We start from the raw sequence: 46,203 nt of genomic DNA on the forward strand, positions 1-46,203 counted from the left end.
CGCCTGGCTGACCCGCAACCTGTCGCTCAAGCCGGGCAAGGTGCAAACCGTGCTGGAGCTGCTGGTCGAGACGATCGATCAGCAGATCCGCGACACTATGCAAACCGGTCCCGCCACATATCGCGCTTTGATCGGCACACTGTTCCTCTTTGTGCTGATCGCCAACTGGTCGGCCCTCGTGCCGGGTGTGACGCCGCCCACCGCGCACCTCGAGACGGATGCCGCGCTCGCCCTGATCGTGCTGGGTGCGACGATTTTCTGCGGCATTCGCACGCGCGGCACGGCGGGCTACCTCGCTGCTTTTGCCGAACCCAGCTGGGTCATGATTCCGCTCAACGTCGTCGAGCAGATCACGCGGACGTTTTCCCTCGTGGTGCGCCTGTTCGGCAACGTGATGAGCGGTGTGTTCGTGATCGGCATCATTCTTTCGCTCGCCGGCCTGCTCGTCCCCATTCCGTTGATGGCATTGGACCTGCTGACGGGCGCCGTGCAAGCCTATATTTTTGCCGTTCTGTCGATGGTGTTCATCGGCGCTGCGATCAGCGATACCCATCATCCCGTTAGTGTAAAAAAGGGCGAAGCCTCATGAATAACCTCATTGAAATCGTCAGCATCGCCGCCGCGGCGCTTGCCGTGTCGTTCGGCGCGATCGGCCCGGCGCTTGCCGAAGGCCGCGCCGTCGCTGCCGCGATGGATGCCATCGCGCGGCAGCCCGACTCGGCCGGCACCGTGTCGCGTACGCTCTTTGTCGGGCTGGCCATGATCGAGACGATGGCGATCTATTGCCTCGTGATCGCCTTGCTCCTGCTGTTTGCCAACCCGTTCGTGAAATAGGCGGCGGTCATGCGAATCGACTGGTCGACGCTCGCGCTGCAGACGATCAATGCCCTGGTCCTGATCTGGTTGCTGGCGCGGTTCCTGTTCCGCCCGGTTGCGGGCATCATCACCGAGCGCCAGAAGGCGGCGCAGACGCTGATCGCGGACGCCGACGCGGCGAAGCGCGCGGCGGTTCTGGAGCGCGATACAGCGGCTCGCGAGACGCAGCAGCTTGTCGCCGCGCGCGGCGACGCCATGAAAGCGGTGGCCGCCGATGCGGCGGCGGAAAAGGCCGCCTTACTGGCGGCCGCGCAAGCCGATGCGGACAGGCTGCGCGCGGCCGCCGACGCCGAAGCCGAGGCCGCGCGCGTCGAACAGGACAAACTCGTCGCGGTCCGGGCCAACCAGCTGGCCGTCGACATCGCGGCAAAGCTGCTCACGAAGCTGCCGGAGAACGTGCGCGTGAGCGGTTTTGTCGACGGTCTCGCCGAGGCCATTGCACAACTCCCCGAGCCGGTTCGCGCACAGCTCGGCGCAAACGGCTTGGCGCTCACGCTAGCCGCGCCGCGTGCGCTGAGTCCGCAGGAGCTGGACCATTGCCGCACGGTGCTCGCAGCGTGCCTGAACCGGGCGGTGTCTCTTGCGATCGAGGTCGATCCGCAACTGATTGCCGGGCTGGAACTGCAGGCCGCCCACGCTGTGGTGCGCAATAACTTCGGCGCGGATCTCGCGCAGATCAGGGCGGCGCTGCTGGGTAGCGAGCATGTGCCCAGCTGACATGGCCGACGACCCCTGGCTTGCGGCGCAGCGCAACACGCTGGCCCGCACCGCTGTGACCCCATACGCCGAGACGCTCGGACGGGTCGATCGGTGCGGCGACGGCATCGCGTTTGTCTCGGGCCTGCCGGACGCGGCCCTCAATGAACTGCTCCATTTCGACAGCGGCGCGACGGGCTTTGCCCACACGCTGGACGCTGACCTGATCAGCGTCGTGCTGCTGGACGACGGGACCGGGGTCGAAGCGGGTGCGCGCGTGACACGTACCGGCACCGTGCTGGAGGTGCCGGTCGGAGAAGGGCTGCTCGGGCGCGTGATCGACCCGCTCGGGCGGCCGCTCGACCGTGACGAGCCAATCGTGGCGACAACGCGCATGGCAGTCGAACGGCCGGCGCCGGCGATCATCGAGCGTGACCTGGTTAGCGAGCCGGTCGAAACCGGTGTGCTCCTCGTCGATGCGCTGTTCGCGATCGGCCGCGGGCAGCGGGAACTGATCATCGGTGATCGCGCCACCGGCAAAACCGCCCTGGCCATCGATGCGATCGTCAATCAGAAACAGTCGGACATGATCTGTGTGTATGTCGCGATCGGCCAGCGCACGACCGCCGTGCAGCGGGTAATCGAATCCGTCCGCCAGTACGGCGCCCCAGAGCGCTGTATATTCGTCGCCGCCGCCGCGGCATCGGCGCCCGGACTGCAATGGATCGCACCGTTCGCGGGTTTCACCATTGCCGAGTACTTTCGCGATCGCGGACAGCACGCGCTAATCGTCATCGACGATCTCACCAAACATGCTGCGACGCATCGTGAACTGGCGCTCCTGACGCGCGAACCGCCGGGACGCGAGGCCTATCCTGGCGACATCTTCTATGTTCATGCCCGCCTGCTCGAGCGTGCGGCGAAGCTGTCAGCAAAACTGGGGGGCGGCTCGCTGACTGCGCTGCCGATTGCCGAAACCGACATGGGCAACCTGTCCGCGTATATCCCGACCAACCTCATTTCGATCACGGACGGCCAGATTGTGCTGGATGCCGGACTGTTCGCCGCGAACCAGCGGCCGGCCGTCGATGTGGGCTTGAGCGTGAGCCGTGTCGGTGGAAAGGCGCAGCATCCGGCGTTACGCGAGGTGTCGGGCCGCCTGCGGCTCGATTACGCGCAGTTCCTCGAGCTGGAAATGTTCAGCCGCTTCGGCGGTCTGACGGACGCGCGTGTCGCCGGCAAGATCGCTCGCGGGGAACGTATCCGCGCGCTGATTGCACAGCCGCGCTTCAGCGCACTGCGCACCGTCGACGAGATCGCGCTGCTCACCGCACTGTCGGCGGGCGTATTCGACGCGGCGCCGGCCGGGATCGTTGCCCAGGTGCGAACGCAACTGGCGGCACGACTGCAGAGCCAGCGCGTGCAATCCGAACTGGCGAAAGCGCACGCGGACTCGCCGTCCACACCGTTTAACGCCGATGTGCAGGCCGCCCTGGTCGCCGCGGTTCGCGAACTGGTTCAGCAGTTGACGCCCCCGGCCACCAGCGGCACGCCGGACACAGGGAGCGCGCGATGAGCGGCAAACTTACCGAAATCGAATCGCGCAGCGCCACTGCCCGGCAACTCGACGCCGTGATTGGGGCAATGCGCGGTATCGCGGCAGCCCGCTCGCGCGAAGCGCAACGGCGGCTGCCCGGCATCCGTTCTTCGGCTTCGACAGTCGGGGCCGCGATCGGCGCCGTACTCGCGCACGGTGCCGAGGCGCCAATGCGCGTGCCGGAGCACGGCACGCAGATCGTCATCGCACTGTGCGCGGAGCAGGGTTTCGTCGGCTCATTCAATGAGCAGATCCTTGACCGCGTACAGTCCCGCCTCGCGTCGGCGCCATGCGAGTGTCTGCTCGTGGGCACACGCGGCGAGATCGCGGCAAACGAACGTCGCCTCGCATTTGCCTGGCGTTCGCCGGCCGCCTCCCATGCCGACGATGTGCCCGCACTCGCCAGCCGTATTACCGACGCACTTTATCTACGTCTCGACCAACGGGTGGTCACCGAAGTCTCGGTCATCCACGCGGTGCCAGGTATCGCGGCCCATAGCGAGATCGTCGATCATCGCCTGATTCCGTTTGATTTTTCCCGTTTCCAGGTAGTGCGGCGCAGTCAGCCGCCGTTGCTCAATTTGCCTTCGGACCGCCTGCTTGCCGGACTGGTCGAAGCGTATGTCTATGTCGAGTTGTGCGAGGCGTTGATGCTCTCGTTCGCTGCTGAGAACGAAGCCCGGGTGCGTGCCATGCTGGCCGCGCGCGCCAATGTGAAAGAGACGCTCGAAGCCCTGACGCAGAATTACCGCCAGGTCCGTCAGGATGAAATCACGGCGGATATTGTGGAACTGGCGGCGAGTGCAGGTGCCGCCGTCTGAGCGGCGATGCCTTCTGCGGCGCCGGGCGAGTCGTCAGCCGCACGCTGCATGGCACGGACTAACGGTCCCGTAGCGTCGAAAATGCCTTGTAGACGACCCGGGGATCATGCTGGCCCTTGTAGACTTTGGGCGCGGCAAGATCGAGTCCGAGCAGCGCATACACCGCGTTCTGCGCCGAGCGCACCGAGTATTCGACGGTGAACACGACGTCGTCGGGCAGTTCGCAGAATTGCCCGGTGAAGGCGAGGTTTTGCCAGCCTTCGGGCACCACGGCAGGCCGGTCGCCACGGCTGCGCGGCAGGAACTGGCTCGTGATGAATGGCATCAGGCAGGGGATGCAGTTGGCGTGTTCGAGAATTCGGGCAGACTCCGCCTCCACCCGCAAATGGCCAAGCATCTCCGTCAGGATTTCGCGGCCGGTGCAGGCCTGCATTGGCTTGCCGACAAAATCGCCGGGCTCGTCGACCCGCAAGCCGTAGCCCCACAACACCTGCACGTCCGCGGGTTGGTCGATGAAATGCGGCTGATGCGGCACCACGATCGACGCCAGCCAACTCGACTCGGCAAAGGTAATCAGCCCACCTTCACCCGGCACATTGCCGGTCAGGTCGCGGATCAGCCGGAATAACGTCGGGTCGCGCAAGGTCACGGTGAACGACAACCACTTCGAGGCGTCGACGTGATCCGCGAAGACGGACGGGTGGCCGAACTCGGGACGGCCCGCGGCGATGGTTTTCCAGAGGCGCCAGGCGCCGGTGTCGTCGGTGCTGTTCAAGGCCGCGGGGTGGTCCATGGCGCCCAGGCTGGAAGCGGCTGTCATGGAGCCGAGCGTGACGATGACCTTGTCTGCCGGCCCTACCGGCAGTTCAATACGCCGATGCGCGGTTTCGCAGACAATGCCGCGCACGCGCTTTTCTGCACCGGTTTCGTCGAACAGCAGATTCGTGACCCGGGTGTCCGGCCGGAACGCAACGCCGTGGTCGTCCAGCCAGCGGCGCAATGGCCGGATCATCGAGTCGTACTGGTTGTAGACCGTACGCATGATGCCGTGCAACTGGTTAAACCCGGCCGACATATGCGCGAAGCGCAGCAGATAGCGCCGAAGTTCGACCGCGCTATGCCACGGCTGAAAGGCGAAGGTCGTGCACCACATCAACCAGAAATTGGTCTCGAAGAAGGACGAATCGAAGTGGTCCGAAATCCGGCTATTTCCGAGCATCACTTCGGGTTCGATCGACAGGCGGCCCAGCGTCAGTAGATGTTTTTCGTCGAGCCCATATTCGGGCGTGTCTTCGCGTTTGCCGTTTCTGACAAGCCGCGACTTCGATGAGGTTCTGATGGTCTCGTTCCAGTCGAAGATCTCCTGCGTCACGCTCTTGCTGTTATCCAGCGTAGGGATCGACGAGAACAGGTCATAGGTGCACAGATACTTGCTTTCGAGCATGCGGCCGCCGCGCACGACATAGCCGCCTTCCGCGGTGCCGGCGCCGTCCAGGCTGCCGCCGGGCTTGTCGAGCGCTTCCAGAACGGTGATGTCGCAGCCGCGCACATGCCCGTCGCGGATCAGGAACGCCGCTGCTGCTAACGAAGCGATGCCGCCGCCGATGAGATAGAACTTGCCGCCCTCTTGCGGGTGGCCGTCGAGGTCGGCGTCGGCGCGCAGAGTGGGTGCGTGAATCGGGTCAGAGTTTTGCACGTCGATTTCCTTTTCATGTTCGCCGCTATCCAAATGCAGTCGGACCGCCCTGAGGCGTAGGGTGGACGATGCTCCAACATACCCGTCGTGTCGGCGTTCCGATTGAGTTGGATCAAGTAGCGATCGCGGCGGCGCTTTTTTATCAAGGCGGAAGCTGGGGCCCCTCGTTCGTTGCGGACGCTCATGCAGCGCAGGTCCGGCGCATTTCGCTGTTTTGTGATCCTTATCAAGAACACCTGATAGCCCGTCCATATGCTGGTCCAGCACAGGGCGTCGTCCGCGTGGTCAATCAGCGTCCTAACCTCGAATTCGGTGGCGAAATGAACGAGCGTTTTCGCATTGCGGGCCTCGGCGGTGTCGATCCCCATGACAGCGCGCGGGCGGTGCGTGCATGGCGCTGGCTACAGTGGGTTCTGTTGGGATTCAGCCTGCTCGCCATTCCCGCTTTCTACTTCGAACTGGCCGTCGATTTGCCGATGCTGCATCCGGCGGGCAGGGCGCTCTACGCCTGTATGGCGGCCGGGTTCGCCGTTTCGCTCGCCTGGATGGCCCATCTGAGCCGCCATCCCAGGCGGTTTCTCATGCGAAACCGTTACGACCTGTTGATCACAATGGGCGCGGCGGCTAGCGTCGCGTGGGGCGTGTCCACGTGGTCGTCGCTCGAATGGGTGCTGCGCATTCTGTTCGTGGGACTGGTGGCGGCGCGCATCGCCATGTCGGTGCGGGCGTTTTTCTCGCCCAATCGCTTACTTTTGCTGTTGGCAATTGCTGCGGTCCTTCTGGCGTCTGCGGGCGCGGGCTTTTACTGGCTCGAGCCGAGCGTTCACAGCTATGCCGAGGGCGTCTGGCTGGCATTCGAAAGTAGCGCGACGGTCGGCTTCGGCGACATGGCGCCGACCACGCCGGCGTCGCGGGTTTTCGCGGCCTTCGTGGTGTTGCTTGGCTACGGTCTGCTGTCGCTGGTGTTCGCGAGCATTGCGGCGATCTTCGTCGAACAGGAAGAGCGCCTGCTGCGCCGTGAAATGCATCGCGACATCAAGACCTTGCAGGCGGAAATCGCGGCGCTGCGAAGGGAGGTGGGCCGCATCGGCACCCAGTCGCACGTCGACGATGGGGCTATCGGACGTGACTGTCCGCCTGAATCGCGCTAAGGGGCAGATGAACGGCAATCGCGAAGCCGGCGCCGGGTGTGCTAGCTATCTGGACGAAGCCACCCAGCTGGCGCGCTCGCTCGCGCATGCCGAGCAAACCGAATGCGCGCGGCCTGCGCTTATAGTCGAGCTCCGTGCCACGCCCGTCGTCTTCAATACGTACGGTGCAGGTGTCGGCGCTCGTCGATATCGCAATCAGCACGTGACGTGCCTCGGCATGCTTCGCGACATTGGTCAGCGCTTCCTGGACGATACGGTAAATCGTGGTAGAAGCGGACGGCGTAAAGCTTGTCTCGTCGAGGCTGGCTTCGACGACGGTCTCGAAGTCGTAGCGATGTGTGAAGTCGTCGACAAGCCACTCGAGCGCGGCGGCCAGGCCGAGGTCGTCCAGCATGGGTGGTCGCAGGTCGGACGCGAGGCGCCGCAGCGATGCCATCATGACGTCGATCTGCCGTTGCAGTCCGGTCGTTGCGGCTAGCGCGGCAGGGCGGGCGTTGCTCGCCGCCAGTTGCACCTCCAGTGCGGCGATGCCCATTTTGAGCGCAGTCAGTTGCTGACCAAGATCGTCGTGCAATTCGCGAGCGATGCGCTTCTGTTCGTCCTCGCGCGCACTCTGGATCTGCGCCGCCAATTCGCTGCTGTGCTCGAGTTCGGCCAGCCGCATGCGTTCGGTCATATCGCGCGTGACCTTGGCGAAGCCGAGCAGCGCGCCGGACGGATCGTGCACCGCGGTGATCGTGACATCCGCCCAGAAGCGCGAACCGTCCCGGCGCACGCGCCAGCCCTGGTCCTCCGCCCGGCCACGGGCGGCGGCAATGGCAAGTTCACGCGTGGGCTTGTCCGAGGCGACGTCTTCAGGTGTATAGAAAACAGAAAAATGACGGCCGATGATTTCGTCGGTGGAATAGCCCTTGATTTTGCGGGCGCCGCTGTTCCAGCTCGCCACGCGGCCGTCTGGATCCAGCATGAAAATCGCATAATCCTGCACCGCATCGATCAGCAACTGATAGCGGTCCTCCAGCGGGACGTCGGAGTCGTTTGCCGAGCCAGTCTTGCGCTTTGCATCGTTCCAGTTGAAATCCACCGTTATCTCCCGTCCCACGTTGCACGCCTCCCGCATGCGGTTTTCAGAACGGCATATGACGGTAGGTGACGCCGTTTGCCGAAAGCTTAGCATCCGCGCACAGGGCGCGTTCTGGAATGTGGTCGGCAGCGGCCAATGCAGGGTTCAATTCGTCGCCACGCCACGCCACGCCACGCCACGCCGCTCCAATCAGTCAGGCGAGTGTGGGCAACCGCCCGCCTGATGTCTTGACACAAGTCAAGTGGCCTGGGCCATTCGCGCCGATCATTCAATCATCCCGCGGCCGTATCTTGCCGGACTAGCGACGCGACTGCGGCGGGCAAATTCGTGACGGAGCCCGCGCGAAGCCCTGCAAGCCTGGGAGAAGGGGCATGGGAGTCGGTATGCAAATCGTCTATCTCGGCTTTGCCGGGACGTCGCAAATCGAAGCGGAGGCGGCTTCGCAACTGGTGCGCCTGGAGCGTTTCAGCAGGTCCATTTCGGGCTGCCATCTGGCGATCGAATCCATTCGTGTCGCGTCCGGGCGCTCCGGGGCCGACGTGCTGGCTGGCGACAGGCGCAGTCCGGTGTTCGACGCCCGGCTCGATCTGATCATGCGCAATGGCGAGCTCGTCCCGATCGGACATTGTCTGGACACCAATGCCACGGCTGCGATACAGGCGGCGTTCGATTCCGCTGAGCAGCAACTCGAACGGAATCCGGCGCGCACGCGCTCCTGATCGTCCCGAGTCCGCTCCTGGGCCGCTCCGGTTCTTTTGCAAAGTGCTACGAGGAGAAAATCATGTACGCAAACATTCTGGTGGCCGTGGACGGCAGTGAAGCGTCGAAACGGGCGCTCAACGAAGCGATTCGCATGGCCAAGCTGGCGCGCGCCAGACTGACGGCGGTGTATGTCATCGATCAGTCGGGTGCGTTCACCTACGCTGGCGCGTGCGATCCCCATCTGCTGACCGACGCCGAACGCCAGGTCGGACACAGCCTGCTGGACGACGCACTCGTGAAAATGCAAGCACTCGGCGTGGCAGGCGATTCCGAGATTCTCGAGACCCAAGGCATCGCCGAGGACATCGCGAGCTGTATCGCGCGCTGTGTCGAGCGGCGTAGCGTGGATCTTGTGGTGATGGGTACGCATGGACGGCGCGGCATGCGGCGCATGGTGCTCGGCAGCGTCGCCGAGCGCTTCGTGCGCCATTCGCCGTGCCCTGTGTTGCTGGTTCGGGAGACCGAAGCCGACGCCTGAACACAGATCAACTGGGGCAGGGCACGCTCACGATAAGTATGGCCAGGTGCGCACTTGATACAGGTCAACGGGCTTTCGCCGGGACCCCCTACATTGAACGCACTGCTGCCTCGCGATCAATGGCAGCGCCACCCGCTGCGGCACAGAGCCGTTCCCCTCAAGGAGATCAGCATGTCAGTTAAGCGCGTAGCATTCATCACCGGCGGCATGGGCGGACTCGGCGCCGCCATTAGCCGGCGTCTCCATGATGCCGGCATGGTGGTCGCGATGTCGCACTCGGAACGTAACGATCACGTCGCCACCTGGCTCATGCGCGAACGCGACGCCGGCCGCCACTTTCATGCCTACGAAGCCGACGTGACCAGTTTCGACTCGTGCGCACATTGCGCCGAGCGCGTCCTGAATGAATTTGGTTCGGTCGACATTCTCGTCAACAATGCCGGCATCACGCGCGATTCGACTTTTGCCAAAATGAACAAGGACGACTGGGATGTGGTGCTGCGCACCGATCTCGACGCGCTGTTCAATATGACCAAGCCCTTGCTCGGCGGAATGATTGCGCAAGGCTTCGGACGCGTCGTCAATATTGGCTCGGTGAACGGCGAGCGCGGCGCCTTCGGTCAGACCAACTACGCGGCGGCCAAGGCCGGGATTCACGGCTTCACCATGTCGCTGGCGCTGGAAGTCGCGAAACACGGCGTGACGGTCAATACCGTATCGCCAGGCTACCTCGAGACCGCGATGACCGCAGCCGTGCCGAAGGACGTGATGGAAACGAGAATCCTGCCGCAGATTCCGGTGGGCCGGCTCGGTCAGCCTGATGAAGTCGCGGCTCTGATCGCATTTCTGTGTTCCGACGACACGGGCTTCGTCACAGGCGCGAACTTCGCGATCAATGGCGGCATGCATATGGGTTGAAGGATGACGCGTCAGGCTCGCTGCGCGCGATGTTCGCGTTGTCTGGCATGCCGCGGCCGGAGAGGCGGCGAAGAGAAATGATCGGCCATGATCGGCTCCGCAAAGCAATAAGGTCTCGTCCGGCATAGGCGCGTACGGTTGGCGGAAATTGGCCGAGGTCATTCATTCCGCTGCATGGTCGCCGATATGTATCGCTTGATTCATGTCAATCGGCGCTGCGTGAGCCAGCATAAAGTCGGTCGTATAGCAGGCTCGTTTCGATCAACGGAGGCAATCCCCTATGAAAGCGCTCGTGTATCACGGTCCGGGCAAGAAATCGCTCGACGAACGGCCCATTCCCAAGCTCGCCGCACCCAGCGACGCGATCGTCAAGATGACGCGCACTACGATTTGCGGCACCGATCTGCATATTCTGAAGGGCGATGTGCCGACCTGTGAGCCGGGACGCATTCTCGGCCACGAGGGGGTAGGCATCGTGCAGGAGGTCGGCGCGGCGGTGTCGCTGTTCAAACCAGGCGACAGGGTACTGATTTCATGCATTTCGTCGTGCGGCAAATGCGACTACTGCCGGCGCGGCATCTATTCGCATTGCACCACCGGTGGCTGGATTCTTGGCAACAAGATCGACGGCACCCAGGCTGAGTACGTGCGCATTCCCCACGCCGAGACGAGTCTGTATCCGGTTCCGGCCGGTGCCGATGAAGAAGCGCTCGTGATGCTCTCGGACATCCTGCCGACCGGCTTCGAATGCGGCGTGCTGAACGGCAAGGTGCAGCCGGGTAGCACGGTGGCGATTGTCGGGGCCGGCCCGATCGGTCTCGCCGCACTGTTAACCGCGCAGTTCTATTCGCCGGCGCAGATCGTGATGATCGACCTCGATCCGAACCGTCTTGAAGTTGCGAAGCGCTTCGGCGCCACCGCGTGCATCGATAACGGCCACGCCGATCCGATTGCCGCTGTAATGAAGCTGACGGAGCAGGCGGGCGTTGATTGCGCGATCGAGGCGGTCGGCATACCGGCTACGTTCGAGTTGTGCGAGGCGCTCATTGCGCCCGGCGGCGTGATCGCGAATGTGGGCGTGCACGGCGTGAAAGCCGATCTGCACCTCGAAAAACTGTGGGATCGCAACATCGCGATCACGACGCGTCTCGTCGATACCGTGAGCACGCCGATGCTACTCAAAACCGTTCGCTCGGGCCGCATCGACCCCGCGCGGTTGATCACGCACCGCTTCCAGCTCGAGGATGTCGCAGGGGCTTACGACACCTTCGGCCGAGCGGCCGAGACGCATGCGCTGAAAGTCATCATCGAGGTGTCCTAGCCGTCGAGACGACTTGACCCACGAGCCGTCAGGAAAGCCGGCCCGCCGGCGATCCGCACGGCCGCGCCATTCAACCGATCCGGTGTCCATGATGTCCATGGATGTTTTGAGGAGTGACACGATGAGCAACTTGACTCGTTTTGACCCGTTTCCGCTCGAACCCATGTCGGAGCTGTTCCAGGGCTTATTTCGTCCGCTGCACGGCGGCGCGGGTGGCAACGCGCCGCTGGCCGATATCAAGGTCGATGTGACGGAAAGCGACACGGAGTACACGGTGAAAGCCGAACTGCCAGGTGTCGAGAAGGACGATATTGACGTGAAAATCGATGGCAACCTCCTATCGATCAGCGCCAAGGTCCAGCGTAAGCAGGAACTGAAAGACGGCGAACGGGTGATTCGGCGTGAGCGTTATTCGGGCGCTGTCAGCCGGTCGTTTTCGCTCGTGAGCGAGATCAACGAAGCCACTGCGGCCGCGCAATACAAGGACGGTGTGCTCTCGTTGACGCTGCCCAAGAAGGCGGCGTCCGAGCGCAAACGCCTGCCGATCAATTGATCGGCGCCGCGCCGGGCGCACGGCTGCACGTCCCGGCGCGGCTGCAATCCCTTGCATGCCACATCAAGGAGCAAGCAATGAAGTCGGACATGGAATTGAAGCGGCAGGTCGAAGACGAACTGGCGTGGGATCCGGCCGTCGAAATCACGGACATCGGCGTCGAAGTGCGCGACCGCGTCGTCACCCTGTCCGGGCATCCGGCCAGCTACGCCGAGAAACTGGCTGCGGAGAAAGCGGCGCAGCGCGTGGCGGGCGTCAAGGCCGTCGTGGTGGAAATGGATATCCGCCTGCTGCATACGGACGTGAGAACCGATGAAGACATCGCCAACGCCGTTCGTACGATCCTGCGCTGGACCGTCGGATTGAGTGAAGATGCCGTCAAGGTGCAGGTCGAAAAAGGCCGGGTGACGTTGAGCGGGGAGGTGGATTGTGCTTATCAGAGCCATGTCGCCACGCGGACCGTATCGCACATGCGCGGTGTGACGGGCGTCTCGAACATGATCCGTATCGGCGGGGACGCTGCCGCGCAGGATATCGGTGAGCAGATCAGCCAGGCGCTGCAACGCCACGCCGATCGTGAAGCGAAGCACATCGCGATCAAGGTGCATGAGGGCACCGTTACCCTCACGGGCAAGGTCGATTCCGCGGCCGAACGATCGGCCGCGCGCGGAGCGGCATGGTCGGCACCGGGTGTGCACGCGGTCGTCGACAACCTGACGGTCGGCTAACTGACGGCGAGAGGCCCGGATCGCCTGCTTCGAGGCGGTTCGGCCTCGCGCGGTCGAAGGACCTGGAGCGACTCATGACAATTTCGGGTAACGTCTGCGAGAACGACTGGTCGGTGTCGGTCGTGACGCATCAGGTATCGGGCGGCTTCGACTGCTCGATTCAGCTCAGCCACAACACGCCGGAGGGCGTTTTCACACACGCGTTCACCCACAGCAGCATTTATTCGAACGAGCGTGAGGCGGTGCTGGCCGGTTTGCGGGAAGGGATAGTCTGGGTGCAGCTCAAGATGTCGAAGACCTTGTCGGTTCAGCCTCGCGAATCTTCTGTTGAGCCGGAGTGAGGTCTGTCACACCCTCCTTATCTATCACTTCGCGCGTCTGTCAACGTCGCAGCCGAACACGACAGCCGGACATGTGGACGGCGAGGTGCATGAAGCTCGCGTGCAGGAAGCCGTAGGTCAACAACTGCCAGATGTGAAATGCCGGGACGCCGTGTCAGGACGGTTGAAAACGCGTCGAGCGGCACGTGTACATGAAGCGTTTGCTCGATCCGGCTGAAGATCTCTGCGCGCGCAAGACTATCGAAGCTCCGATCCCGCTCGAACTTCGAGTCGGGATTCACGGCACTCGAGCGGCCCGCGTCCATGTGAGTTTCAGCATAGACCGCTGTAATCACGCAGAGACGAATAATTGATTGATTTCCATCGCGGTCGAGAAGACAAACAGTATGCGGACTAGTCGACAGCAGACGGCCGGCGTCGGGTTGGTTTGAGTCAAGCCGCAGGGCGCTGTCGCAGCGGACGGATCGACAGGTGCACGCAACGGCCTTCGAGATGATCCATGTCAAACGAGAGGATGCCGTGCCGGCCTAATCTCAAACCACACGAGGGCGTACCGGCGTCCGGATACTGACGATCGAGACGGGCCGGTCCCACGAATTGAAGGACCCTAACTGTTCAGGAGGCTTACCATGCGCGCATCCGATGTCATGACCAGCAACGTCATAACGGTCACACCCGACATGACCGTGCGAGAGGTCGCCAGAATTTTTGTCGACAACGGCATCAGCGGCGCGCCGGTCCTGGATCCGGACGGCCATGTCGCCGGCATGATCAGCGAAGGCGATCTGCTTCGCCGCAGCGAAATCGGCACCGAAGAGCGCACGCGGACTTCGTGGCTCGATCTCTGGTCCGCGAACCATGAAGCACGGGATTACATCAAGACCCATGCGGTGAAAGTGCGCGACGTGATGACCTCCGGCGTGGTAAGCGTTCAGCCCGAAACGCCGCTCGGCGAAGTGGCCGGCCTTCTCGAGACGCGGCACATCAAACGCGTGCCCGTGATGCAAGCAGGGCAGCTCGTGGGTATTGTGAGCCGCGCCAATCTCGTGCAGGCGCTGGCAAGCGTACCGGACGAGCCGTCAACGGATGTGACGCTCTCGGACGGCGAGATCCGCGCCATGTTGATGGGTGAACTGGCGGGCCGTAAGTGGAGCTTCGCCGGACGCAATATCGTCGTCACGGACGGAGTCGTGCATCTGTGGGGCATCTTCCATTCGATGGAAACCGTCGACGCGGTTCGTGTGGCGGCGCAAAACATACCCGGCGTCAAGCGCGTGGAGGATCACACCGAGCCTTATCCGGCGATGCCAGGCATTTAGCAGACAACGGCCTAAACGGTTCGGCATTCAGGATTGGAGGCGTAATGACTCAACTCATTCCCGAGCAATGGCTCAGCATGGAAAGCGGTGGCTTCGACAAACTGTTCGGCATCACTACCGGGTGCTGCGACGCGTTCGAGAGGCTGACCGCGTTGAATCTGCAGGCAATCCGGTTTGGACTCGCTGAAACCCAGGAAGCGATTGCCCGGACTTGCGTCGCGAACAATCTGCCGGAAATGCTTAGTTTGCCGATTTTGCTCGCTCCGGTGGGCTTCGCCCAGACACAGTCTTACTGTCGGCAGTTCTTCGAGATCATGTCCGGTCTTCAGCAGGATTCGGCACCGCAGCAGCCGGTTTGCGCAGCCCCGGAACCGCATTTTGCGGACAACCTGCTTGGCAGCCTTGCTACTCAGTCGCTGGTGCCTTGCGATGTGCCGGCAAAACCGGCGATGCCCGCGGCACTCGCCGCCGGGCATGCGGCAACAGCAACCACTGAACTCAAGAAGAGGCGGCCAGCCAGGAAGACGATACAGCCGATGCACACGGAATAGCAGTCTTTGGTTTCAACATTGCAAAGATAGACCCGGCTGCTATCGGGGGGCTCACAGCTTGATTTGTGTGCCCTTCGTTCCGGTTGCCATCGCCTCGATATGCTCGAGCGATCCGCTCACCGCGCGTTTTCCGGTGTGCGTGACGAAATCGCACGCCGCGTCGATATTGGATATCGCGTGCGCAAGGCAGACCGGCTGAGCCGACACGCATCAAGGTTGAGAGATGAGGAAAATTATCGCATGGGCGGTCATGTCGCTCGTCGCTGTCGCTTTGCTCGGTGGCTGCCTGCCTCGCTACGTGCCGGTGGACGATGCCGAGGTGAGTGCCGCGCTGAAGGAGGTCCTTCAACAGTACGATAAGCGTGCCGAACTCACCAGAGACCTGATCATGCTGGTGCAGTCCGCGCCGAATCGAAACGATGCGCTTGTCGCGGCAGTGATGGCCGCGCAAGCCGATCTGGACTGCATCCGGATAGCCCCGGGAGCGCTGGTGGAGCAGGTTGCTTTCGAGCGGTTTGAGATCGCACAGCGGCAATTGGGCGACGCGCTATCACGTCTTCTGGTCGAGTCCGGCAATGACAGGTACTTTCACAAAGACCCCCGGTTCAGGTCGCTGTCGAGGCAACTGGGCGGGGTTGACAGGCAGATCGCCGTCACACAGAAAGCGTACGATGAGGCAGTCGACCGCTATAACGCCAGCCTGAATGCCTTCCCGCATGGGGTCGAGGCACGCATCCTGGCGCTGCACGAGCGGCCTAAATTCAGCGCGGCCGCCGAGACGGCGACGCGGCCGCCGCGCACCGATTTCGGTACATTGCGTGGCTCGATGCGGGTGTGATGAAAACAGTTCCTTGGACGACAACTTCCATGAAGTCGGACAGTCAACTGAAGCAGGAAGTCGAGGACGAGCTAATGAGCAACGCGGCCGTCGACGCAAACGGGATAGGCGTTGCCGTGGTCAACGGCATCGTTACCCTCACCGGGCACGTTCCGGACTATGCGAAGAAAGTCGCTGCTGAAAAGTGCGCACTCAGAATCGCCGGTGTCGTCGCGGTGGTAGTCGGCATCGACGTGAAACTTCGCGAGTCTGAGCAACGCACTGACGAGGACGTTGCCTTGAGCGTGAGCGCCGTTCTCGAGTGGATCGCGGGCCTCGAAGAGCATGCGATCAGGATCAAGGTCGAGAAGGGGTGGGTGACATTGAGCGGCGAAGTCGAGGATGGATACCGCAGCCACATGGCCGAAAAAAATATCATTCACATGCGTGGCGTGACCGGCGTCACGAACAACATCAGGATTCGTGGCTCGGCATCCCCGCTCGACATCGAATACAACATCCGCAAAGCCATCCAGCGGCATACCGATCGTGAGTTGAGGCACGTGGGCGTCGAAGTCGACGACGGCAGGGTGATCCTCTCGGGCCGTCTCAGTTCGGCCATTGAGCGTTCCATTGTGTCAGGGGCTGCGCGTTCGACGCCTGGCGTGAAGGCTATTGTCGACCGTCTTGTGATCGGCTGACGCGGCGAGCCTCGCTTTTGCCGCGCTCGCTGCGGTCGTTGCCGGTTTCATGCGCGTTGCGTTCCGTCCTGACGAACCCTATCTCGCCCCCTCACTGGAAACCGGGTAGACCGATTTGTCCGGCGTTTTGCGGAACCCGGCGTACCCTGTCGATGTGGAAGCCCATGCCGGCAAGCCGGGCGACCATGTCTTTGTACACGGCCTCATCCATCGCCGGTGTGCGCGAAAGCACCCACACCATGTTGCCGTCGGCCATGCAGCGAATCGTGTAACGATACTCGGGGTCCACATACGCGGTGACGACCACCACTTCGAACGGCCAGATCAGTCCCACGCGCCATTTCGTGTTCCCCGTTCCGGACATCACCTTCGCCACGAATTGGCTTCCCGTGACCGGCTGATCGAAACCATAACGCCGGCCGAGATACTGCGCCGCGCAACGTCCATTCATCGTAGCTGCCGACATAGTCGTGCTCGCTCAGAAACGGCATTTCCGAGATCACGTACCACCGTCCCATGTACCGTTCCAGATCGATAGGCGGGCCCGGCTCGGGATCCTACCCCTCGCCATGATTCGAGAAGATTTGAATTCCGGCCGACTTGTGCAACTGCTCGCCTGAGGTGCCAGGTGATCTCCTCGATCCTGGGCGGGTGCAATGGCGAATTCGCCCATCCACGGTCACGCCATCACATGAAAGCCCGCATCTGCATAGATCGTCGAGCCCGTCAGGGTCATACCGGCCTCGCTCGCGAGGACGGCAGCGATTCGGCCGATTTCCTCAATCGTGACGAGATGCTGCGCGGGCGTGTGCGCACGAACGTCGTCAAGCAACGCATCGAAGTGGTCGATGCCCGTCGCGGCACGTGTCTTGACTGCACCGGCGGAGATGGCGTGAACATGGATACGGTGTGCCGCCAGATCGGCGGCGAGATAACGCACGCTCGACTCGAGCGCGGCCTTCACAGGACCCATGACGTTGTAGTGTTCGACCGCGCGCTCGGCGCCGTAAAAGCTTACCGTCATCAGGCTTCCGCCGTCGGTCATGAGTGGCAGAGCGAGTCTGGCCATGCGGATGAATGAGTGGCAAGAAACGTCCATCGCGAGCGCGAAGCCTTCGGCCGAACAGTCAGCCAGACTGGCATGCAGATCGCCAGCCGGCGCGAAGGCGATCGAATGGAGCACGAAGTCGAGCCGTCCCCAGTCTTTCGCGATCCGCTCGAATACCGCTTCCAGCTGACCGGGAGTGCGGACGTCACAGGGCAAAACGATGCGCGACCCGAGCGTCTGTGCAACCGGGCGGACAAACGGCTCGGCCTTGTCGTTCAGGTACGTGAGCGCCAGCTCTGCGCCGGCCGCGCGAAACACGGTGGCGCAGCCCGTGGCGATGCTGTGGTCGTTGGCAATGCCGACGACCAGTCCGCGTTTGCCGGCCAGATCGATGATCGGCTTCATGTTTTCGCAGCCTACTGATGGAGTACCGAAACCGCCTCGTTGGCGATGATCTGCTCTTCGTCGGTTGGCAGCACGAGCACGGCCACCCGGCTGCGGGCGCTGCTGATGAGACGTGCGTTGCCGTTGTTCGCCTCGCGATCGAGTTCGACACCTAACCACGCGAGCCGCTCGCAGACGGCGCGGCGTGTCTCTGGCTGGTGTTCGCCGATTCCCGCCGTGAACACCAAGCTATCCATGCCGCCGAGGCTGGTCGCGAGCCGGGCAGTCTCGCCCGCAATACGAAACGCGAACAGTGCCATTGCTTCGCGTGCCTCGGGCCGCTCACTGGCCTGCAGTTCACGGCTATCGGCGCTGATACCCGAGACGCCGAGCAAGCCGGACTTTTCGTACAGCATTTTTTCGACCTCCTTGATGTTGATACCCTGCTGTTCAACCAGGTGCAGCACGACACCGGCGTCGAGTGCGCCGCAGCGGGTGGCCATCGGAATGCCGTCGAGCGTCGAGAAGCCCATGCTCGTGTCGCAACTCTTGCCGGCTTCGAAGGCGCACAGGCTCGCACCGCTGCCCAGGTGCGCCGCAACGACCTTGCCGCGGGCGAGTTGCGGGAATTGATGAGCGAGCTGGCCGATCACGAACTGATAGGACAGGCCATGAAAACCATAGCGCTTGACACCCTTGTCGAAGAGTTCGCGCGGAATTGCAAATCGGCGCACGAGATCTGTCTGCGTGTGGTGAAACGCGGTGTCGAAGGATGCCGACTGAACGAGATGGGGCCGCAGATGCCGGATTGCTCGAATGAGACGGACACTCTGCGGTTGATGCAACGGCGCGAGCGGCACGAGCTCGGCGATGGCGGCGAGCGTGTCGCCGTCGATTGCAACCGGCCCAGCGAAGCGATCGCCCCCGTGCACGACGCGATGGCCGACCGAAATGAGATCGTCGAGCGGGAAGTGGGTGGCGAACCATCCCAGCGTCTCGTCGAGCACGTGGTGCAGATCCTCGGTGACAGCCGCTTTCAGGGGAATCTCGCTGGTCTTGCTGCCATTGGTGAGATGGAGTCGCAGCGGCTGATGCCGGAAATCGATCATGCCCTGACCGATTCTCGTGGCTTTACCGGCGGTGACGCTGAACAGCCCGATCTTGATCGTCGACGAGCCTGGGTTGAACGTAAGCAGCAGCGGGGTGCTCATGATCGGACAAGCCCTCGTGGGTGATGTGCCGCCACCAACTTGGCGAGGGCGGCAGAGGCCAGGCGCCCTCGCAGGGTGTCGGCACGGCTGGTCAGGATGATCGGAATACGCGCTCCAAGCACAATGCCAGCGCCGTCGGCGCCGGCGAAGTACATCAATTGCTTGGCCAGCATGTTGCCGGCTTCCAGATCGGGGACGAGCAGGATGTCAGCCTGACCGGCCACGGGCGAATTGATGCCCTTGACTTGTGCTGCGGCCAGACTGATCGCATTGTCGAAGGCGAGCGGCCCGTCGACCAGAGCGCCGGTGATTTGTCCGCGCCCGGCCATCACGGTGAGCGCGGCGGCGTCGAGCGTGGTCTGCATTCTGGGGTTGACTGTTTCCTCGGCGGCCAGCACGGCGACGCGCGGCACTTCAACGCCCAGCACATGCAAAAGATCGATCGCGTTCTGGCAGATATCGCGTTTCTGTTCCAGCGACGGTGCAATGTTGATAGCCGCATCGGTAACGATCAGTGGCTTCGAATACGCCGGCACGTCCATCGCATACGCATGGCTGATCCTTCGGCCGGTTCGCAGGTTCGACGATGATGCAACCACGGCGGAAAGCAGTTCGTCAGTGTGCAGGCTGCCTTTCATCAACGCGTTGACCTTGCCGGCGGCGCCCAGTTCGACCGCGCGAGCGGCAGCTGCATGGCTGTGCTCGACGGCTTCGATCGTTACACCTTCGAGGCTGACGTGTGCGGCTTCAGCGGCGGCGCGGATTCTGGCTTCCGGGCCGATCAGCAGCGGATCGAGCAAGCCTTCGTCACGTGCCTCGATGGCGGCCCTGATCGCATCCACCGAACACGGATGCACGATCGCCGTGCGTAGCGCGGGACTGGACCGGGCGTTGCGGAGGAATGCTTCGTACCGGTCGTGACGGCGCACCGAAATATCCGGACGGACCGTCCGCGGCCAGATGATCGGCGTATCGGGTGCGATCACGGTGGCGGTGCCGAGCAGCACCACCTGGCCCTTCTGGTTGGTGCAACGTGTATCGAGCAGGACGATGTGCTTCTCGACGCGTTTCTCCTTCACGGTAACCGTGATGGTGATGACATCGCCTGGCACGACCGGACGCTGGAACTGCAGATTCTGATCGAGGTAGATGGTGCCGGGACCTGGCAGTTTCGTCCCGAGCACGGCCGAAATGAGGCTGGCTGTCCACATTCCCTGCACGACCACGTGCCCGAACAGATCACCCGATGCGAAGACGGCGTCGGTGTGGGCCGGATTGACATCGCCGGACATGGCGGCAAACAGGTCGATGTCGTTCTGTTCGGCGAGCCTGACGAGCGAAGCGGCTTCGCCGATCTCAAGCTGATCGAAGGTTCGATTGCGCAACAGGATGTCGTCCATGTGAGTACTCTCAGTGCTGGAAGACGAAGGTGCCGGGCGCGTCGCCGAGTGTCTCCCCGTGTGCATCGGACGCAGCAACGGGTGGCGCGACGCGCTGCGGGCTTGAATGCGCCTTGAGCCAGTCGGTCCACGCGGGCCACCAGGAGCCTTGCTGCGATGCACTCGCAGCGAGCCATTCGTCGGGACTCACGCGCAGATCGTCCGCCGCGGTCCGATAGATCCGGAAATAGCGATGCGCGTGCCCAGGCTCGCTGACGATCCCGGCATTGTGGCCACCACTGGTGAGAACGAACGTGATCTCGGTATCCGACAGGTTGTGAATCTTGTAGACCGAATGCCACGGCGCAATATGGTCGCGCTCCGTCGATACTACGAACAGCGGCGCGCGAATGTTGCGGATCGAGACAGGACGGTTGTCGACCTGATACCGGCCGCACGCCAGATCGTTGTTCAGGAAGAGGCGGCGCAGGTACTCGGAATGCATCCGGTACGGCATGCGCGTGGTATCGGCGTTCCACGCCATCAGGTCGATCATCGGTGCGCGCTCGCCCAGCAAATAGTCATGGACGATACGCGACCAGATGAGGTCGTTCGACTGTAGTAGCTGGAATGCCCCCGACATCTGACCGGCGGCAAGATAGCCCTGTGACCACATCATGCTTTCGAGAAAATAAACCTCGCTGTCGTCGATGAAAAGCTGCAGCTCGCCTGGCTCGGTGAAGTCTGTTTGTGCGGCAAATAGCGTGACTGATGCCAGCCGGTCGTCGCCCGAACCTGCCATGGCTGCCGCAGCAATCGACAGCAAGGTGCCGCCGAGGCAATAGCCGGTCGCATGAATCTTGCTGTCCGGGACGATGCTCGAGACGGCGTCGAGCGCCTCAATCACGCCGAATTGCCGGTAATCCTCGAGGCTGAGTTCGCGGTCTTCGGCATCCACGTTGCGCCACGAGATGCAGAACACTGTGTGTCCCTGTTCGACCAGATAGCGAATCAGCGAATTGTGCGGCGAGAGATCCAGGATGTAGTACTTCATGATCCACGCCGGCACGATCAGGACCGGCTCGGCCAGCACCGTGCTGGTGGCTGGGCTGTATTGAATGAGTTCGATCAGGTGATTGCGAAACACGACCTTGCCTGGCGTGGCGGCGAGATTGACCCCGACCTTGAACTGATCAAGTCCTGCCGGCGGCTGGCCGCCGGCCTGCCGTGCCGCGTCTTCGAGCGCGTTGCGCACGCCGTCGATGAGGCTTACGCCGAGCGTCGAAGCGGCGTGCTGCGAGACCTCGGGATTGGTGAGCGGGAAATTCGTCGGCGCCATCATATCGAGCAACTGGCGGGCGCTGAACGACACCACGTCCTCATGATGGCGAGTTGTGCCCGGCACATCGCGAGTTGCGACATTCCACCATTGTTCGGTCAACAGAAAGGCCTGTTGCCAGAACCGGTAAGGTTCGGTTTGCCACGGTTCGGCGAGAAACCGGCTATCGCCTGCAGACGGTTCCGCCAATGGCTGGGCGTAGCAACCGAGCGCAGTCCGAATCATGTATTCAGTGATGCGCTGTGCGTTCTGGGCGCAGAGTGAGGTAAGTTCCAGTTGCTTGCCCGGCGCCGCCGCGAGATGAATGAGCCAGTCGGCAAGCGCTGCGCGTAGCGACGCGGGCGACAGGCCCCCGGTCATGCGCGCGATCATGGCTTCTTTCGCATGATCGAGCGCACGAAAGGATTCGGTGGCGGTGGATACCGCGGGTCTGTCCAGAAACGTGGGATTCTCAGCGGTGGCCGGCTTGGTGCGGGTGTCCATTTCAGGTTCCTCAGGGTCTACGGCGCTTGGCTTACGATGAAACGCCTGTGTCGACGCGGCCGCCTCGGGCGTAGAACGCACGTCCGGTGCGATAACTTCCACAGAGCGCTGACGGCGAAGTGTTTTTCAGTGCACGGATTCGCCCCACTTTGTTGCGGCGCCTCCGTCTGGATTGTGCGCAGCAGCAAGAGCTTCCGTAGAGGACTGTAGCTTTCCGATGGCCGTCGTGATTGATCTGAGTCAAGCGAGTCACGGGCACCCGTTCGCGCGCGGCAGCTTCTCTGCACAAGTTGATGCGCCGATGGCGCGTACAGAGCGGGCGTGTCTAACCTGGAATGAACATCCCGATGGCCGCCGCCCCCATGAGGGCTGTTGCGACCCATCCGAGGATGATCAAGGGCCTGCTTGCGGTGAAATCGCCCATCACCGACTTCTTCGACACCAGGATGATGATGACCGCCATCAGGGGGACGGCCACCACGCCGTTGATGACGGCACTCCAGAACAGCGCCTTCATCGGGCTGATCGGCGAGTACTGGATGCCGAGCGCGGCGAGCACGCTGACGGCGATGATGCCGTAGAAGCCACGCGCCGCGCCAACGCTGCGCTCGAGTCCCTCCTTCCAGCCCATTGCCTCGGACAGCGCGTAAGCGCCGGACCCGGCCAGCACGGGCACGCCGATCAGGCCGACGCCTAGAATGCCCAACGCAAAGAGTATGTAAGCAAAATTGCCGGCGAGTGGCCGCAGTGCACTGGCGGCTTGAGCCGCGGTATTGATGTCGGTAATCCCCGCAACGTGTAGCGTGACAGCTGTTGCCAGAATGATGAAGTAGGCAGTGATGTCGGAGTAGAGCATGCCGCTCCATGTGTCCCAGCGGATGCGACGGAGTTCCGCCGGCGCGGCGCTCGCATCGCAAATGAGCGGGGCCGAGTCACGCTTCGCATGCATGTCTTCCACCTCTTCGGACGCTTGCCAGAAGAACAGGTAAGGGCTGATGGTGGTGCCTAGCACGCCGACCACCACGGCAGCGGCGTTGGCGTTCGGTGTGAACTTCGGCCACAGCGTGCGCGACATGACCTCCCCCCACGGAACATGCACGGTAAACAATACCGCCGCGTACGCAAGCAGGGAAACCGTCAACCACTTCAGGAAGAAGACGTAACGATGATAGGGGACAAACAACTGCAGCAGCAGCGTGCCGAACACAAACAACGCTGTCATCAGATGGCGGTTGATCCCGCTGACCAGTTCGGCGACTTCGCCCATGGCGGCAACGTCCGCGGCAATATTGAGGGTGTTCGCCACGAGCAATAGCAGCACGACGGCCTGCAACACAAGCGGCGGAAAAGAAGTCTTGATGTTGGCCGCCAGTCCTTTCCCGGTCACCCGGCCAAGATTAGCGCACATCGATTGAACGGCGGCCATGAGCGGAAATGCCAGCGGCATCGTCCAGAGCATGTTGAGGCCAAACTGGGCGCCGGCCTGGGAATAGGTGGCGATGCCGCTGGGATCATCGTCGGCCACCCCTGTGATCAACCCGGGGCCAACGCGCGATAGCGGGTGCTCCTTCAGGCGCTCCCAGGCGGTTCGGAGGGTGCTGACGCGGGGCACTTCATTGACGTCCACTCGTTCACCTGGCTTATGGGAAACGGGCACAGGTGAACCGTGCCCATGGATCGGACTACCTCGCCATATTGGACTCGTCAGGACACCTGGTCAGATTGATCTCGATCAAGTGCTCGCGCGAGACGTCATTTCGGCAAGTGTGCGCCATGCGTGTTCAAGCGAGGAGATGAAAGGCGGATCGACGCGCTGCATCAGGCGCTTCAGGGCCTGCGCGAGTCGATTGAGCGGGCTTCTGGCGCGGCTTCAGATCATCGCCGCGGCGCAGGCGATGGATGCGGCGCGCCCGTTTCATCGAAACGACGCGATTCCAGCCACATCACGTTGATAATGCCGAACGAAAGTGCCACACCAATGCCAAGAATCCAGCTGAAATACCACATCATGTGCTCCTGTGAGTCTGGTTAGTAACGCGCGCGACGCGATGTCCGGAACGCCTCAATACATCGAGTGGCTGTTCTCTTCGAGGGCGGCCGCCGTGACCTTGCCGCGCATCACACGGTACACCCAGCTCGTGTAGATCAGCACGATCGGCAGAAAGATGATGACGGCGATCAGCATGATCTGCAGCGTCATCTGGCTCGAGGTCGAATCCCACACTGTGAGGCTGCTGCGTTCGTCGAGCGACGACGGCATGATGAACGGAAACATCGAGAAGCCCGCCGTCAGGATCACGCCGACGATCATCAACCCGGTCGACATAAACACGCTCTTTTCAAAGCGCGAACTGGCGAGCACCAGCGCCAGCACGCCGCCCAGCACGCCGATCACCGGCGCCACGATCATCCACGGATAGGTTGAGTAGTTGGTGAGCCACAGGCCGGGCGCTCCGATCACGCTCTTCAGCAGCGGGTTGGCAACCGTGTCGAACGGCGCGGCGTCGACGATCCGGTAGCCGCCGATCATGGTTGCGATCAGCACGCCGGCAATCAGAAACAACACCACCCCGGCAAGCGACGCAATGCGCAACGCTATCGAGGCGCGGCGGGCAATCACCCCGTCGGTTTTCATCTTCACGAAAGCGGCGCCGTGCGCGGCCAGCATCGACACGCTGACGAGCCCGCACAACACGGCGAAGGGGTTGAGCAGCGCAAAGAAACCGCCGTGGTAGGAGACGCGCAGGTCGGTATCGAACGAGAATGGCACGCCTTGCAGCAGATTGCCGAACGCGACACCGATCACCAGCGCCGGCACAAATCCGCCGATGAACAGCGCCCAGTCCCACGCATTACGCCAGCGCGGATCCTCGCGCTTGCTGCGGTAGTCGAAGCCCACCGGGCGGAAGAACAGTGAGAACAGCACCAGCAGCATCGCGAAATAGAAACCCGAGAAGGACGCCGCGTAGACGAGCGGCCATGCCGCGAACATCGCGCCGCCCGCGGTGATGAACCAGACCTGGTTGCCTTCCCAGGTCGCGCCGACCGTATTTACCACGATGCGCCGCTCCTTGTCCGTCTTCGCGATGAACGGCAGCAGGATGGCGGCGCCCATATCGAAGCCGTCGGTGAGTGCGAAGCCGATTAGCAGCACGCCGATCAATACCCACCAGATCACTTTGAGGGTTGCATAATCCATGATGATTTTTCCCTTATTACACAGCGTGCGCAGCGCGGTGGCGAGTCATGCGGCCGTGGTGGTTAGCGGCTTGGACGGCTGAGCCGGTGGCGGCGATTCGTGGTGGTAGCGTCCCGTATGCAGTGACGAAGGGCCGAGGCGCGCGTACTTGAACATCAGTGTGATCTCGATTACGAAGAGGGCCGTGTAGAACAGCACGAAGCCGCCAATGCTCAGGTACAGGTCGGTGGCTGTCAGGCTCGAGGCCGACAATGCGGTGGGCAGGATGCCGGCAATCGTCCACGGTTGACGACCCACTTCGGCAACCACCCAGCCGAACTCCGCCGCGAGCCATGGCAGCGGGATCGCCCACACCGCCCAGCGCAGGAACCAGCGGCGCTTATCCAGTAGCAGCGAACGCTGCGCGCAGAACCAGAACGCGAGCATGAAGGTCGCAAGGAACAGGATGCCGAGGCCCACCATGCTCCGGAAGGAGAAGAACACCGGCAGCACGGGCGGGATGGTTTTTTTTGCCGCCTGGGCGATCTGGTCCGGCGTCGCATCGGTGACGTTGGCCGTGAACTGCTTGAGCATCAGGGCGTAGCCGAGATTGTCCTTGTGGAGCGCGAAGGTGGCCTTGGCGTCGTCGGTGGCATTGCCTTGCTTGAGCTGCTGTAATGCGCCGTACGCGATCATGCCGTCCTTGATGCGCAGTTCGTTTTGCGCGATCAGATCCTTCAGTCCCAGTACAGGCTCATCGAACGAACGCGTCGCGATGATGCCGAGCGCGTAGGGAACCCGGATGGCGTAGTCGGTCCTTTCTTCCTGCTGATTCGGTATGCCGAAGATCGTAAACGGGGCCGGCGCTGGCGCTGTTTCCCATTCAGACTCAATGGCGGCGAGTTTGACCTGCTGGACTTCGCCGGTGCGGTAGCCGGATTCGTCGCCGAGGACGATCACACAGAGCGTCGATGCAAGCCCAAAACCCGCTGCGATCGCAAACGAGCGCAGCGCGAATTCGGTGTCGCGGCGCTTGAGCAGATACCACGACGAGATACCGAGCACGAACATCGACGCCGTGACGTAGCCGGCCGATACCGTATGCACGAACTTGACCTGGGCAACCGGATTGAACAGCACCGAGAAGATGCTGTCGAGTTCCATTCGCATGGTCTGGTAGTTGAACTCGGCACCGACTGGATTGTTCATCCAGCCGTTCGCCACCAGAATCCACAACGCGGACAGGTTCGAGCCGAGTGCAACGAGAAAGGTGACGATCAGATGCTGGCCTCTCGAAAGACGGTTCCAGCCGAAGAAAAACAGGCCGACGAAAGTCGATTCGAGGAAGAACGCCATTAGCCCTTCGACGGCGAGCGGCACGCCGAAAATATCGCCGACGTAATGCGAGTAGTACGACCAGTTGGTACCGAACTGGAACTCCAGCGTGAGGCCGGTCGTAACGCCCATGGCGAAATTGATGCCGAACAGCTTGCCCCAGAACTGCGTCATGTCTTTGTAGATCTGCTTGCCGGTCATCACGTAGACGGATTCCATGATGACGAGCAGCCACGACAGTCCGAGCGTAAGGGGGACGAACAGAAAGTGATAAAGCGCCGTCACGGCAAACTGGAGGCGCGAAAGATCGACGACTTCGCTAACGGGCATGTTGTTCACCTTGAGACGGGTGCGAGGCAGGCACTGAAAGCAGTGCCTGCGCGACGAGTGCGGGCGGCATGGACATGTTCTCCGCCAGCGGATGATTGAAGAAGGTGTACTTCAGTACTATCAGGAGTGAAAATTTGATGGCAAGCACAATGACGATATCTCGCCCGAAGGTGGGGCCGCGCACCCAGCTGGCGAGTCGCGCCTGCAGGGCAGGACGAGGCGGATTCCTGTCGTTCAGCGTTATGGTCATGATCGGTCGACTGACGGCTTCACACCGGTTTTCGCGGTCGGATTCAAGCCGCGGAGGCGGCTTGACGAGTATGTGACGATCCGGGATGCAGACGATCTGCGGTTGCAGGCTGCGCCATCGGATCGACAGGTCACATCTTCACGAGAGACGCTATTGGTGCTCTTGAGCTAGATCAAGAAAGCGGGCCATCCGCGCTAACTACCAACCGGTGCCATTGACACGCGGCGCAGTTGACCTTTGTCAATTCTGGCGACGAACCTGCACGTAGACTGGTTTCCACGATATACGCAGGCGGGCGGCCCTTTACACAGTTATATGGCCCGCTGACAAGCGATAAAAGACCAGGACTTTTTTTGACACCGCGGCCGGATTTTGCTATCTGTCCGCCGGTTTTCTCGGTACTCCTTGCTGCGCCGGCGACTGTCAGCGCGAAAACTCGATCCCTATATTGTGTGGTGAGCGAACTGAAATGAAATGCATCCGCCTGCAGGTCGACTTGATCAAGGCGCTATTCCTGCTGATGACGGTCAGTCTTGCGGCCTGCACCACAGCAAGCCAGATGATTGCGTTCCGGAACACCGAAACGCAGCTTCAGGAGGCGCGAGAACAGGCGTGGGTCACCTGTAGTTCACGCGCGGCGTGCGATCAGATATGGAACAGCACGCGGCTTTATGTGCAGCTTTACTCGAGAGCGCCGATCAGCCGCCTCAACGATTCAGTCATCGAGACCGAAGTGCCCCACGAATCGGGCATTGCCTATTTCTGGGCCGAGCGGACCACCGATGAGAGCGGCACGACGACAATCCGGCTAAAGGGCATGTGCCGCGGCATGTACGCGAGTAATGGGGACCCGGCGTGGACTTACAGAATATGCGCGGATCAGATCAGGCGTGCTGAGATGGGTTTTCGAGGGGTGGTAGGCGAAGTGCAGTGACGGTGACGATATTTCCTTAAGGAGAGACTTATGCATGCCATCGACGTGATGACCCCTGCGGTTGTGGTTGCAGCACCTGAAATGACCGTGCAGGCCGCGGCAAAACGGCTTGCCGATAACCACATCAGTGGCATGCCTGTGGTTGACGCGGGAGGGCAGGTCATCGGCATGATCAGCGAAGGTGATCTGCTGCATCGAACCGAAATCGACACTGACGCGGATGCCGAAGGAAAGAGACGATCATGGTGGCTCGACTTTTTTGCATCGACCCGTGAACTCGCGAGTACGTATGTCAAGGAACACGCACGCACGGTGCGCGACGTCATGAGCGATAAGGTCGTGTCCGTTGTGGAGGATACGCCCCTTGCCGATATCGCGGATCTGCTGGAGCGGCGGCGGATCAAGCGCGTGCCCGTCATGCGCGACGGCAAGCTGGTTGGGATCGTCAGTCGCTCCAATCTGATTCGCGCGCTCGCTAGCGTCCCGGCCGACGCGCTGCCGGTTGCATCCAGCGACCAGCAAATTCACGACGCGATCGTGCGCGAACTCAGCAATCATCGTTGGGCGCAGCCCAGTCAGAACGTGATTGTCAAGCAAGGCATCGTGCATTTGTGGGCCGTTGTCCAGTCGGAAGAAGAACGACGCGCAATCTGTGTCGCAGCGGAGAGCGTGCATGGGGTCAAGGAAGTCAGGAGTTACATTGAATTTCCCATGGCTTTGCCAGCAATGTAGGAACACCTCCATTGCGAAGCCGCTCCGGCCTTGCCGGGCAGGTGAGCATAGGACCGAATACGAGCCGAGGTACGACATGATGCATATCACTTTTCCTCAGGAGCGCCCGCAGTATGGCGGGCCGGATCCCGTTCTGGTGTTCCCTGCCGTGATCAACGGTGAACGCATCCGGTGCGCGATCACGGCTGAAGCGCTGGAAGATCATTTCAGCGCTGCATCGCTGCGCGAAGACGACCTGATCGGTGCGTTCGAGGCCCATCGGGGCGCGATCGAACACGCCGCGCAGCGGATGCTGGGTGAACTCGGCGGTAAGCCGGTCCTATTGCATAGCGGCTATTTCCGTTTCTGCGAGTGATCCGCGCGCCGTATCTTTTCCCACCAGGAGTCCTGTCATGCCTCGCGATAAACTGTTGGTTCCGCTGCTCGAGATCGCACAAGGGACGGCGTTGAATGAAGACGATCTGGCCCGCATGGTAGGCGATGAAATCAGTCGTCTGTCGGCCGGTGCGCGTGTTCACGACTATATTCAGGTGATTGCGATCAAGTGCGTAACCGACAAAGTGAGGCAGGCCGCCTCCCACAACCGTGCCAACGGCAACCATCACGCGAGGGAGGGGTGAGATGCGGGCAATGGTATTCGATGACACCGGGGGGCCACTGCGCGACTTGCAGCTTCCTGATCCTGTGCCGGCTGCGGGCCAGTTGCTGATCGATGTTCACGCATGCGGCATTTGCCGTACCGACCTGCATCTGATTGACCACGAACTGCCCCATCCAAAGCGGCCAGTGATCCCGGGGCATGAAATCGTCGGCACTGTTGCGGCAGTGGGGCCGGGAGTAAGCGGCTTCGGTGTGGGGGAACGGGTCGGCGTGCCATGGGTGGGCCATACCTGCGGCCACTGCCGTTACTGTCTCTCCGGTCGCGAGAATCTGTGCGATGAACCGGGTTTTACGGGGTATACGATCGATGGCGGTTACGCCGAGCGCACGGTCGCAGACAGCCGTTACTGCTTTCATCTGCCTGACCGATATTCGGACGTGGAAGCGGCGCCGCTGCTGTGCGCGGGACTCATCGGCTATCGGGCGCTGGCCACGGCAGGCGACGCGCAACGGATCGGCATCTACGGCTTTGGCGCGGCCGCGCATATCGTCGCCCAGGTCGCGCTTCATCAGGGGCGCACCGTTTATGCCTTCACGCGTGACGGCGATGCGGCGGCTCAACAGCTCGCGCTGCGGCTCGGCGCGACGTGGGCCGGCAGCAGCAACGAAGCGGCGCCGGACGAACTCGACGCCGCGCTGCTATTCGCTCCAGTCGGCGCGCTCGTGCCGATCGCCCTGAAGGCAGTGGTGAAAGGCGGCATTGTGGTGTGCGGCGGGATTCACATGAGCGACATCCCGTCCTTTCCCTATGACTTTCTATGGGGCGAGCGTCGCGTGGTGTCGGTGGCGAATCTCACGCGCGAAGACGGGCTTGCGTTTATGCGTCTGGCCGCCGAGATTCCGCTCGACATCGAAACGACGCGTTATCCGCTGGGTGAGGCCAACCAGGCGCTCGCCGATCTGCGCGAAGGGAAGCTGACGGGGGCCGCGGTGCTGGCAATTCGCTAACGGGATTTCCGGTATTGACACGCCATGCGTTCACGGGGACCGCCGACCCGAATCCTGCATGAGCGCCATTCCGTTGCGCCAGATCGAGTTCGAACCCGACACGAGCATCGCCATGGGCGCTGTGGTCGATAAAGACGATCACGGTCCTGCAGATCAGGTCGACTTTTTTTCGCGTTCGGCTGCTCCCACGGCGTCAGTCGCAGCTTCGGGAGCGCCGTGCGCCGAGATCATCAGGACCGGACATTGCGCAATCCGCAAAAAGCGCTCCGCGACGCTGCCGAGCACGAGCCGCCGAACGCCGTGCCGGCCGTGTGTCCCCATCACGACGAGATCGGCTTTCAGATGCTCGGCCGCATGAAGGATGCAGTGGGCGACATCGAAATCGCCGCCGGCCAGATTGGTTTCGATGATCCGCGGCGCCCCCTGGACGCTGTCGTGCTTCATCCGTGCAAGCGCGTGTCGGCCACATGTTTGCCTTCCTCCAGGAACGCGTCGCGAACGATACTCGGACCGTAGCCGGGTGCGTCATCGACCATGGTTGGCACGTCGACGACATAAAGTGGCTGCAACTCCGCGCCGGATTCGCGGGCGAGTTGCAGGGCGGCGTCGAACGCTCGTGCGGATGTTTCACTGCCGTCGATGGCGGCAAGAATGTGTCGATATATGTCAGACCATCGTCGATGGGAACCGTATGCGTTCATCATCGGCAACGAACGGGTGGGGAATACTGATCTGGATCAAGGCGTATTGGTTCCCTTGCGACTGCAGTTGGATTCAGGCGACCCTCTGGCAACCTGTCGCGTCCCAGCCGCTCGTCTGCCAATGGGGCGTGCCGCTGTGAACAGCGTGTTCTAGCGCGCCGTCCGGGTGCAGGCGGATCAACAACGGTTTCCAGTACGTCGCGTGCTGAAAGGCGCCGAGCGGAACGTCTGTATCGAAAGCAACCGTCAATGCGGCTTCGTCGGGCGTGAGCGGCTCTTCGTTGGCGAGTTGCCTGACCAGCACCGCTGCATTGGCGTCAGACGACTGCCCTGGGTCCGTCGCGCGTTTGCGTACGCGTTCGGCCAGTTGCCGCGCAGACGTGTGGAAATCCAGAAGAAACACAGGCACGTCGTATACGCACGCCAACTCGATGAAGGACGCACGATGCCGCTGTTTCAGGAACGTCGCGTCCATTAATACTGGATAGCCTGCTTCGAGCATGTGGCGCGCAATCGCTAGCAGCGCATCGTAGTGTGAGTCAATTGCTTTGCGCGAGTACGCGACAGCGGGCAGGGCGTGGTGATCCGGCGGCGCGAACGCTCGCTGGCGCTTGCGCTCCGTATCGCTGGAAAGGCGGATTGCGCCGATACGGTTGGCAAGCGCTTCGCTCGCCACCGATTTGCCGGACCCGGAATAGCCGTGACAGAGCAGCAGATACGGCTGTTGCGCGCTTGCCATGCGGGCGGCGCAGGCCACATAGTCACGGGCGCGCGCGAGACAGTCCGCGGCAAACGACCCACGCGCTTTCAGCACTTCGACAAGTGCCCGTACCAGCGCCCGGTAGACGACATAGAAACGCAACGCCGGCAGTGTCCCGAAGTCGCCAGTCCGTTGCAGCCAGCCGTTCAGGAGAGCCGACGCGAGATCGTCACTGCCATGCGCTTGCAGATCCATCAGTGGGAAGGCGAGGTCGCTAGCGACGTCGATCCAGCGCAGGGCGTCGCTGAATTCGATGCAATCGAACAAGATGGCGTCGTTTCCTTTGCGCACAATATTGTCGAGGTGCAGGTCGCCGTGGCATTCGCGCACGAACCCGCCCGCGCGACGCGCTTCAAAATGCCCAGCAAGCCGCGCGGCTTCTCTTTCGCACCACTGACGCACACCAGCGGGCACGAGCGTGCCGGCTTCCCGCTCGAGCGACGTCAGCACGGTCTCCATCTGTGTGCGCAAGAACGTTGCCGTCCCCAGCGTGCTGCGCGGTGGGATTGTGGAGGCGCAGCGGTGAAACGCTGCGAGACGCTCGGCCACCCGGTCGATCTGCGCGACACCCAGCTCGCCGCGTGTGAGCAGACGGGAAAACAATTGTCGTTCGTCGAATCGCTTCATCCGGACCGCATGCTCGACGGGCGTTCCTTGTGCGTCCACCTTGAATATGCGACCGAGCCGCACGACTGGCACCACGCCGAGATAAAGCCCGCGAGCGAGCCGCCGGTTCAGCCTCACCTCTTCATTACAGTCATGCTGCCTCGCAGCCACGTCCGTGAAATCGACGAATCCCAGATCGACAGGCTTCTTGATCTTGTACGCAAATCGCCCGGCCAGATAGATCACGGAAATATGGGTTTCGATTCGCCGGATGCGCCCTGCCGGATGGCGATACGAGCAGGGGCGCTGCAACGCTGCGTCGATGCGCGACCAAGCGCGGCGGGCGATGCGTTCACGATGCTGCGCATGAAGCGGCCGGCGAATGGGCGCGCTTGATCGGGTAAGCATGGATGACTCCGCAGATTCAAGAGGGCACTTCCAGCATAAGCAGACGCCGGCCACCGGAATTGATGGAGGTCAGTGTTTTGCGAACCGCTCCGGTTACGCGCGGCAATTGATACATATCAACGGACGTTCTACGTAGAGACCTAAAGTCGTTGATGCAGTGGTCATTTGAAGCAGTGTGAAATCCATGGAGATCATGGACTTTTTGAGGAGTAGCTACGATGAGCAACTTGACACGTTATGAGCCGTTCTCAATGGAAGCGGTACCGGATCTGTTTCATGGTTTGTTCCGCCCCCTGCGCGGCATCGCAACGGGCGATGACGCACCGCTGGCGGACATGAAGCTCGATGTGACGGAAAACGACACGGCGTACATGGTTAAAGCAGAACTGCCGGGCGTCGATAAAAAGGACATCGACGTGAAGATCGACGGCAACACCGTATCGATCAGCGCGAAGGTGGAACGCAACAAGGAATTGAAGGAAGGCGAGCGGGTGCTGCGACGCGAACGTTATTCGGGCGCAATCAGCCGGTCGTTCTCGCTGGCGAGCGATGTCGATGAAGCGAGGGCGGCGGCGCAGTATCAGGACGGCGTGCTGTCGCTGACATTGCCGAAGAAGGCGGCTTCGACACAGAAGCGCCTGCAGATCAGCTAGCTAAACAGGGGCAGGGTGCGCGTAGGGTTGCGCGCCCTAGCTTATTGAAGGCCATCCCGCGGACCTTGGGTTGGCCATTCCAAAGGCCTCCATGCGGCCTCTCAATCTCGATCTCAAGCGTGCTGCCCGCTCGGCAAGCCGACAGTTTGCGCGAGGATCGGCAGTTCATCCTCATTGAGCCGCAGCGCGTCGGCGAGGAGCCGGTGATTGATCCAGCCGCGGATCACGTTGACAAGCCCGGCTGACGCGCAATAGAGCGCTACGTTCTGCGCAATCGCGCCAGCGGTGACAGCAGAAAATCGTTCACGCTGTTGCTGCGGCATCTCCTGCAGACTGGACGTCCGAACCACATACACGAGCTCGAGCGGCGCCTTGCCGACGAAATCCTGATAGCCGGTCAGATTGCGCGCTTCGATGGCGTGCTTGAGCAGCAGTTGATGGTTGGGCGCATCGTAACGATAGACTCCATTGGGCAGCGCCACATAGATGTCGATTTCATTAAAGGCATGTGGCGATGGCGCGGTGCGTCCGCCGCTGACCGGACGGTTGACGCCATCCGCAGCCCACAGCAATTCTCCGAGCGTGCCCATTGACAGCGGGCTCGGTGCGAATTCACGGTTACTTGATCGAAACGACAGCGCGGTCATTAGCGGCAGACCTGAGCGTTGGTCGGGATGTGGCAGTGCGATGGTTTTCGGCGCAGTGCCTTCGGCCGATTCGGGACGTGCATCAGGCAAGGTCTCGTAGGTCAGAAATTGCATCTCAGTCATCTCAAACTCCTCTGAACGTCACATGTATCCGGTTGGCGCATTGCCATCTTCACGATAGTTCGCGCGCTATCGGACCCCTTGATTTCAATCAAGCCACGAGTGGTGCCGGGATCGCGACCAGTAGACCGTTAACGCGATCGCGCCGGGTTTGAGTTCCACGCCCCTGCATGCCGTGAAGCGCTGATATGAGTCAAGCCGTATCGCGCGGGCCAGTTACTCCTGAAAATGCGGCCGTTCGTACCAGTGCGCAATGATTTGCCAGATCTGTGGAGCGGTTTCGGCGAAGCAAAACAGATCGGCGTCGCTTGCAGCGATCATGCCCTCGTCGATCAGGAACTGGACGTCGAAGGCCTGGCGCCAGAAGCGCTCACCCACGAGCAGCACGGGAAGCGGTTTGATCTTGCCTGTCTGCAGGAGCGTCAGCACCTCGAACAGTTCGTCGCAAGTGCCGTAGCCACCCGGGAAGAAAACCGCAGCCTTCGCACGCTCGAGCAGGTGCAGATTGCGGATCGCGAAATAGTGGAAGCGGAAGCACAGATCCGGGCTCAGGTACGGATTCGGCAGCTGCTCGCGTGGCAGCGAGATATTCAAGCCGACGCTCGCCGCACCGGCCTCGAACGCGCCCCGATTGGCCGCTTCCATGATGCCCGGTCCACCACCTGTGACGACCGTCTGCTTCGGCAGCGTGGGGGTCGCCTCCGCGCGTCCTATGAGGAGGCCAAGCTCGCAGGCGACCGTGTTGTATGCGCTCATTTCCAGAAGACGCTGAGCGATTGCGGCCTCGCGCCTGCGGACCGGATCGCCGGGAGAGGCGTCTAGCGCGCGCTGTGCCGCCTCAATGCACACATTTCGGGGCGCTGCAGGAAAGCGAGGTCCTCGTCCGCCTGCCGGTAGCTCGGGCTTTCGACGAGCCGCTGAACCCGGAGGGTAGCGGAGGGCGCGGACAGCATCGATGCGGACTCGGGTTGTTCAGTCATGAAATGCTCCCCGCGAAGAAAGAGGCGTTGTCCACATGTTGCAGACAGCTTCATGATTGACGCGTGCCGGATGCACTTCGTGATCCACATCAAATGCAATCAAAAGTCAGAACGCAGAGCTGACAGTTGCGGCACGACCCACGTCATGGCTTGCTGCGGCGGTCCTCGCTCAGACCGCGTTACGGCACTGCGCGTGAAGGCCCTGTGCAAGCAGTGCCGCTCCTGAAAGAGATTGTCCATCCGTTCGGCCTTCGGCCGCGGTGAGTGCGCTGTAGCGCGCTCGACTGATTTTCCCCTGACGGGGTACTTGATATGGGTTAACGTACACCCGGTCCTTACGCGTAGTCTGGGGTTGTTTGCATCGACGATGCAGGAAAGCCGTTCTGGTCCGTATCTCGCTACACCGCGGTCCTCACCAGGGCGGTACTCGGGGCGGCTCCCGGAAGAACAGGGAGGTCCAATGCGCACTCTATGTCTAGCATTGCTTGCTGTCATCGTGCTATCCCTCTCCGGATGCGGTTACAACGCTATCCAGACTCAGGATAGCAGGTGAAAGCGAGCTGGTCGGAGGTGCTCAACCAGTACCAGCGTCGTGCTGACCTGGTGCCGAATCTCGTGAACACGGTGAAGGGCTACGCGAGCCAGGAGCGAGAGGTGTTCACGAGCGTGACCGAGGCGCGTGCCCGGGTCGGATCCGTGCAGGCGACTCCGGCGCTCATCAACGACCCCCAGGCGTTCGCCAGATTCGAAGCGGTCCAGGCACAGTTGTCGTCTTCGCTGTCGCGACTCCTCGTCGTCTCTGAGAATTACCCGCAGTTGAAGTCCGATGCCAATTTTCGCGACTTGCAGGCGCAGCTCGAAGGAACCGAAAACCGCATTACAGTGGCCCGCAACCGCTATATCAAGGCGGTGCAAGACTACAACACGACCGTGCGATCGTTCCCGTCCAATCTCACCGCAAGCCTGTTCGGCTACAAGGAGAAACCCAATTTCTCGGTGTCGGAAGAGGCGGCGATTGCGCGTCCTCCGCAGGTCGATTTCATCACGGCGCCCGCGCCCGCCAGTGGGGCGGCGAATTGAACATCCTCAAATCCGTCAGCATGCTGCTGCTCGCCGTCCTCGCATTCTTGCCGTGCGGTGCCGGCGCGGACGTGGCGATTCCCGCATTGACCGCGCATGTCACCGACGAGACGGCCACGCTCACCAGCGAACAGCGCTCGGCGTTAGAACAGACATTGCGGACGTTCGAGGCTAAAAAGGGGAGCCAGATCTCAGTGGTCATCGTGCCGACTACGCAGCTGGAAACCATCGAACAGTATTCGCTGCGCGTGGTTGAGCAATGGAAGCTTGGACGCAGGCGCGTTGACGATGGCGTGCTGCTCATCGTCGCCAAAGACGACCGGACCCTGCGAATCGAAGTGGGCTATGGTCTCGAAGGGGCACTGACCGATGCAACCAGCAGCCGCATCATCAACGAGACGATTGTTCCGAGATTCAGGCAAGGGGACTTTTACGGAGGTGTGGCGGCGGGCGTCGACAGCATCATGCACGTCGTCGATGACGAGCCTCTGCCGTCTCCGGAACAGCATGCAGGTGGCGCGTCCGGGCAACTCGCGCGCTATCTACCGATTCTTTTCGTGCTCACCATGGTCGCAGGCGGCGTGTTTCGAGTGGTACTAGGGAGACTACCCGGTTCTGTGGTGACGGGCGGAGCCGTCGCGGTCGTCGCGTGGCTGTTGTCGGGCACACTGTTCATCGCCGTGGTGGCAGGTGCGATTGCTCTCGCATTCACCTTGCTCGGCAGCGGTCTCGGCGCCTACGCCGGGGGGCGTGCGATCGGCGGGCAATCCGGACGATTCGGCAGCGGCGCCGGCCGCACGATCTTCAGGGGCGGTGGCGGCGGATTTGGCGGCGGCGGTGCATCGGGCAGGTGGTAGCCATGGACCTCAAGCGTGTCCTCAAGCATTTGTTCGTGACCCGGTGGCACGTGAATCGTGCTTTTCCTACTCCGACACTGCACGCCATTGAAAGGGCCATCCAGGAAAGCCATCGTGCCCACATTGGGCAGATCCGGTTTGCAGTCGAAGGTGCGCTGCATATCGGGGCTCTACTGGAAGGGATGTCCGCGAGGGAACGTGCAATCGATGTCTTTTCCGAGTTGCAAGTCTGGGATACCGAACACAACAACGGGGTGCTCATTTATCTCCTGCTAGCCGATCACGATGTGGAGATCGTTGCGGACCGCGGGGTGCATGCACGGATAAAACCCGGTGAGTGGGAAGCCATCTGTAGCCAGATGGAGGCCGCTTTCAAGCTGGGCAACTATCACGCCGGAGTACTTCGGGGCATCGAGGAGGTGACGGCGCTGCTGAAAAGACATTTTCCAGCGCAACAGGAAAAGCGCGACGAATTGCCGAGTAAGCCGGCCGTGCTTTGAGCGGCACTTCGCTCGAAGCAGCGGCAGGAAACAGTATGGCGCTGCTTAAACATGTTGAGGCGCTTGCGTTTGCCCGGAAGCCATTGGGGCAGCGCCAGATTGAATACTCCTCGAACGGGAGTTGAATTGATTCGTAAGCCCTCTGCCAACCTTGCAAGGAACGACCATGAATGCCGATGCCGTTAGCAAAATATTTTCAGAATTTGATGACCTCACCTCGAAAAGCGAAGACGCAAACGTCCAGTTTCTGATTCGGGCAATAAAGCTCCATGCCGAGCTTACGAATGCGAGGCTCGTGTCCCTCGAGCAAGCCATGCTTGCGTTGCTGAAGAAGTGAGCGAAGCAGGCTGATCGCGGCGTGACCGCACTGAGATTCTGCGGCCACGCTTTCTGTATTGGTCAACAGGCCGCAGGGTCAGTCGAGTGTCAGCACCACACGGCCGTCGATCTTGCCGGCCTTGAGGTCCGCGAGCACGGCGTTGATGTTCTCCAGACGGTCGGTGTGAATGTGTGCCCGCACCCGTCCTTCGGCCGCGAACTCGAGCGACTCCTGCAAGTCACGACGAGTCCCGACAATTGATCCGCGCACCGTGATGCCGTTGAGCACGGTCGAAAAGATCGGCAAAGGAAAATCGCCCGGCGGCAAGCCATTGAGCGAGACGGTGCCGCCACGCCGGACCATGCCGAGCGCCTGAGCAAAGGCGCTGCGCGATACCGCCGTGACCAGTACGCCGTGGGCGCCGCCGATCTCCTTCTGAATCACGGCTGCGGGATCCGCCGTCGTGGCGTTGACGGTGAGTGTCGCGCCGAGTTCGCGCGCAAGGGCGAGCTTGTCATCTGCGATATCCACGGCGACGACGTGCAGCCCCATCGCAATCGCATATTGAACCGCTACATGGCCGAGGCCACCTATCCCCGAGATCGCGATCCACTGACCGGGGCGCGTGTCGGTCATGCGAATGCCTTTGTAGACGGTGACACCGGCACACAGAATCGGGGCGATTTCTTCGAAGCTGACTTGCGCAGGCAGGTGCCCGACATAGTTCGGATCGGCAAGCACGTATTCCGCGTAGCCACCGTTGACCGAATAACCGGTGTTCTGCTGCTCATGGCAGAGGGTTTCCCAGCCGCTCAGGCAGTGCTCGCAATGGCCGCAAGCGGTATAGAGCCACGGCACGCCGACCCGGTCGCCTTCCTTGACGGCCTTGACCCCCGCGCCGACCGCCGTGACGAAGCCGACGCCTTCGTGACCGGGAATGAAGGGCAGCGTGGGACGTACTGGCCAGTCGCCGTCGGCCGCGTGCAGATCGGTGTGACAGACGCCGGATGCCTTGATATTGACGAGGATCTGTCCAGGGCCTGGTGTTGGCACAGGCACTTCCTCGATGCGAAGGGGTTCGCCAAACGCGTGGACGACGGCAGCTTTCATCGACTGAGCCATAGGTTTCTCCGGCTGGGGGTGGGGTGCCCTCAGTATCGGCGCGGAGTCAACTGGCAAATTGACGTGGATCAGGAATCCCGCGGTGCGGATTGACGACGGACTCGGTGCCTCGCGCATACAGCAGCAAGAAATAATCCTTCTTCGGTCGCCCTAGCTGCCGAAGCGCCTGAGCAGCGCCGGCTCGATGACGGCCGCGGCCATCAGGCCGCCCATGAATGCCCCGGCGACGCCGGGCCCGGTCACGTCCTGTCCGGCAAGCAGCAAACCGTGGACGGGCGTGCGCACACGCAATGCCGCGCTCGTCAAACGGGTTGCCGTCATCTCAAGTCCGTACATGGCACCACCTGGTGAGCGCAGGTAGCGTTGCTGCGTCAAGGGCGTCGACAGCTCGTGGAAGCGAATCAGTGGCGCGAGGGCGGGGAAGTGCGCGCAGAATCGTACCAGCAAGCGTTTTTCGATTCGTCCCTTCAGTTCGAGGTACGGCTCGGAGTGCCTCCCTTCTGCCGTATCCAGCCAAGGGGCGAAGGCGCGCGCATCGCACAGTGCAATCACCTCGGCCGTCGGCTTACCGCTCCAAGTTCGGTCTTTCATTGAGGGAAACGACACGAACAGCCCCGGCGGGTCATCTTCTTCCACGTTGTGCCACACCCGGCCAATGTCTTCGCTTTCGTAGATCCATACATTGGCACCGGATGCGCCCGCCGCAGCGATATCGCCGTCGAGGCCGACGTATAGCGCCAGGTGCGCCAGGCCCGGGCGCAACCCGCGCAGCGTGTCCTGCCATGCGGGTGCCGTGGAGGCGTCGAGGCAGGACACGGTGTTGGCGATTCCCATCGCCGATATCACGTGCCTTGCGTGCTCAGTCCGGTGCGTGCCGCCCTGGCTGAACGCCACACCAGCCACCTGGCCGCCGGTCACGAGGATGTGTTCTACCGCGGCCCCCAGTTTCACCTCGCCACCGGCCGCTTCAACAACCGGAACGAGCGTGCGCGCGAAGCGGGCCGGACCGCCTGCCGGATAATACGCACCGGCATTGTATGAACCGGTAACCAGCGCGTGCTCGAGCATCGGCGCGTTGTCGGGGGGCGCACCGTAATCGGCCCAGCGGGCGCCAAGCACCGCACGCAGTTGCGGGTCGGGCACTTCGGCCAACGTGCTGGCAAGCGTGCTTTGCGCCCAGTGCTCGACTTCGTCGCCGTGAATCAGATGCATTCCCCATGCCAGCCACTGCGGCATGCCGCGCGTCGCAAACATCACAAAGGCCGAATGCCGCGCGGCCTCGCAAGCGGCGAACCAGCGCCCGATCGCCTCGTGCTGCGCTGGGAAGCGCGCGAGCAGAGCCTCGCGGTAACGCTCTTCCGGATACGGGATGCCAAACTCGAAACCAGGCAGCCGGACGATGTCGTAGGGGTTGCCGCACGAGACAAATCGCAGCGCGCCATCGGTCAGCCACGCGAGGAGCCTGCCGATCTGTCCGCTTGAGCCTGCGATGTTGCCCACACCGCCGATGTAATGCACACCCGTAGCGAAGGTCCAGTCCCCACGCGTAAAGGTCTGGGTGAGGCCGCCGGCCACGCTGTGCTGCTCGAGCACTAGTACCCGTCGTCCCTGACGGGCGAGCGCCGCCGCGGCGCCGAGGCCGCTAACACCGGAACCGATCACAATCACATCCCACATGACGTCGCCCTCTGTTGTGCCGACCTTGCACTCCTCGCGCAGCGGGCCGCATGAGTAGCATCAAAGCGCACCGCATCGCAGCGCGCTTGATACATGTCAATGATTTCCTCCAGTAGCACGATATTTGTCAGCACCTTGACACACGGCCTGCCAACACTGGGGCTATCCACCAGCCCTCTGGGCATCGCATGATGCAGGTCAAACGGGACGTGCCCGATTCGGACACGATATTCAGGGTACCTATCAAATGGGGAAACACCGTGGAGCACCACGCCGAGGTTCTGCAAGGGGGAAGATGGCACCAGCACGGTCCGAACTGGCAGGATCTTGCCGCGGTGCTGCTTGTACTCGGCATGGTGATCCTGATGGGTGTGGGCGTCCGGCAGATGGTGGCCCCGCTTGTGATCGCTCATCAGCCTAGCATCTCGCTCTCGCCGGCCGCACTGCCGCTTTACACGCTGCGCACCATCACGCGGATGCTGGCTGCACTTATCGCTTCATTGATCTTCACGTTCACCTACGCGACGCTCGCCGCGAAGAGCCGCGGTGCCGGCATGGTCCTGATACCGCTTCTGGACGTCCTCCAATCGGTGCCCATTCTGGGCTACCTGTCCTTTACCGTCGTGTTCTTCGTCTCGCTGTTTCCCGGCAACGTGCTGGGCCCGGAGTTCGCGGCGATCTTCGCCATCTTCACAAGTCAGGCCTGGAACATGGCGTTCAGTTTCTATCAGTCGCTCAAGACGATCCCCATCGCCCTCGACGAAGCGAGCCGCAGCTTCCGTTTGTCCGTGTGGCAGCGCTTCTGGCGACTCGAAGTGCCTTTCGCGATGCCAGGGCTGATCTGGAACATGATGATGTCGATGTCGGGAGGCTGGTTCTTTGTCGTGGCCGCCGAAGCGATCTCCGTCGGCAACCTGCAGGTCGCGCTTCCGGGTGTGGGATCGTATGTCGCAACGGCGATCCAGCAGCGCAGCCTCGCTGCAGTGGGATGGGCGATCCTCGCGATGACCATCGCTATCGTCCTTTACGATCAGTTGCTGTTCCGGCCGATGGTCGCCTGGGCCGACAAGTTCCGCCCCGAGGACACCGCCGCGCAAACCGTGCCGCGTAGCTGGGTGCTCGATCTGTTTCGCCGCTCGAGCTTCGCCGCTCGCCTGGCTCGCCCCGTTGGAGCATGGTTGCAGAGGGCGGCACGCGCGAGGTTGGTGTTGCCGCATGCCGTTCATCTGACCCGCTGGTCCGCGCCTCGCCGCGTGGCGGACGTGCTTTGGCTCATTGTCATCCTCGCGGGAGTCGCCTACGCTGCGTGGCGGCTTGCAGGATTCGCACGCGGCGCGCTCACGTGGGCCGATTTCCAGATGGTCGTGAGCAACGGGGGGATTACCCTCGCGCGCGTCGCGTTCCTCGTGCTGCTCGCCTCTCTAGTCTGGGTGCCGATCGGTGTGGCCGTTGGCCTGCGGCCCCGGTTGACCGCCCGGGTCCAGCCCGTTGCGCAGTTTCTGGCTGCCTTTCCGGCCAACCTCCTGTTTCCGGTGTTCGTTTATTTCATCGTGCGCTTTGGGCTCGCACCCCGGATCTGGCTCGTTCCGTTGATGATCCTGGGCACCCAGTGGTACATCCTGTTCAACGTCATTGCCGGCGCCAGTGCGTTCCCGAGCGACTTGCGGGAAGCGGCCACCAGCTTTCGCGTGCGTCCCTGGCGCTGGTGGCGCGACGTGATGCTCCCTGGCATCTTCCCTTACTACGTGACCGGCGCGATCACCGCATCCGGCGGCGCATGGAATGCGAGCATCGTCTCCGAGATGGTCAGTTGGGGGCCGACGAAGCTGAACGCCGGCGGCCTCGGCGCCTACATTGCCCAGATGACGGACGCCGGAGACTTTCCCCGTATCGGGCTCGGTATCGCCGTGATGTCGGTGCTCGTCATCGCCACCAACCGGCTGGTATGGCGGCCGCTTTACGCCTTTGCGGAACGCCGCACGCGGCTCGATTGAGGGGCAATCCATGGACAGAATCGCGCCTGCCGTCATCCACGCACCGACCATTGAGTTCGACAAAGTCAGCATGGCCTTTGCAAGACCTTCCGGCGAGCCGTTGCCTGTGTTGTCGAATATCGACCTGGCTGTGGGCGAGGGTGAGATTCTCGGCTTGCTTGGACGCTCGGGGTCGGGCAAATCCACCCTCCTGCGCATCGCCGCCGGGCTGATCAAACCGACCTCGGGGCAGGCGCTCTATCGCGGGGCGCCGTTGACGGGCCCCTCCGAGGGCGTCGCCGTCGTGTTCCAGACGTTCGCGCTGTATCCGTGGCTCACTGTCTTCGAGAATGTCGAGTTCGGCCTCGACGCACTCAAGCTACCGCACGATGAAGTGCGCCGCCGCGCGATGGCGGCCATCGACCTGATTGGGCTCGACGGTTTCCAGTCCGCATTCCCACGCGAACTCTCCGGCGGCATGCGCCAGCGGGTTGGCTTCGCCCGGGCCATAGTCAGCGAGCCGACGCTGCTTTTGATGGACGAACCGTTTTCAGCGCTGGACGTGCTGACGGCCGAAACCTTGCGCACCGATTTCCTCGATCTCTGGACCGAACATCAACTCTCCACCCAGGCTGTGCTGATGGTGACGCATAACATCGAGGAGGCGGTCATGATGTGCGACCGCATTCTGGTGCTGGGGGCGAATCCCGGGCACATTGCGGCGGAAATTCAGGTGCCGTTGCCGCAGCCGCGCAACCGGCTCGATGCGTCGTTTCTCGCGATTGTCAACGAAATCTATTCGATTCTGACCTCGCGCATGGCCGAAGCGATCGACAAACAAAGCCAGATCCACGGAGGCCTGGCGCTGCACTTACCTGATGTATCGATCAACAGGATCGGCGGATTTGTCGAGAACCTTGCCTCATCCGCGTATGGCGGCCAGGCGGAACTGGCGAAGATCGCCGCTCCGCTTGGCCTGAAAAGCAGCGATGTGTTTCCGATTGCGGTGGCCTTGCAAATCCTCGAGTTTGTCGACGTCAAGGACGGCGCGATCAAGCTCACGCCGGCCGGCCGCGTGTTCGCGCACAGCGAAATGGATGAACGCAAGCGCCTGTTCAAGGAACACCTGCTTCGCTTCGTGCCGCTTGTCGCCCATATTCATCAGGTACTCGACGAGCGCGAGGAGCACCGCGCACCGCGGGAACGCTTCGAACTCGAGCTTCAGGATCATCTGAACCGGAACGACGCCGACAACACGCTGCGCATCGCGATCGACTGGGGACGTTACGCGGAACTCTTCACCTACGACGACCGCACACGAACGTTCGGCCGCGACAAGGCAAAGGGATAGACGATCGTGTATCCCCATACCCATCGCACGCATCGTTCGGGCTGGCTTCGCGCCGCTGTGCTCGGGGCCAATGACGGCGTGCTGTCCATGTCGGGGCTGATGGTCGGCGTGGCCGCGGCGCAGACACAGCCGCACGGCGTTCTGGTGTCAGGCGTGGCGGGCCTCGTCGCGGGGATGCTGTCGATGGCCGCAGGCGAATATGTTTCCGTCAGTTCGCAGGCTGATGTCGAGCGTGCCGACCTCGAAGTCGAGCAGCTGTCCCTGCAAAACGAGTTCCAGAAGGAGCAGGCGGAACTGGCGGACATCTATGTGCGGCGCGGCCTCGACCCGGAGCTCGCGCAACGTGTGGCCGTGCAACTGATGGCTTTCGACGCGCTCGGCGCCCATGCACGCGACGATATCGGTATATCGGATGCGACGGCGGCGCGACCCATCGTTGCGGCAATCACCTCGGCGTTGAGCTTCGCGAGCGGCGGTGCCGTGCCGCTGCTTGCCGCGACCTTGGCGACGCGTGCGGCGCTCATACCGGTGGTTGCCGCTGTGTCTCTGCTTCTGCTGGCGCTGGTGGGAGCCCTCGCTGCACAAATTGGCGGCGCGCGTATCGTACCGGGCATGCTGCGGGTGCTCGCATGGGGTGCGATCGCGATGAGTGTCACAGGCTTCACGGGCACGCTGTTCAGTGCGCTCGCGTGAGAACGGCGCGCATCGAAAGATGCTTGCGCGCGCAGCGCTTCATAGGGACTCCGCATTGACCTGCGTCAACTGGGTGGCCGCGGCATTGCATAGTCTGAGGCGTAGGGGTGACGGCGTGGCCGGAACCCGCATCCGGGAGCGGACGTGATGACGCAGGGTGTGGTTTCCGTCGACGAAACCACACCGTTGAGCGAGTTGGCGAACGGAATACAAGCTTCGGGGGAACGGAACATCATGTATCACAAGATTCTGTTAGCGGTGGACGGAAGCGACGCGTCGAAACCGGCCGCAGAAGAGGCATTCCGGATCGCAGCGTTGGCTCGCGCTCGCGTGCATGCCTTATACGTCGTCAGCAAATGGGGGGTCGCTCCGTATGCCGGCTACTATGAACCGGAAGCCCTCGGCACAGTGCTGCGAGAAGACGGCCGGCTAGCGTTGGAAGCCGTGCGCACGGCAATGGCCAAACAGGGGATCCCGGGCGATATCGAAATCGACGAAACACAGAATGCCGCCGACGATATCCCGAGCTGTCTCGAACGGTGTATTCAGCGGCAGAAGATCGATCTCGTTGTGATGGGAACACACGGCCGGCGCGGCGCGAGCAGGATCGTGCTGGGTAGCGTCGCCGAGGGTTTACTGCGCATATCGACCTGCCCTGTGTTGCTTGTGCGCTTGCCTGGCAACGAGACTTCGTAGGGCGGGCAGGGTGCCCACGGTTAAGCCAGGCCCACGGAAGAATCGGTCGCGGCAGGTCAACCCGACGATGTCGTCGTGCACATTCGCATTGACGCGCTATGTGATTGCTTCTGATGCCAGTTGATGTGCATCAATCCTGTCGGGACTACGGCTGAGACAGGGCCTGCTCGCAGCGAACCAGCCACTAGGTGGCGACCTGGGCGTGACGGTTTCAATCGCGTCGCGGGCGGAAAATCAGCCAGGCGGCCACACAGGTCAACAACACAGCGATCAGCGCGACGATCCAGAATCCGTGGTTGTCGTATTTAAAGGCAGCCCTTTCAAGGTCTTTGCGCGGCAAACCTGGTAACCTGGCGACCTGTTCAAGGACGACGGGTACGAAGGGATGTTTGACGAGGTGATGAAGCGTTTCGAGCAGCAGGCACCGGTATGCGTGATG

46 protein-coding genes and 4 pseudogenes (1 of these 50 running past the window's edge) are annotated in these 46,203 nt (G+C 62.1%); 31 read left to right on the forward strand and 19 right to left on the reverse strand.

Features of this window, described 5'->3' with window-relative positions:
* The 5 genes in view from FSO04_RS14725 to FSO04_RS14745 are tightly spaced (at most 9 nt apart) and all read left to right on the forward strand, a layout consistent with a single transcriptional unit that may run on beyond the window.
* Positions 1-589, forward strand: the 3' portion of a protein-coding gene (locus tag FSO04_RS14725) for a F0F1 ATP synthase subunit A (protein WP_154560385.1). 110 nt of this gene lie to the left of the window's left edge; only the last 589 of its 699 coding nucleotides appear in the window; its start codon lies beyond the left edge, outside the window; the stop codon is at positions 587-589.
* Positions 586-834, forward strand: a complete 249-nt coding sequence (locus FSO04_RS14730; RefSeq protein WP_012427417.1) for a F0F1 ATP synthase subunit C — start codon at positions 586-588, stop codon at positions 832-834. Before FSO04_RS14725 ends, FSO04_RS14730 begins: the two co-directional genes overlap by 4 nt.
* 9 nt (positions 835-843) lie before the next feature.
* The gene (locus tag FSO04_RS14735) at positions 844-1,593 is read left to right on the forward strand and encodes a F0F1 ATP synthase subunit B (protein WP_154560386.1); all 750 of its coding nucleotides are present in this window, start codon (positions 844-846) and stop codon (positions 1,591-1,593) included.
* Position 1,594: 1 nt separating this feature from the next.
* The gene (locus FSO04_RS14740; RefSeq protein ID WP_166618184.1) at positions 1,595-3,148 is read left to right on the forward strand and encodes a F0F1 ATP synthase subunit alpha; all 1,554 of its coding nucleotides are present in this window, start codon (positions 1,595-1,597) and stop codon (positions 3,146-3,148) included.
* Positions 3,145-3,990 (forward strand): F0F1 ATP synthase subunit gamma, encoded by an 846-nt coding sequence (locus FSO04_RS14745; protein WP_154560388.1) that lies wholly within the window; start codon positions 3,145-3,147, stop codon positions 3,988-3,990. Before FSO04_RS14740 ends, FSO04_RS14745 begins: the two co-directional genes overlap by 4 nt.
* Positions 3,991-4,048: 58 nt before the next feature.
* Here the strand turns inward: FSO04_RS14745 and FSO04_RS14750 are convergent, their stop codons facing one another.
* The gene (locus FSO04_RS14750) at positions 4,049-5,686 is read right to left on the reverse strand and encodes an oleate hydratase (protein WP_414693424.1); all 1,638 of its coding nucleotides are present in this window, start codon (positions 5,684-5,686) and stop codon (positions 4,049-4,051) included.
* A gap of 320 nt (positions 5,687-6,006) precedes the next feature.
* On the opposite strand from FSO04_RS14750, the gene FSO04_RS14755 reads away from it, so the two are divergent.
* Positions 6,007-6,837: a potassium channel family protein gene (locus tag FSO04_RS14755; RefSeq protein ID WP_154560390.1), complete on the forward strand. Its 831-nt coding sequence runs from the start codon at positions 6,007-6,009 to the stop codon at positions 6,835-6,837.
* Here the strand turns inward: FSO04_RS14755 and FSO04_RS14760 are convergent.
* Positions 6,803-7,921, reverse strand: a complete 1,119-nt coding sequence (locus tag FSO04_RS14760; RefSeq protein WP_233464859.1) for a PAS domain-containing sensor histidine kinase — start codon at positions 7,919-7,921, stop codon at positions 6,803-6,805. The genes FSO04_RS14755 and FSO04_RS14760 overlap by 35 nt on opposite strands.
* A 383-nt stretch (positions 7,922-8,304) precedes the next feature.
* Here FSO04_RS14760 and FSO04_RS14765 point away from each other — a divergent pair, with 383 nt between their 5' ends.
* The 11 genes from FSO04_RS14765 (at position 8,305) to FSO04_RS14820 (ending at position 16,410) form a co-directional block, all read left to right on the forward strand.
* Entirely contained in the window at positions 8,305-8,640 is a 336-nt protein-coding gene (locus FSO04_RS14765) for a hypothetical protein (RefSeq protein WP_325063523.1), read from the forward strand.
* 62 nt (positions 8,641-8,702) lie between these two features.
* Positions 8,703-9,161, forward strand: a complete 459-nt coding sequence (locus tag FSO04_RS14770) for a universal stress protein (protein ID WP_154560393.1) — start codon at positions 8,703-8,705, stop codon at positions 9,159-9,161.
* A 171-nt stretch (positions 9,162-9,332) separates the two neighbouring features.
* On the forward strand, positions 9,333-10,079 hold the full coding sequence (locus FSO04_RS14775; protein WP_154560394.1) for a beta-ketoacyl-ACP reductase: 747 nt from the start codon (positions 9,333-9,335) through the stop codon (positions 10,077-10,079).
* A gap of 280 nt (positions 10,080-10,359) precedes the next feature.
* Positions 10,360-11,400, forward strand: a complete 1,041-nt coding sequence (locus FSO04_RS14780; protein ID WP_154560395.1) for a zinc-dependent alcohol dehydrogenase family protein — start codon at positions 10,360-10,362, stop codon at positions 11,398-11,400.
* A 121-nt stretch (positions 11,401-11,521) separates the two neighbouring features.
* Positions 11,522-11,953 carry an Hsp20/alpha crystallin family protein gene (locus FSO04_RS14785; RefSeq protein WP_154560396.1) on the forward strand — a complete coding sequence of 144 codons (432 nt, stop codon included), beginning with the start codon at positions 11,522-11,524 and terminating at the stop codon, positions 11,951-11,953.
* Between the two features lie 77 nt (positions 11,954-12,030).
* On the forward strand, positions 12,031-12,681 hold the full coding sequence (locus FSO04_RS14790) for a BON domain-containing protein (protein WP_154560397.1): 651 nt from the start codon (positions 12,031-12,033) through the stop codon (positions 12,679-12,681).
* Between the two features lie 74 nt (positions 12,682-12,755).
* The gene (locus tag FSO04_RS14795) at positions 12,756-13,022 is read left to right on the forward strand and encodes a UDP-glucose 4-epimerase (RefSeq protein WP_154560398.1); all 267 of its coding nucleotides are present in this window, start codon (positions 12,756-12,758) and stop codon (positions 13,020-13,022) included.
* A 629-nt stretch (positions 13,023-13,651) separates the two neighbouring features.
* Positions 13,652-14,341: a CBS domain-containing protein gene (locus tag FSO04_RS14805; RefSeq protein WP_154560399.1), complete on the forward strand. Its 690-nt coding sequence runs from the start codon at positions 13,652-13,654 to the stop codon at positions 14,339-14,341.
* Between the two features lie 44 nt (positions 14,342-14,385).
* Positions 14,386-14,892: a TIGR01841 family phasin gene (gene phaP / locus FSO04_RS14810; protein WP_154560400.1), complete on the forward strand. Its 507-nt coding sequence runs from the start codon at positions 14,386-14,388 to the stop codon at positions 14,890-14,892.
* 250 nt (positions 14,893-15,142) lie between these two features.
* On the forward strand, positions 15,143-15,730 hold the full coding sequence (locus tag FSO04_RS14815) for a LemA family protein (protein WP_166618185.1): 588 nt from the start codon (positions 15,143-15,145) through the stop codon (positions 15,728-15,730).
* 29 nt (positions 15,731-15,759) lie between these two features.
* Entirely contained in the window at positions 15,760-16,410 is a 651-nt protein-coding gene (locus FSO04_RS14820) for a BON domain-containing protein (RefSeq protein ID WP_154560402.1), read from the forward strand.
* Positions 16,411-16,501: 91 nt separating this feature from the next.
* Here the strand turns inward: FSO04_RS14820 and FSO04_RS14825 are convergent, their stop codons facing one another.
* The 10 genes from FSO04_RS14825 to cydP all read right to left on the reverse strand — a co-directional run bounded on the left by FSO04_RS14825 (position 16,502) and on the right by cydP (position 27,347).
* Positions 16,502-16,876 (reverse strand): lipocalin family protein, encoded by a 375-nt coding sequence (locus FSO04_RS14825; RefSeq protein WP_267905031.1) that lies wholly within the window; start codon positions 16,874-16,876, stop codon positions 16,502-16,504.
* Between the two features lie 213 nt (positions 16,877-17,089).
* Positions 17,090-17,851: an enoyl-ACP reductase FabI gene (fabI, locus tag FSO04_RS14830; protein WP_199203032.1), complete on the reverse strand. Its 762-nt coding sequence runs from the start codon at positions 17,849-17,851 to the stop codon at positions 17,090-17,092.
* Between the two features lie 23 nt (positions 17,852-17,874).
* Positions 17,875-19,053, reverse strand: coding sequence for an acetate/propionate family kinase (locus FSO04_RS14835; protein WP_154560404.1), 1,179 nt, complete (start codon positions 19,051-19,053; stop codon positions 17,875-17,877).
* Positions 19,050-20,453 carry a bifunctional enoyl-CoA hydratase/phosphate acetyltransferase gene (locus tag FSO04_RS14840; protein WP_154560405.1) on the reverse strand — a complete coding sequence of 468 codons (1,404 nt, stop codon included), beginning with the start codon at positions 20,451-20,453 and terminating at the stop codon, positions 19,050-19,052. The genes FSO04_RS14835 and FSO04_RS14840 overlap by 4 nt, the downstream gene beginning before the upstream one ends.
* Before the next feature lie 10 nt (positions 20,454-20,463).
* Complete coding sequence (locus tag FSO04_RS14845) at positions 20,464-22,254, reverse strand: PHA/PHB synthase family protein (protein WP_154560406.1); 1,791 nt, start codon at positions 22,252-22,254, stop codon at positions 20,464-20,466.
* Between the two features lie 325 nt (positions 22,255-22,579).
* The gene (locus tag FSO04_RS14850; RefSeq protein ID WP_168435685.1) at positions 22,580-23,881 is read right to left on the reverse strand and encodes an NRAMP family divalent metal transporter; all 1,302 of its coding nucleotides are present in this window, start codon (positions 23,879-23,881) and stop codon (positions 22,580-22,582) included.
* A gap of 248 nt (positions 23,882-24,129) precedes the next feature.
* Entirely contained in the window at positions 24,130-24,261 is a 132-nt protein-coding gene (cydX, locus tag FSO04_RS14855; protein ID WP_154560407.1) for a cytochrome bd-I oxidase subunit CydX, read from the reverse strand.
* A gap of 55 nt (positions 24,262-24,316) precedes the next feature.
* The gene (gene cydB / locus FSO04_RS14860) at positions 24,317-25,453 is read right to left on the reverse strand and encodes a cytochrome d ubiquinol oxidase subunit II (protein WP_154560408.1); all 1,137 of its coding nucleotides are present in this window, start codon (positions 25,451-25,453) and stop codon (positions 24,317-24,319) included.
* A 45-nt stretch (positions 25,454-25,498) separates the two neighbouring features.
* Positions 25,499-27,097, reverse strand: a complete 1,599-nt coding sequence (locus FSO04_RS14865; RefSeq protein WP_154560409.1) for a cytochrome ubiquinol oxidase subunit I — start codon at positions 27,095-27,097, stop codon at positions 25,499-25,501.
* On the reverse strand, positions 27,087-27,347 hold the full coding sequence (cydP, locus tag FSO04_RS14870; RefSeq protein WP_154560410.1) for a cytochrome oxidase putative small subunit CydP: 261 nt from the start codon (positions 27,345-27,347) through the stop codon (positions 27,087-27,089). The genes FSO04_RS14865 and cydP overlap by 11 nt, the downstream gene beginning before the upstream one ends.
* A gap of 469 nt (positions 27,348-27,816) precedes the next feature.
* On the opposite strand from cydP, the gene FSO04_RS14875 reads away from it, so the two are divergent.
* The 5 genes from FSO04_RS14875 to FSO04_RS14895 all read left to right on the forward strand — a co-directional run bounded on the left by FSO04_RS14875 (position 27,817) and on the right by FSO04_RS14895 (position 30,621).
* Positions 27,817-28,281: a hypothetical protein gene (locus FSO04_RS14875; protein WP_154560411.1), complete on the forward strand. Its 465-nt coding sequence runs from the start codon at positions 27,817-27,819 to the stop codon at positions 28,279-28,281.
* Positions 28,282-28,311: 30 nt separating this feature from the next.
* Complete coding sequence (locus FSO04_RS14880) at positions 28,312-29,013, forward strand: CBS domain-containing protein (RefSeq protein WP_154560412.1); 702 nt, start codon at positions 28,312-28,314, stop codon at positions 29,011-29,013.
* 79 nt (positions 29,014-29,092) lie between these two features.
* Positions 29,093-29,368 carry a DUF1488 family protein gene (locus FSO04_RS14885; protein ID WP_154560427.1) on the forward strand — a complete coding sequence of 92 codons (276 nt, stop codon included), beginning with the start codon at positions 29,093-29,095 and terminating at the stop codon, positions 29,366-29,368.
* Positions 29,369-29,405: 37 nt separating this feature from the next.
* On the forward strand, positions 29,406-29,633 hold the full coding sequence (locus FSO04_RS14890; protein ID WP_154560413.1) for a DUF3562 domain-containing protein: 228 nt from the start codon (positions 29,406-29,408) through the stop codon (positions 29,631-29,633).
* A gap of 1 nt (position 29,634) precedes the next feature.
* Positions 29,635-30,621, forward strand: a complete 987-nt coding sequence (locus FSO04_RS14895; RefSeq protein WP_154560414.1) for a zinc-dependent alcohol dehydrogenase family protein — start codon at positions 29,635-29,637, stop codon at positions 30,619-30,621.
* A gap of 153 nt (positions 30,622-30,774) precedes the next feature.
* Here the strand turns inward: FSO04_RS14895 and FSO04_RS14900 are convergent.
* Positions 30,775-31,286: pseudogene (locus FSO04_RS14900) on the reverse strand (universal stress protein).
* 109 nt (positions 31,287-31,395) lie between these two features.
* Positions 31,396-33,096 (reverse strand): bifunctional aminoglycoside phosphotransferase/ATP-binding protein, encoded by a 1,701-nt coding sequence (locus FSO04_RS14905; protein WP_154560415.1) that lies wholly within the window; start codon positions 33,094-33,096, stop codon positions 31,396-31,398.
* 218 nt (positions 33,097-33,314) lie between these two features.
* Here FSO04_RS14905 and FSO04_RS14910 point away from each other — a divergent pair, with 218 nt between their 5' ends.
* On the forward strand, positions 33,315-33,749 hold the full coding sequence (locus tag FSO04_RS14910) for an Hsp20/alpha crystallin family protein (RefSeq protein ID WP_154560416.1): 435 nt from the start codon (positions 33,315-33,317) through the stop codon (positions 33,747-33,749).
* 113 nt (positions 33,750-33,862) lie between these two features.
* On the opposite strand, the gene FSO04_RS14915 is transcribed toward FSO04_RS14910, so the two are convergent.
* Together FSO04_RS14915 and FSO04_RS14920 are read right to left on the reverse strand one after the other, a co-directional pair.
* Positions 33,863-34,519: a nitroreductase family protein gene (locus FSO04_RS14915; protein ID WP_154560417.1), complete on the reverse strand. Its 657-nt coding sequence runs from the start codon at positions 34,517-34,519 to the stop codon at positions 33,863-33,865.
* A gap of 213 nt (positions 34,520-34,732) precedes the next feature.
* Positions 34,733-35,496 (reverse strand): annotated as a pseudogene (locus FSO04_RS14920) (LOG family protein).
* Between the two features lie 460 nt (positions 35,497-35,956).
* Between FSO04_RS14920 and FSO04_RS14925 the strand changes: the two are divergent.
* The 4 genes and pseudogenes from FSO04_RS14925 to FSO04_RS46355 all read left to right on the forward strand — a co-directional run bounded on the left by FSO04_RS14925 (position 35,957) and on the right by FSO04_RS46355 (position 38,270).
* A pseudogene (locus FSO04_RS14925) lies at positions 35,957-36,576 on the forward strand (LemA family protein).
* Positions 36,573-37,433 carry a TPM domain-containing protein gene (locus FSO04_RS14930; RefSeq protein ID WP_154560418.1) on the forward strand — a complete coding sequence of 287 codons (861 nt, stop codon included), beginning with the start codon at positions 36,573-36,575 and terminating at the stop codon, positions 37,431-37,433. The pseudogene FSO04_RS14925 and the gene FSO04_RS14930 overlap by 4 nt, the downstream one beginning before the upstream one ends.
* Before the next feature lie 2 nt (positions 37,434-37,435).
* Positions 37,436-37,933 carry a TPM domain-containing protein gene (locus FSO04_RS14935; RefSeq protein WP_154560419.1) on the forward strand — a complete coding sequence of 166 codons (498 nt, stop codon included), beginning with the start codon at positions 37,436-37,438 and terminating at the stop codon, positions 37,931-37,933.
* A gap of 166 nt (positions 37,934-38,099) precedes the next feature.
* The gene (locus FSO04_RS46355) at positions 38,100-38,270 is read left to right on the forward strand and encodes a hypothetical protein (RefSeq protein WP_166618186.1); all 171 of its coding nucleotides are present in this window, start codon (positions 38,100-38,102) and stop codon (positions 38,268-38,270) included.
* A gap of 78 nt (positions 38,271-38,348) precedes the next feature.
* On the opposite strand, the gene adhP is transcribed toward FSO04_RS46355, so the two are convergent.
* Together adhP and FSO04_RS14945 are read right to left on the reverse strand one after the other, a co-directional pair.
* Positions 38,349-39,374 (reverse strand): alcohol dehydrogenase AdhP, encoded by a 1,026-nt coding sequence (gene adhP, locus FSO04_RS14940; protein WP_154560420.1) that lies wholly within the window; start codon positions 39,372-39,374, stop codon positions 38,349-38,351.
* A 150-nt stretch (positions 39,375-39,524) separates the two neighbouring features.
* The gene (locus tag FSO04_RS14945; protein ID WP_154560421.1) at positions 39,525-41,051 is read right to left on the reverse strand and encodes a phytoene desaturase family protein; all 1,527 of its coding nucleotides are present in this window, start codon (positions 41,049-41,051) and stop codon (positions 39,525-39,527) included.
* Positions 41,052-41,311: 260 nt separating this feature from the next.
* Between FSO04_RS14945 and FSO04_RS14950 the strand changes: the two genes are divergently transcribed.
* The 4 genes from FSO04_RS14950 to FSO04_RS14965 all read left to right on the forward strand — a co-directional run bounded on the left by FSO04_RS14950 (position 41,312) and on the right by FSO04_RS14965 (position 45,764).
* On the forward strand, positions 41,312-43,045 hold the full coding sequence (locus FSO04_RS14950; protein WP_168435686.1) for an ABC transporter permease: 1,734 nt from the start codon (positions 41,312-41,314) through the stop codon (positions 43,043-43,045).
* Between the two features lie 10 nt (positions 43,046-43,055).
* Positions 43,056-44,375 (forward strand): ABC transporter ATP-binding protein, encoded by a 1,320-nt coding sequence (locus tag FSO04_RS14955; protein ID WP_154560422.1) that lies wholly within the window; start codon positions 43,056-43,058, stop codon positions 44,373-44,375.
* Positions 44,376-44,378: 3 nt separating this feature from the next.
* Entirely contained in the window at positions 44,379-45,068 is a 690-nt protein-coding gene (locus tag FSO04_RS14960) for a VIT1/CCC1 transporter family protein (protein WP_168435689.1), read from the forward strand.
* A 234-nt stretch (positions 45,069-45,302) separates the two neighbouring features.
* Positions 45,303-45,764 carry a universal stress protein gene (locus tag FSO04_RS14965; protein WP_154560430.1) on the forward strand — a complete coding sequence of 154 codons (462 nt, stop codon included), beginning with the start codon at positions 45,303-45,305 and terminating at the stop codon, positions 45,762-45,764.
* A gap of 211 nt (positions 45,765-45,975) precedes the next feature.
* Here the strand turns inward: FSO04_RS14965 and FSO04_RS46360 are convergent.
* Positions 45,976-46,203: pseudogene (locus tag FSO04_RS46360) on the reverse strand (hypothetical protein); the annotation flags it as partial.

The sequence above is a fragment of the Paraburkholderia madseniana genome (assembly GCF_009690905.1).
In the GTDB taxonomy this organism is placed as follows: Bacteria; Pseudomonadota; Gammaproteobacteria; order Burkholderiales; family Burkholderiaceae; genus Paraburkholderia; species Paraburkholderia madseniana.

Coding starts and splice junctions, on each gene's coding strand:
- FSO04_RS14730 (WP_012427417.1), top strand. CDS start 586: ATGAATAACCTCATTGAAATCGTCAGCATCGCCGCCGCGGCGCTTGCC.
- FSO04_RS14735 (WP_154560386.1), top strand. CDS start 844: ATGCGAATCGACTGGTCGACGCTCGCGCTGCAGACGATCAATGCCCTG.
- FSO04_RS14740 (WP_166618184.1), top strand. CDS start 1,595: ATGGCCGACGACCCCTGGCTTGCGGCGCAGCGCAACACGCTGGCCCGC.
- FSO04_RS14745 (WP_154560388.1), top strand. CDS start 3,145: ATGAGCGGCAAACTTACCGAAATCGAATCGCGCAGCGCCACTGCCCGG.
- FSO04_RS14755 (WP_154560390.1), top strand. CDS start 6,007: ATGAACGAGCGTTTTCGCATTGCGGGCCTCGGCGGTGTCGATCCCCAT.
- FSO04_RS14765 (WP_325063523.1), top strand. CDS start 8,305: ATGCAAATCGTCTATCTCGGCTTTGCCGGGACGTCGCAAATCGAAGCG.
- FSO04_RS14770 (WP_154560393.1), top strand. CDS start 8,703: ATGTACGCAAACATTCTGGTGGCCGTGGACGGCAGTGAAGCGTCGAAA.
- FSO04_RS14775 (WP_154560394.1), top strand. CDS start 9,333: ATGTCAGTTAAGCGCGTAGCATTCATCACCGGCGGCATGGGCGGACTC.
- FSO04_RS14780 (WP_154560395.1), top strand. CDS start 10,360: ATGAAAGCGCTCGTGTATCACGGTCCGGGCAAGAAATCGCTCGACGAA.
- FSO04_RS14785 (WP_154560396.1), top strand. CDS start 11,522: ATGAGCAACTTGACTCGTTTTGACCCGTTTCCGCTCGAACCCATGTCG.
- FSO04_RS14790 (WP_154560397.1), top strand. CDS start 12,031: ATGAAGTCGGACATGGAATTGAAGCGGCAGGTCGAAGACGAACTGGCG.
- FSO04_RS14795 (WP_154560398.1), top strand. CDS start 12,756: ATGACAATTTCGGGTAACGTCTGCGAGAACGACTGGTCGGTGTCGGTC.
- FSO04_RS14805 (WP_154560399.1), top strand. CDS start 13,652: ATGCGCGCATCCGATGTCATGACCAGCAACGTCATAACGGTCACACCC.
- phaP (WP_154560400.1), top strand. CDS start 14,386: ATGACTCAACTCATTCCCGAGCAATGGCTCAGCATGGAAAGCGGTGGC.
- FSO04_RS14815 (WP_166618185.1), top strand. CDS start 15,143: ATGTCGCTCGTCGCTGTCGCTTTGCTCGGTGGCTGCCTGCCTCGCTAC.
- FSO04_RS14820 (WP_154560402.1), top strand. CDS start 15,760: ATGAAGTCGGACAGTCAACTGAAGCAGGAAGTCGAGGACGAGCTAATG.
- FSO04_RS14825 (WP_267905031.1), bottom strand. CDS start 16,876: ATGTCGGCAGCTACGATGAATGGACGTTGCGCGGCGCAGTATCTCGGC.
- FSO04_RS14835 (WP_154560404.1), bottom strand. CDS start 19,053: ATGAGCACCCCGCTGCTGCTTACGTTCAACCCAGGCTCGTCGACGATC.
- FSO04_RS14840 (WP_154560405.1), bottom strand. CDS start 20,453: ATGGACGACATCCTGTTGCGCAATCGAACCTTCGATCAGCTTGAGATC.
- FSO04_RS14845 (WP_154560406.1), bottom strand. CDS start 22,254: ATGGACACCCGCACCAAGCCGGCCACCGCTGAGAATCCCACGTTTCTG.
- cydX (WP_154560407.1), bottom strand. CDS start 24,261: ATGTGGTATTTCAGCTGGATTCTTGGCATTGGTGTGGCACTTTCGTTC.
- cydB (WP_154560408.1), bottom strand. CDS start 25,453: ATGGATTATGCAACCCTCAAAGTGATCTGGTGGGTATTGATCGGCGTG.
- FSO04_RS14865 (WP_154560409.1), bottom strand. CDS start 27,097: ATGCCCGTTAGCGAAGTCGTCGATCTTTCGCGCCTCCAGTTTGCCGTG.
- cydP (WP_154560410.1), bottom strand. CDS start 27,347: ATGACCATAACGCTGAACGACAGGAATCCGCCTCGTCCTGCCCTGCAG.
- FSO04_RS14875 (WP_154560411.1), top strand. CDS start 27,817: ATGAAATGCATCCGCCTGCAGGTCGACTTGATCAAGGCGCTATTCCTG.
- FSO04_RS14880 (WP_154560412.1), top strand. CDS start 28,312: ATGCATGCCATCGACGTGATGACCCCTGCGGTTGTGGTTGCAGCACCT.
- FSO04_RS14885 (WP_154560427.1), top strand. CDS start 29,093: ATGCATATCACTTTTCCTCAGGAGCGCCCGCAGTATGGCGGGCCGGAT.
- FSO04_RS14890 (WP_154560413.1), top strand. CDS start 29,406: ATGCCTCGCGATAAACTGTTGGTTCCGCTGCTCGAGATCGCACAAGGG.
- FSO04_RS14895 (WP_154560414.1), top strand. CDS start 29,635: ATGCGGGCAATGGTATTCGATGACACCGGGGGGCCACTGCGCGACTTG.
- FSO04_RS14905 (WP_154560415.1), bottom strand. CDS start 33,096: ATGCTTACCCGATCAAGCGCGCCCATTCGCCGGCCGCTTCATGCGCAG.
- FSO04_RS14910 (WP_154560416.1), top strand. CDS start 33,315: ATGAGCAACTTGACACGTTATGAGCCGTTCTCAATGGAAGCGGTACCG.
- FSO04_RS14915 (WP_154560417.1), bottom strand. CDS start 34,519: ATGACTGAGATGCAATTTCTGACCTACGAGACCTTGCCTGATGCACGT.
- FSO04_RS14935 (WP_154560419.1), top strand. CDS start 37,436: ATGGACCTCAAGCGTGTCCTCAAGCATTTGTTCGTGACCCGGTGGCAC.
- FSO04_RS46355 (WP_166618186.1), top strand. CDS start 38,100: ATGAATGCCGATGCCGTTAGCAAAATATTTTCAGAATTTGATGACCTC.
- adhP (WP_154560420.1), bottom strand. CDS start 39,374: ATGGCTCAGTCGATGAAAGCTGCCGTCGTCCACGCGTTTGGCGAACCC.
- FSO04_RS14945 (WP_154560421.1), bottom strand. CDS start 41,051: ATGTGGGATGTGATTGTGATCGGTTCCGGTGTTAGCGGCCTCGGCGCC.
- FSO04_RS14955 (WP_154560422.1), top strand. CDS start 43,056: ATGGACAGAATCGCGCCTGCCGTCATCCACGCACCGACCATTGAGTTC.
- FSO04_RS14965 (WP_154560430.1), top strand. CDS start 45,303: ATGTATCACAAGATTCTGTTAGCGGTGGACGGAAGCGACGCGTCGAAA.